54 protein-coding genes (2 of these 54 running past the window's edge) are annotated in these 57,671 nt (G+C 63.8%); 30 read left to right on the top strand and 24 right to left on the bottom strand.

Going from position 1 to position 57,671, the window contains the following annotated elements:
• From M9924_02735 to M9924_02685, 11 genes are all read left to right on the top strand, one after another.
• Positions 1-1,175, top strand: partial view of an extracellular solute-binding protein gene (locus tag M9924_02735; GenBank protein ID MCO5063312.1) — the 3' portion only. Its footprint begins 265 nt before the window's first position; only the last 1,175 of its 1,440 coding nucleotides appear in the window; its start codon lies off the left edge, out of view; it ends in the stop codon at positions 1,173-1,175.
• A gap of 123 nt (positions 1,176-1,298) precedes the next feature.
• Positions 1,299-2,222: a sugar ABC transporter permease gene (locus tag M9924_02730; GenBank protein ID MCO5063311.1), complete on the top strand. Its 924-nt coding sequence runs from the start codon at positions 1,299-1,301 to the stop codon at positions 2,220-2,222.
• Between the two features lie 2 nt (positions 2,223-2,224).
• Positions 2,225-3,082 carry a carbohydrate ABC transporter permease gene (locus M9924_02725; GenBank protein ID MCO5063310.1) on the top strand — a complete coding sequence of 286 codons (858 nt, stop codon included), beginning with the start codon at positions 2,225-2,227 and terminating at the stop codon, positions 3,080-3,082.
• Between the two features lie 6 nt (positions 3,083-3,088).
• Entirely contained in the window at positions 3,089-4,189 is a 1,101-nt protein-coding gene (locus tag M9924_02720) for an ABC transporter ATP-binding protein (protein ID MCO5063309.1), read from the top strand.
• Positions 4,186-5,310, top strand: a complete 1,125-nt coding sequence (locus M9924_02715) for an ABC transporter ATP-binding protein (protein ID MCO5063308.1) — start codon at positions 4,186-4,188, stop codon at positions 5,308-5,310. Before M9924_02720 ends, M9924_02715 begins: the two co-directional genes overlap by 4 nt.
• A 1-nt stretch (position 5,311) precedes the next feature.
• Positions 5,312-6,871: a carbohydrate kinase gene (locus M9924_02710; GenBank protein MCO5063307.1), complete on the top strand. Its 1,560-nt coding sequence runs from the start codon at positions 5,312-5,314 to the stop codon at positions 6,869-6,871.
• Positions 6,868-7,908 (top strand): 2-hydroxyacid dehydrogenase, encoded by a 1,041-nt coding sequence (locus tag M9924_02705; protein ID MCO5063306.1) that lies wholly within the window; start codon positions 6,868-6,870, stop codon positions 7,906-7,908. Before M9924_02710 ends, M9924_02705 begins: the two co-directional genes overlap by 4 nt.
• 24 nt (positions 7,909-7,932) lie before the next feature.
• Positions 7,933-9,465, top strand: coding sequence for a glycerol-3-phosphate dehydrogenase (locus M9924_02700; GenBank protein ID MCO5063305.1), 1,533 nt, complete (start codon positions 7,933-7,935; stop codon positions 9,463-9,465).
• Positions 9,462-10,394: a sugar phosphate isomerase/epimerase gene (locus M9924_02695; GenBank protein ID MCO5063304.1), complete on the top strand. Its 933-nt coding sequence runs from the start codon at positions 9,462-9,464 to the stop codon at positions 10,392-10,394. Before M9924_02700 ends, M9924_02695 begins: the two co-directional genes overlap by 4 nt.
• Before the next feature lie 20 nt (positions 10,395-10,414).
• Entirely contained in the window at positions 10,415-11,188 is a 774-nt protein-coding gene (locus tag M9924_02690; protein MCO5063303.1) for a triose-phosphate isomerase, read from the top strand.
• Positions 11,185-11,640: an RpiB/LacA/LacB family sugar-phosphate isomerase gene (locus M9924_02685; GenBank protein MCO5063302.1), complete on the top strand. Its 456-nt coding sequence runs from the start codon at positions 11,185-11,187 to the stop codon at positions 11,638-11,640. Before M9924_02690 ends, M9924_02685 begins: the two co-directional genes overlap by 4 nt.
• 1 nt (position 11,641) lies before the next feature.
• Here M9924_02685 and M9924_02680 read toward each other — a convergent pair whose 3' ends face one another.
• From M9924_02680 to M9924_02635, 10 genes are all read right to left on the bottom strand, one after another.
• Positions 11,642-13,345: a dihydroxyacetone kinase family protein gene (locus M9924_02680; protein MCO5063301.1), complete on the bottom strand. Its 1,704-nt coding sequence runs from the start codon at positions 13,343-13,345 to the stop codon at positions 11,642-11,644.
• Between the two features lie 58 nt (positions 13,346-13,403).
• Positions 13,404-14,435, bottom strand: a complete 1,032-nt coding sequence (locus M9924_02675) for a glycerol-3-phosphate dehydrogenase (GenBank protein MCO5063300.1) — start codon at positions 14,433-14,435, stop codon at positions 13,404-13,406.
• Positions 14,436-14,447: 12 nt separating this feature from the next.
• Positions 14,448-16,496, bottom strand: a complete 2,049-nt coding sequence (locus M9924_02670; GenBank protein MCO5063299.1) for a bifunctional aldolase/short-chain dehydrogenase — start codon at positions 16,494-16,496, stop codon at positions 14,448-14,450.
• A gap of 77 nt (positions 16,497-16,573) precedes the next feature.
• On the bottom strand, positions 16,574-17,638 hold the full coding sequence (ugpC, locus tag M9924_02665; GenBank protein ID MCO5063298.1) for a sn-glycerol-3-phosphate ABC transporter ATP-binding protein UgpC: 1,065 nt from the start codon (positions 17,636-17,638) through the stop codon (positions 16,574-16,576).
• A gap of 33 nt (positions 17,639-17,671) precedes the next feature.
• Entirely contained in the window at positions 17,672-18,397 is a 726-nt protein-coding gene (locus M9924_02660) for an SDR family oxidoreductase (protein MCO5063297.1), read from the bottom strand.
• Positions 18,398-18,463: 66 nt separating this feature from the next.
• On the bottom strand, positions 18,464-19,960 hold the full coding sequence (locus tag M9924_02655) for an extracellular solute-binding protein (protein MCO5063296.1): 1,497 nt from the start codon (positions 19,958-19,960) through the stop codon (positions 18,464-18,466).
• A gap of 67 nt (positions 19,961-20,027) precedes the next feature.
• Entirely contained in the window at positions 20,028-20,903 is an 876-nt protein-coding gene (locus M9924_02650) for a carbohydrate ABC transporter permease (protein MCO5063295.1), read from the bottom strand.
• A 1-nt stretch (position 20,904) separates the two neighbouring features.
• Positions 20,905-21,792, bottom strand: a complete 888-nt coding sequence (locus M9924_02645) for a sugar ABC transporter permease (GenBank protein MCO5063294.1) — start codon at positions 21,790-21,792, stop codon at positions 20,905-20,907.
• Positions 21,793-21,933: 141 nt separating this feature from the next.
• Positions 21,934-22,746: an HAD-IIB family hydrolase gene (locus tag M9924_02640; GenBank protein MCO5063293.1), complete on the bottom strand. Its 813-nt coding sequence runs from the start codon at positions 22,744-22,746 to the stop codon at positions 21,934-21,936.
• A gap of 5 nt (positions 22,747-22,751) precedes the next feature.
• Positions 22,752-24,107, bottom strand: coding sequence for a sn-glycerol-1-phosphate dehydrogenase (locus tag M9924_02635; protein MCO5063292.1), 1,356 nt, complete (start codon positions 24,105-24,107; stop codon positions 22,752-22,754).
• Positions 24,108-24,223: 116 nt separating this feature from the next.
• Between M9924_02635 and M9924_02630 the strand changes: the two genes are divergently transcribed.
• Complete coding sequence (locus M9924_02630; GenBank protein ID MCO5063291.1) at positions 24,224-25,207, top strand: sugar-binding transcriptional regulator; 984 nt, start codon at positions 24,224-24,226, stop codon at positions 25,205-25,207.
• A 70-nt stretch (positions 25,208-25,277) separates the two neighbouring features.
• On the top strand, positions 25,278-26,762 hold the full coding sequence (locus M9924_02625; protein MCO5063290.1) for an FGGY-family carbohydrate kinase: 1,485 nt from the start codon (positions 25,278-25,280) through the stop codon (positions 26,760-26,762).
• A 1-nt stretch (position 26,763) separates the two neighbouring features.
• Here M9924_02625 and hemN read toward each other — a convergent pair whose 3' ends face one another.
• The 4 genes from hemN to M9924_02605 all read right to left on the bottom strand — a co-directional run bounded on the left by hemN (position 26,764) and on the right by M9924_02605 (position 34,634).
• Complete coding sequence (hemN, locus tag M9924_02620; GenBank protein MCO5063289.1) at positions 26,764-28,107, bottom strand: oxygen-independent coproporphyrinogen III oxidase; 1,344 nt, start codon at positions 28,105-28,107, stop codon at positions 26,764-26,766.
• Positions 28,108-28,172: 65 nt separating this feature from the next.
• Complete coding sequence (locus M9924_02615; GenBank protein MCO5063288.1) at positions 28,173-28,904, bottom strand: Crp/Fnr family transcriptional regulator; 732 nt, start codon at positions 28,902-28,904, stop codon at positions 28,173-28,175.
• 55 nt (positions 28,905-28,959) lie between these two features.
• Entirely contained in the window at positions 28,960-30,945 is a 1,986-nt protein-coding gene (locus M9924_02610) for a CHASE2 domain-containing protein (protein ID MCO5063287.1), read from the bottom strand.
• Entirely contained in the window at positions 30,945-34,634 is a 3,690-nt protein-coding gene (locus tag M9924_02605) for a FecR domain-containing protein (GenBank protein ID MCO5063286.1), read from the bottom strand. Before M9924_02605 ends, M9924_02610 begins: the two co-directional genes overlap by 1 nt.
• Positions 34,635-34,779: 145 nt before the next feature.
• Between M9924_02605 and M9924_02600 the strand changes: the two genes are divergently transcribed.
• From M9924_02600 to sbmA, 3 genes are all read left to right on the top strand, one after another.
• Entirely contained in the window at positions 34,780-35,349 is a 570-nt protein-coding gene (locus tag M9924_02600; protein ID MCO5063285.1) for a DUF5706 domain-containing protein, read from the top strand.
• Between the two features lie 194 nt (positions 35,350-35,543).
• Positions 35,544-36,695: a YbfB/YjiJ family MFS transporter gene (locus M9924_02595; GenBank protein MCO5063284.1), complete on the top strand. Its 1,152-nt coding sequence runs from the start codon at positions 35,544-35,546 to the stop codon at positions 36,693-36,695.
• A gap of 110 nt (positions 36,696-36,805) precedes the next feature.
• Complete coding sequence (gene sbmA, locus M9924_02590; GenBank protein MCO5063283.1) at positions 36,806-38,068, top strand: peptide antibiotic transporter SbmA; 1,263 nt, start codon at positions 36,806-36,808, stop codon at positions 38,066-38,068.
• A 10-nt stretch (positions 38,069-38,078) separates the two neighbouring features.
• Here the strand turns inward: sbmA and M9924_02585 are convergent, their stop codons facing one another.
• Positions 38,079-39,074, bottom strand: a complete 996-nt coding sequence (locus M9924_02585; GenBank protein ID MCO5063282.1) for a polysaccharide deacetylase — start codon at positions 39,072-39,074, stop codon at positions 38,079-38,081.
• Positions 39,075-39,259: 185 nt separating this feature from the next.
• On the opposite strand from M9924_02585, the gene M9924_02580 reads away from it, so the two are divergent.
• The 8 genes from M9924_02580 to M9924_02545 all read left to right on the top strand — a co-directional run bounded on the left by M9924_02580 (position 39,260) and on the right by M9924_02545 (position 45,461).
• Positions 39,260-39,925, top strand: a complete 666-nt coding sequence (locus tag M9924_02580) for a tetratricopeptide repeat protein (protein MCO5063281.1) — start codon at positions 39,260-39,262, stop codon at positions 39,923-39,925.
• 9 nt (positions 39,926-39,934) lie between these two features.
• Positions 39,935-41,353 (top strand): ribosome biogenesis GTPase Der, encoded by a 1,419-nt coding sequence (der, locus tag M9924_02575; protein MCO5063280.1) that lies wholly within the window; start codon positions 39,935-39,937, stop codon positions 41,351-41,353.
• Positions 41,354-41,450: 97 nt separating this feature from the next.
• Positions 41,451-42,599, top strand: a complete 1,149-nt coding sequence (locus M9924_02570) for a cell wall hydrolase (protein ID MCO5063279.1) — start codon at positions 41,451-41,453, stop codon at positions 42,597-42,599.
• 189 nt (positions 42,600-42,788) lie between these two features.
• Positions 42,789-43,196, top strand: a complete 408-nt coding sequence (locus tag M9924_02565; protein MCO5063278.1) for an AtpZ/AtpI family protein — start codon at positions 42,789-42,791, stop codon at positions 43,194-43,196.
• 40 nt (positions 43,197-43,236) lie between these two features.
• A complete protein-coding gene (locus M9924_02560) occupies positions 43,237-43,986 on the top strand; it encodes a F0F1 ATP synthase subunit A (GenBank protein MCO5063277.1) in 750 nt (249 codons plus the stop codon).
• A gap of 70 nt (positions 43,987-44,056) precedes the next feature.
• Positions 44,057-44,281, top strand: coding sequence for a F0F1 ATP synthase subunit C (locus M9924_02555; protein MCO5063276.1), 225 nt, complete (start codon positions 44,057-44,059; stop codon positions 44,279-44,281).
• A gap of 61 nt (positions 44,282-44,342) precedes the next feature.
• The gene (locus M9924_02550) at positions 44,343-44,972 is read left to right on the top strand and encodes a F0F1 ATP synthase subunit B (GenBank protein ID MCO5063275.1); all 630 of its coding nucleotides are present in this window, start codon (positions 44,343-44,345) and stop codon (positions 44,970-44,972) included.
• 9 nt (positions 44,973-44,981) lie between these two features.
• Positions 44,982-45,461, top strand: coding sequence for a F0F1 ATP synthase subunit B (locus M9924_02545; GenBank protein ID MCO5063274.1), 480 nt, complete (start codon positions 44,982-44,984; stop codon positions 45,459-45,461).
• Between the two features lie 56 nt (positions 45,462-45,517).
• Here the strand turns inward: M9924_02545 and M9924_02540 are convergent, their stop codons facing one another.
• Entirely contained in the window at positions 45,518-45,862 is a 345-nt protein-coding gene (locus M9924_02540) for an arsenate reductase (GenBank protein ID MCO5063273.1), read from the bottom strand.
• A 133-nt stretch (positions 45,863-45,995) separates the two neighbouring features.
• On the opposite strand from M9924_02540, the gene M9924_02535 reads away from it, so the two are divergent.
• Together M9924_02535 and M9924_02530 are read left to right on the top strand one after the other, a co-directional pair.
• Positions 45,996-47,600 carry an NAD(P)/FAD-dependent oxidoreductase gene (locus M9924_02535; protein MCO5063272.1) on the top strand — a complete coding sequence of 535 codons (1,605 nt, stop codon included), beginning with the start codon at positions 45,996-45,998 and terminating at the stop codon, positions 47,598-47,600.
• A gap of 85 nt (positions 47,601-47,685) precedes the next feature.
• On the top strand, positions 47,686-48,933 hold the full coding sequence (locus M9924_02530) for an aminopeptidase (protein MCO5063271.1): 1,248 nt from the start codon (positions 47,686-47,688) through the stop codon (positions 48,931-48,933).
• A gap of 22 nt (positions 48,934-48,955) precedes the next feature.
• Here the strand turns inward: M9924_02530 and M9924_02525 are convergent, their stop codons facing one another.
• Both M9924_02525 and M9924_02520 read right to left on the bottom strand, forming a co-directional pair.
• Complete coding sequence (locus M9924_02525; protein ID MCO5063270.1) at positions 48,956-49,630, bottom strand: ribonuclease HII; 675 nt, start codon at positions 49,628-49,630, stop codon at positions 48,956-48,958.
• 114 nt (positions 49,631-49,744) lie between these two features.
• On the bottom strand, positions 49,745-50,899 hold the full coding sequence (locus M9924_02520) for a PA0069 family radical SAM protein (GenBank protein MCO5063269.1): 1,155 nt from the start codon (positions 50,897-50,899) through the stop codon (positions 49,745-49,747).
• A gap of 155 nt (positions 50,900-51,054) precedes the next feature.
• Between M9924_02520 and M9924_02515 the strand changes: the two genes are divergently transcribed.
• Positions 51,055-51,561 (top strand): glycosyltransferase, encoded by a 507-nt coding sequence (locus tag M9924_02515; GenBank protein ID MCO5063268.1) that lies wholly within the window; start codon positions 51,055-51,057, stop codon positions 51,559-51,561.
• 4 nt (positions 51,562-51,565) lie between these two features.
• On the opposite strand, the gene moaB is transcribed toward M9924_02515, so the two are convergent.
• The 6 genes from moaB to M9924_02485 all read right to left on the bottom strand — a co-directional run bounded on the left by moaB (position 51,566) and on the right by M9924_02485 (position 55,188).
• The gene (gene moaB / locus M9924_02510; protein ID MCO5063267.1) at positions 51,566-52,099 is read right to left on the bottom strand and encodes a molybdenum cofactor biosynthesis protein B; all 534 of its coding nucleotides are present in this window, start codon (positions 52,097-52,099) and stop codon (positions 51,566-51,568) included.
• 9 nt (positions 52,100-52,108) lie between these two features.
• A complete protein-coding gene (locus tag M9924_02505; protein ID MCO5063266.1) occupies positions 52,109-52,969 on the bottom strand; it encodes a 4-(cytidine 5'-diphospho)-2-C-methyl-D-erythritol kinase in 861 nt (286 codons plus the stop codon).
• 9 nt (positions 52,970-52,978) lie between these two features.
• On the bottom strand, positions 52,979-53,164 hold the full coding sequence (locus M9924_02500) for a hypothetical protein (protein MCO5063265.1): 186 nt from the start codon (positions 53,162-53,164) through the stop codon (positions 52,979-52,981).
• A gap of 91 nt (positions 53,165-53,255) precedes the next feature.
• On the bottom strand, positions 53,256-54,116 hold the full coding sequence (locus tag M9924_02495; GenBank protein ID MCO5063264.1) for a S49 family peptidase: 861 nt from the start codon (positions 54,114-54,116) through the stop codon (positions 53,256-53,258).
• 66 nt (positions 54,117-54,182) lie between these two features.
• Positions 54,183-54,983 carry a methyltransferase gene (locus M9924_02490; GenBank protein MCO5063263.1) on the bottom strand — a complete coding sequence of 267 codons (801 nt, stop codon included), beginning with the start codon at positions 54,981-54,983 and terminating at the stop codon, positions 54,183-54,185.
• Positions 54,964-55,188: a DUF2007 domain-containing protein gene (locus tag M9924_02485; protein ID MCO5063262.1), complete on the bottom strand. Its 225-nt coding sequence runs from the start codon at positions 55,186-55,188 to the stop codon at positions 54,964-54,966. Before M9924_02485 ends, M9924_02490 begins: the two co-directional genes overlap by 20 nt.
• A 123-nt stretch (positions 55,189-55,311) precedes the next feature.
• On the opposite strand from M9924_02485, the gene M9924_02480 reads away from it, so the two are divergent.
• The 3 genes from M9924_02480 to M9924_02470 form a co-directional block, all read left to right on the top strand.
• Complete coding sequence (locus M9924_02480; protein MCO5063261.1) at positions 55,312-56,325, top strand: polyprenyl synthetase family protein; 1,014 nt, start codon at positions 55,312-55,314, stop codon at positions 56,323-56,325.
• Positions 56,326-56,428: 103 nt separating this feature from the next.
• A complete protein-coding gene (locus M9924_02475; protein ID MCO5063260.1) occupies positions 56,429-57,331 on the top strand; it encodes a glycosyltransferase in 903 nt (300 codons plus the stop codon).
• A gap of 168 nt (positions 57,332-57,499) precedes the next feature.
• Positions 57,500-57,671: the 5' end (the start) of a glycosyltransferase family 2 protein gene (locus M9924_02470; GenBank protein ID MCO5063259.1), read on the top strand. The gene runs 758 nt beyond the window's last position; the window shows 172 of its 930 coding nt (coding positions 1-172); the start codon lies at positions 57,500-57,502; its stop codon lies beyond the right edge, outside the window.

The raw sequence follows: 57,671 nt of genomic DNA, 5'->3' as shown, positions 1-57,671 counted from the left end.
AGGTGACCTATGACGTGTTCCCCGAGGACGTCTATTTCGACAAGGTGACGGCAGCGCTTTCGTCCGGTTCTTCCGAATATGATGCGTTCATGACCGGCGCGTACATGACATGGACCTATGGTCCGGCAGGCTGGTGCACCGACCTCAACGAATGGATCAAGGACCCCGCCAAGACCAACCCGAACTATGCATGGGATGACGTTCTGGAAGGCGTGCGCAAGTCCTGCGCGTGGAGCGGCCAGCCCGGCGCTCCGCTTGGCTCCGACGATGCCAAGCAATGGTGCATCCCGTGGGGCTTCGAGCAGAACAATATCACCTACAACAAGGTGATGTTCGACAAGGTCGGCGTTTCCGCTCCGCAGAATCTCGACGAACTGCTCGCCACGGCGGCGAAGCTGACGAAGGATGTAGGCAACAATGTCTATGGCGTCGGCGTTCGCGGCTCGCGGTCGTGGGCGACGATCCATCCGGGCTTCCTGTCCGCCTATGCCAATTTCGACCAGAAGGACCTGAACCTTTCGGCGGACGGCAAGCTGTCGGCGGCCATGAACACGGCGGAGTCGAAGGACTTCCACAAGAAGTGGGTGCAGATGATCCAGGAAAGCGGGCCGAAGGACTGGTCCACCTATACCTGGTATCAGGTCGGCACCGACCTTGGCGCGGGCGCTTCCGCGATGATCTTCGACGCCGATATCCTCGGCTATTTCCAGAACGGCGGAACCAAGGAAGCGGGCAATCTCGCCTTCCATGGCTTCAAGGCCAACCCGGCTGCCGCAGCGCCGACGCCGAACATCTGGATCTGGTCGCTCGCCATGTCGAGCTTCGCGAAGGACAAGGACGCGACCTGGTACTTCCTCCAGTGGGCGTCAAGCGTCGAGCACGCCATTTTCGGCGCAACCAAGATGGACTTCGTCAACCCGGTCCGCAACGCGGTCTGGAAGGACGAGATCTTCGTGGAGAAGCTGAAGAAATATCCGGGCTATTTCGAGATGTTCACGGCGTCTGCTCCGGGTGCTTCGATCAAGTTCACGCCGCAGCCACTGTTCTTCGACCTCACCACCGAATGGGCGGCGACGCTCCAGAAGATGGTGGCGAAGGAGGTGCCGGTGGACGAAGGGCTCGACGTGCTGGCCGAATCGATCAACGGCCAGCTCAAGGAAGCCGGGCTGGGCTGACCACTGCAACATCGGCGAAGCGCTCTACTCCCGGCGCTTCGTCATTCCAGCGAACGCGGCTGACGGCCGCGTTCGCATGGACCGCCGCGCAATGCGCCCTGCCGTCGATCAGGATGAACAACCTTGGCCGTAACCGATACCGCTCCGAAGCGCAGCAAGGGCTTCCATATTTCAAGACGCGTGCTGCCCTATGTGCTCAGCCTGCCCGCGCTGCTGGTCTGCATCGGCATATTGATTCCGTTCCTGACGGCGGTCTGGTATTCGCTGCACCGCTACAGGCTGAGCCAGCCATGGGGCTACAAGTTCATCTGGTTCGAGAACTACACCAATTTCTTCACCGATCCGAAGTTCTGGAACACGCTCGAGGTTTCACTGACCTATGCGGCCGTTACCGTGGTTCTCGAGCTTCTGCTCGGCCTCGGCATCGCGCTTTTGCTGCAAAAGCGCTCCACGGTGAACAACTTCGTTTCGATCATGCTGCTCTTGCCGCTGATGACGGCGCCCGCGCTGGCGGCGCTGATGTGGAAGCTGATGACAAATCCGGGTTTCGGCATCCTGTCCTATTTCGCGAGCCTTGTCGGGCTGCATGATTTCCGCTGGGCGTCCTCGCCATCGACCGCGCTGCTGACGGTCGTGCTGGTGGACATATGGGTCTACACGCCCTTCATCATGATCCTGCTTCTGGCCGGCCTGAGGTCGCTGCCGGCGCAGCCCTTCGAGGCGGCGGCGCTGGACGGCGTTCCGAGGCTGTTCGTCTTTTTCCGCATCACGCTGCCGATGCTGACGCCCTATATTCTGACCGCTACCCTGTTCCGGCTGCTGGATTCGATCCAGCAATTCGACATCATCTATGCGATGACGCAGGGCGGGCCGGGCGACACGCTCACCGTGTTCCAGGTCGAGGCCTATCTGAACTTCTTCCAGTCCACCAATGTCGGGCGCTCGGCTGCGCTGATGGTGATCCTGTGGGCGATCACCTATTTCCTGTCGAACATTTTCATCAAGAGCTGGCTGCGCCTCAGAGAGCGCGCACGCGGGGAGGCTTGAGAATGGAACACACCTCCATGCTGGAGCGCATCCTTCGCGGCATCGCGCTCACCGTCGTCATCATCTTCTTCATGTTCCCGATCTTCTGGATCCTGCTGATGTCGTTCCAGACCAACGAGACGATCCTGCGCATTCCGCCCTCGATCTTCTTCGAGCCGACCTTGTCCAACTATGCGGCGTTGATCTCGGGCCGGCTGGAAACGGCGGCGGGCACGCTGGAGATCAACTTCCTGCGGACGCTGTGGAACTCGGTCTTTCTGTCGGTGACGTCGGTGGCGCTGGCGCTGCTGCTCGGCGTGCCGGCGGCATATGCCTTCGCGCGCCACAAGTTCCGAGGATCGGAGGACATCGCCTTCACGCTTCTGTCCTTCCGCTTCGCGCCGCCCTTGCTGGTGCTGCTGCCACTGACGATCTATTTCCAGCAACTGGGGCTGGCCAACACCTATTTCGGCCTGATCTGGGTCTACCAGCTCATCTGCCTTCCGCTGATCCTGTGGATCGTGCGCGGCTATTTCGAGGACATCTCCCCCGACATCGAACACGCCTACAGGGTGGCGGGCCACGGCTGGTTCTCCACCTTCCGCAAGATCGCGCTGCCGCTGGCGGGGCCGGGCATCGCGGCGGCGGGCCTGCTGGCCTTCATCTTCGCCTGGAACAATTTCGTGTTCGCGCTGGTGCTGGCCTCCGCCGACAAGCAGCCGGTCACGGTCGGCGCGCTCGCCTTCGTAACGGCAAGCGGCATCCAGTACGGGCAGATCGCGGCGGCAATCGTGCTGTCGATCACGCCGACGCTGGCGCTCGCGCTCTACGCCCAGCGCTATCTGGTCGAAGGGCTCTCGCTCGGCGCGGTGAAAGGATAGTCCCCGATGGCAACGCTCGAATTGCGAAACGTCGCCAAGAGTTTCAAATCCAACACCGCCATCGACGATCTGTCGCTGACGGTGGGCGACGGCGAAAGACTGGTGCTGTTCGGCCCCTCCGGGTCGGGCAAGACCGTGCTCCTGCGTGTCATTGCGGGTGTGATCGACGCCGATGAGGGAAGCATCCTGATCGGCGGCGAGGATGTGACCGATCTCGACGCGGAAGAGCGCGGCATCGGCATGGCGTTCCAGAATTTCGCGCTGTTCCCGCATATGAGCGCGTTCGACAACATCGCCACGCCGCTTGAGGCGCGGAAGCAATCGCGCAATACGATCCGGGCGGGCGTGGACGGCGTGGCAAAGCTGCTCAAGATCGACCACGTTCTCACGCACCATCCGAAGGCGCTGTCCAATGGCCAGAAGCAGCGAACAGCGCTGGCGCGGGCGCTGGTGGGGTCGCCGCCCGTGCTCCTGCTGGACGATCCGCTGCGCAATGTCGACGCCAAGCTGCGTTTCGAGATGCGGCTCGAACTGCCGCGATTGCTCGCCAACCAGGGCGCGACGGTGATCTATGTCACGCAGGATTATAAGGAAGCGATGGCGCTCGGCGACCGGATCGCGATCATGGCCGATGGCCGGCTCCAGCAGGTCGGCACGCCGGAGGAAATCTACCTGACGCCTGCCAGCATCGAGATCGCGCGGCTGTTCGGCGACCCGACGATCAACCTTCTGGACGCGACGCCGGAGCGCGACGGCAGCGGCCCCTGTTTCAAGCTGTCTAAGGTGCCGGTGCGCCTGCCCGCCGCGCTCGATTTCGTGGTGGGCCGGGACTGCACCATCGGCATCCGGCCCGAGGCCATCCGCTTTGCCGCGCCGGGCACGCAAGGGGCCGTTCCCGTCACCATCGAAGCGGAAACGCCGCTCAACGAAAAGACCGTCACGCTGGCTCGCACGGCGGGCGGGCGGGAAGTGCTGGTGTCGCGGCCTTCCGGCGCGCCGGGACCGGACCACGGCAACGCGCATATCGTGATCGACGGGCCGAGCGCGCTGGTTTTCGACAGGGCGACGGGCCGGCGCCTGTCCGCCGGAAATGGAGATGCCGCATGAGCGCCCCGCAGCTTACCCTCGACGGGGTGGACAAGTTCTATGGCGCCATCGACCACGGCGTGCATGCGGTGAAGGCGTTGTCCATGGAAATCCGCAAGGGCGAGATCGTGGCCCTGCTCGGATCGTCCGGGTGCGGCAAGACCTCGACATTGCGCATGATCGCCGGTTTCGAGGCCGTTTCGCGGGGCTCCATTTCGCTGGCCGACAGAAAGGTGCATGAGCTTGCGCCGGTCAGCCGCAACGTCGCGATGGCCTTCGAGGGCTACTCGCTCTATCCGCCGCTGACAGTCCGGGAAAACATCGCCTTTGCGCTCAAGGCGTCCAGATTATCCAATGCGGTCGTCGCGGACAAGGTGGCCGAAGTGGCCCGGCTGCTAGAGATCGAGGACATTCTGGAGCGCTATCCAAGCTCGATCTCAGGCGGCCAGCAACAGCGGGCGAGCCTTGGCCGCGCGCTGATCCGCAATGCCGACCTGCATCTGCTGGACGAGCCGATGGGCCAGCTTGAGCCGCAATTGCGCGCCGTGCTGCGCGGCCGCATCAAGCATTTCATCAAGGAGCGCAACCTGACGGCCATCCTCGTGACGCACGACCAGACCGAGGCGAACGCGCTTGCCGACCGCATCGCGGTGATGGAGGGCGGCGTGTTGCAGCAATTCGACACGCCGCAACGCATCAAGGAAAAGCCCGCCAATCTCTTTACCGGCACCTTTGTCGGCGAGCCGCCGATGAATGTGTTCGCGGCCTCGCTCTCCCGTTCCGGGGGGCGCATCGAACTGAGGCTCAACGACGACGTTTCGCTGAGCTATGCCGAGGAGGACTTCGCCGCGCCCGTGCGCGAACGGCTGGCCACGCTCGACAGGGCGATGGTCGGCGTGCGTCCCTATGCGGTGCACCGGACCGCAAACGGTGTCGCGGCGACGGTTTCGGCCAACCAGTGGCTGGGCGACCAGACGCATATCGCCGCCGATTTCGCGGGCGGGTCGATGGTGCTTGTCGAACACGACCGCGCCGACGTGAAGATCGGCGACACGATCAAGGTGAACATCCGGCCCGGCGACATCCATATTTTCGACGCGGACACCGGCAAGGCGATCGCGCATGGGACGGAGCTTGCCTGACATGCGCGACGTTCTGATCGGGGTCGATGCGGGCACTTCGGTCATGAAGTCGATTGCCTTCGACCTTGAGGGCAACCAGCTCGCCGTGGCGGCGCTGCCCAATCGCTATGAGACCATCGATGGCCGGGGCGCGGAACAGGACCTCGCCCGCACATGGCAGGACATGGCCACCACGCTGCGCCAGCTTGGCGAGAAGGTGCCGGACCTCGCCCGGCGCACGGCGGCGGTTTCCGTGACCGGGCAGGGCGACGGCACATGGCTTATCGACCGCGACGGCGAACCTGTCGGCAAGGGCTGGCTGTGGCTCGACGCCCGCGCGGCGGATGTGGTGGAGGAAATCCGCGCGCGCGACGACGACGATGCGCGGCGCTATTCGAAGACGGGCTCGGGCCTCGCGGCCTGCCAGCAGGGGCCGCAACTGGCGCTGATGACGCGCACCGCGCCGGAGCGCCTTGAACGCGCCGCAACAGCGTTCCATTGCAAGGACTGGCTCTATTTTCGCCTGACCGGGGAGCGCGCCACCGATCCCTCGGAGGGCTGCTTCACCTTCGGCGATTTCCGCAGCCGATCCTATTCGGACGAGGTGATCGACATACTCGGACTGGCAAAATTGAAGCGCCTGCTGCCGCCCATTGTGGATGGCGCGCGGCAAAGTGCGCCGCTGTCGCGCGACGCCGCCGCCGCGACCGGCCTGCTGGAGGGCACGCCGGTGGTGCTGGGCTATGTCGATGTCGTCTGCACCGCGCTTGGCGTCGGCCTGTTCGACAGGGCCGCGCAACCCGGCTGCTCGATCATCGGCTCGACGGGGATGCATATCCGTCTCGTGCCTTCGGCAGCCGATGTGCGGCTTGGCGAGGGCCGCACGGGCTATACGATGTGCCTGCCCGCGCCCGACGCCTATGCCCAATGCCAGACCAACATGGCGGCGACGCTCAACATCGACTGGGTGCTCGGGCTGGCAAACGACGTGCTGTCGGATTTCGCCCTGCCGCAGGATCGCGCCGCGATGCTGGCGCTGGTCGACAAATGGATCAATGCCGGAAAGCCGGGCGCGATCCTGTTCCATCCCTATATCTCGGAAGCGGGCGAGCGCGGCCCGTTCACCGACGCCAGCGCGTCTGCAAGCTTCATCGGCCTCAACAGCCGCCATCGCTATGGCGACCTCGTGCGCGCCGTGGTCGATGGCATCGCCTTCGCCGCCTACGATTGCTACGCGGTGATGGGCGGCCCGCCCGCCGAGGTGCGGCTGAGCGGCGGCGCGGCGCGCAGCAGCGCCATGCGCAGGATATTGGGCGCGATGCTGAACACCCGCATGCGCAGCAGTCGTCGCGAGGAGGCGGGCGCGGCCGGAACCGCGATGATCGCCGCCGTCGCGCTCGGGCACCACAGCACGATGGAAGATTGCGTTGCCGCATGGGCCTCGCCGCTGCTCGGCGAGGTCGAGGAACCGGACCGGGACCTCGCGGCGTCCTATCGCAGGATGTTTCCCTCCTATCTGGAGGCAAGGCAGGCACTCAGGCCGGTGTGGCACGGCATGGCCAATGCAAGGACCCAGGAATGACCCGCAAGATTGCTATTCTCGGCGACAATTTCATGTTGCCCGAAGTGTTCGAGACCGAGATCGGAAAACGCGTGAAGGGTGACGTCGCGATACGCACGAAAAGGTCCGTCTGGCCGGACGAGCCGATGGAGCACGGCTATGCGACCAAGGGCCTCGACGGGCTGAAGGAATATTTCGGAGACCCCGACGAGGTGGTCGAGTTCATCGATGATGCGGAGATTTTCGTCACCCAGCTTGCCCCGCTTTCGCGCGGCATGTTCGAGCGCCTGCCGGAGCTGCGTCTTGTCGCGGTGTCGCGCGGCGGGCCGGTCAACATCGACATGAACGCCGCCCGCGATCATGGGGTGACGGTGGTGAATACGCCGGGACGCAATGCCAGCGCCGTGGCGGAATTCGCCATCGGCGCGATCCTTGCGGAAACGCGCCTCATCCGCGTCGGGCACGAGGCGCTGCGCCGGGGCGAATGGCGGGGCGACCTTTACCGCGCCGACACGACGGGCCGCGAACTCAACGAGATGACCGTCGGCGTGGTCGGCTACGGCAATATCGGCACGAAGGTCGTGAAGCTGCTGAAGCCGTTCGGATGCAGGATACTGGTCTGCGACCCCTATGTGCAGTTGAGCGCGGAGGACCGCAACGACGGCGTGGAGCTTGTCTCGTTCGACGAGTTGCTGGCGCGTTCGGACATCGTGACCCTGCATGCCCGGGTCACCGAAGAAACGCGGCACATGATCAACCGCGAGACGATCGGGCGCATGAGGCCCGGCGCATTGCTGGTGAACACCGCGCGCGGGCCGCTCGCCGACTACGATGCGCTCTATGAAGCATTGAGGGATGGCCGCATCGGCAGCGCCATGCTCGAAACCTTCGCGGTGGAGCCGGTGCCTGCCGACTGGCCGCTGTTGCAGCTTCCCAATGTCACGATGACGCCGCATATAGCGGGCGCATCGGTGCGTACCGTCACCTTCGCGGCTGAGCAGGCCGCCGACGAGGTCCAGCGTTACCTGTCGGGGCTGCCGCCCCGCAACCCCTGTTGAGTGAACCTGCCTGAGAAGGCTCCAATGTCCGATCTGATCGACCTGTTTGTTATCGGCGGCGGCATCAACGGCGCGGGCATCGCGCGCGACGCGGCGGGCAGGGGCCTGTCGGTGGTGCTGTGCGAGAAGGACGATCTCGCGCAGGGCACCTCGTCGCGGTCGGGCAAGCTGGTGCATGGCGGGCTTCGCTACCTCGAATATTATGAATTCAGGCTGGTGCGCGAAGCGCTGGTCGAGCGCGAGGTGCTGATGAATGCGGCATGCCACATCATCTGGCCGATGCGTTTCGTGTTGCCGCACAGCCCGCAGGACCGGCCCGCCTGGCTGGTGCGTCTGGGACTGTTCCTCTACGACCATCTGGGCGGTCGCAGGAAACTGCCCGGAACGCGCTCGCTCGACCTCAATCGCGACCCCGAGGGCGCACCCATACTGGATAGCTTCGGCAAGGGCTTCGAATATTCCGACTGCTGGGTGGACGATGCGCGGCTGGTTGTGCTCAACGCGCTCGACGCAGCCGAAAAAGGCGCGACGATCCTGACCCGCACGGCAGCGGTCAGCGCAAGGCGCGAGGGCGGCGTCTGGCGCATCGAGATGCGCGATATGGCGACCGGAGAGATGCGCAGCCTGCGCGCGCGCTGCATCGTCAACGCGGCGGGTCCGTGGGTCACCAACGTCATCGGCGAGGTGGCGGGCGCAAGCTCGACGCGCAATGTGCGGCTGGTGAAAGGCAGCCACATCATCGTTCCGAAGTTCTGGAAGGGCGAGCAGGCCTATCTCGTGCAGAACCATGACAGGCGTGTGATCTTCATCAACCCCTACGAGGGAGACAAGGCGCTGATCGGCACCACCGACATCGCCTATGAAGGGCGCATCGAGGAGGTGGCGGCGGATGAAGCGGAGATTGACTATCTGATCGAGGCGGTGAACCGCTACTTCAAGGAGAAGCTGAGGCGCACGGACGTGCTGCATTCCTTCTCCGGCGTTCGTCCGCTTTTCGATGACGGGCAGGGCAATCCCTCCGCCGTGACGCGCGACTATGTGTTCGACCTTGATGAGAATGGCGGCGCGCCGCTGTTGAATATTTTTGGCGGCAAGATCACCACTTTCCGCGAGCTTGCCGAGCGCGCCATGAAAAAGCTGCGCGGTGTGTTTCCCGACATGGGCGGCGACTGGACGCATGGAGCGAAGCTGCCGGGCGGCGACATTCCCGATGCCGATTACGAATCGTTCGTCAACGAATTGCGGGACGAGTTTCCGTGGATGCCGCGCCCGCTCGTCCAGCACTATGGCAGGCTCTACGGCACACGTGCGCGCGACATCGTCGGTGACGCGAAATCCCTCGACGGGCTCGGACGGCACTTCGGCGGCCTGCTTCACGAAGCCGAGGTCCGCTACCTCGCTGCGAAGGAATGGGCGCGGACGGCGGAGGATATATTGATGCGCCGGACCAAGCACTATCTGCACCTGACTAAGGCCGAACGCGATGCGTTCGCCACCTGGTTCGAGGGTCGCGACGTGCGTCCCGCAGCGCGCGCGCCACGGCGGAAAACGCGATGAACCTCACGCTGTCGCTGAATACGAATCCGCTGGTCAATCGCTTTGCCGATGTGGACGATCTCGTCGACACGGTGGCGCGCGACCTAAAGGTGCGCGACCTGCAACTGACGCATGAGTTCATCAATCCATCGTGGCCGGCGCTGGTTGTCCACCGCCTGACGCGCCGCATGGGTGCTGCACTTGCGCGCACCGGCGTGCGCGTGACCAGCGGCATGACCGGACCGTATGGCCGGCTCAACCATTTCGGCCACCCGGACAGCGACGTGCGGCGCTATTACGTGAACTGGTTCAAGACGCTGGCCGACATCATCGGAGATCTGGGCGGCTTTTCGGTCGGCACCCAGTTCGCGATCTTCGCGTTCAGGGACTATGACGATCCCGTGCGGCGCGAGGAACTGATACGCATCGCCATCGATTGCTGGGCGGAGGTGGCCGAGCACGCGAAATCCGCCGGGTTGCGTTTCGTTTTCTGGGAGCCGATGAGCGTCGGGCGCGAGTTTGGCGAAACCATTGACGCATGCATTGCCCTGCAGAAGCGCCTCAGCGCCGCGAACATGGCGGTGCCGATGTGGATGATGGCTGACATCGACCATGGCGACGTGACTTCGCGAAACCCGGACGACTACGACCCCTATGCATGGGCGCGCGCGGTTCCTCCCTATTCGCCGATCATCCACATCAAGCAGAGCCTGATGGACAAGGGCGGACATCGGCCTTTCACCGCCGAGTTCAATGCGAGGGGCAACATCCAGCCGGAAAGGCTCTTGGCGGCCTTTGCCGAAGGCGGCGCGCGGGACAATGAGATCTGCCTCGAACTCAGCTTCAAGGAGCGCGAACCGAACGACCGGCAGGTCATTCCTCAGATCGCGGAAAGCATTGCCTTCTGGGCGCCCCATATTGAAACGGGCGCGCGGTTTCTCAACATCTGATCGGTGCGGCAGGGAGACGAATGAAACGGCATTGGGTCGGCACAAGCTGGAAGATGAACAAGACGCTCGCCGAGGGCATGGCCTTTGCCGAGGGTCTGGCGGCGCATGCGGCGTCGATTGACGATGCCTTGCAGCCCTTCGTCATTCCGCCGTTCACGCTGGTGCGCGAGGTCAAGGCCGCATTGGCGCACACGCGGGTGAAGGTCGGCGCACAGAACATGCACTGGGAGGACGGGGGCGCGTGGACCGGCGAGATTTCCCCGGTCATGCTCCGGGATTGCGGGCTGGACATGGTCGAGATCGGACATTCCGAGCGCCGGGAGCATTTCGGGGAAACCGACGAGACGGTCGGCCTGAAAGCCGCCGCTGCCGTGCGGCACGGATTGATCCCGCTGATCTGCATCGGCGAGACGCTGGAAGAACGCGAGGCGGGACGCGCGACCGACGTGCTGGCGCGCCAGGTGCGCAAGGCGCTGGCGGGCGTGCGGGATGCGAGAGACGCAACCGTGCTGCTTGCCTACGAGCCCGTATGGGCGATCGGTGCGAAGGGCATTCCCGCCACAGCCGACTATGCCGATGCGCGGCATGCCGAAATTCTCGAAATCGCCGAGGATGCAGCGGGCCGCCGGATACCCTGCCTCTATGGCGGGTCGGTCAATGCCGACAATTGCAGCGAACTCATTGCCTGCCCGCATATTGACGGGCTTTTCATCGGGCGCGCGGCCTGGAACGTCGAGGGCTATCTCGATATTCTGGGCAGATGCGCTGTGACGCTCAAAGGAGACGAAAAATGAAACTTGCCATTGCCGGTGACAGCGCGGGTGAAGGGCTGGCGAAGGTCCTCGCCGAACATCTTAAGGACAAGCACGAGGTTGCGGAAGTTTCGCGGACGGAGGCCGGGCCGGACAAATATTACGCCAACCTGTCCGACCGGGTCGCGAACGAGGTGTTGCAGGGCAAATACGACCGCGCGATCCTTGTGTGCGGCACGGGCATCGGAGTCTGCATCTCGGCCAACAAGGTGCCGGGCATTCGCGCAGCGCTTACCCACGACACCTATTCGGCGGAACGCGCGGCGCTGTCCAACAACGCGCAGATCATCACGATGGGCGCGCGCGTCATCGGCCCCGAACTGGCGAAGTCGATTGCCGACGCCTTCCTGAAGGAGACATTCGACGAGAATGGCCGCTCCGCAGGCAATGTGCAGGCCATCAACGAGGTTGACGCGAAGTACAACGCCCGCTGAGCTATCGCATCGCTTTGCCTGCCACGCGGGCGGCGAGCGCCAGCGAGATCGCGCCCGCGTCGGGATGGCCGATGCTGCGCTCGGCAAGGGGCCGCGCGCGTCCGAGCTTCGGGGCGAGCGGGGCCGTGGCGTCCGCCGCCGCCCGTGCCGCCGCCGCCGCTTCGGCCCATGCGGCTTTCAGCGGCTTGCCTGCGCCGTGCGCGCTTTCCAGCGTTTCCACGAAGGGCACGAATGCATCCACCAATGTCTTGTCGCCGACGCGCGCCCGCCCGAGCAGCAGCACGCCGTCCAGCGCCAGCCGCGCGCCCTTCACGACCGCGTCGTCGCTGATCGCGGTCTCGTCTGAAAATGCAGTGCTCCAGGCGCGCAGCAGCAGGCCCCAGATCGCGCCGGAGGTGCCTCCCGCCCGGTCGGCCCATGCGTCGCCCGCCGCCGCCAGCGTGCCGGCCACGCCCGCGCCCGCCGCGACGGCCTGCTGCGCCGCCTGGGAAGCTGCGGCGGAGCCGCGCCGCATGCCCTGGCCGTGATCCCCGTCGCCAGCGACGGCGTCGATGCGGCCAAGCTCTTCCTCCGCGTCCTTCAACGCGTCGGCCAGCCGCGCGATCAATCCGGCGAGGCAGGCCGCATCCTTGCGCGAGGCATCGCTTGCCGCGGCAAAGACCGGAGCGGCGTCCTCGACGGCAATCGCGTCGGTGGCAGGTTCCGTAGCGATCTCAGGGCCGCGCTTGAGCACGGGCGTATCGCAGGCGGCGGTCCAATAGGTCTCGAGCACGTCGTCGAGCCACATCAGGGTGAGCGAGCAGCCCTGCATGTCGAGGCTGGTGACATATTCGCCAGCCTCCGGCGCGACGATCTCCAGCCCGGCATGTTTGAGGCGCTTTGCCACGGCGAGCCAGAGCACGAAAAGCTCCTCATATTTGGTTGCGCCGAGCCCGTTCAGAAGTGCTGCCACGCGCGTCACGCCCTGCGGCCTTTCCGCCAGCAGGCGGTCGGCAAGCACTGCCGCGAGTTCGGTCGCCGAAACGCGGTCCACATCCCTGATGCCCGGTTCGCCGTGGATGCCGAGACCGAGTGACATCTGCCCGCCGGGCACGGTGAACAGCGGCCCGCCCGCGCCCGGCAGGGTGCAGCCGCCGAACGCCACACCGAAAGACACGGTGCGGGCGTTGGCGTGGCGTGTGATGCGCTCGACCTCATCGAGCGAAAGCCCGGCTTCCGCCGCAGCCCCGGCCACCTTGAACACCACCAGATCGCCCGCAATGCCACGCCGCGCCATGTGCGTTTCGGCGGGCGCGCTGGCGACATCGTCGGTCACGGTCACGATGCGCACGTCGATGCCGTCCGCGCGCAGCCGTTCCGCCGCGACCCCGAAATTGAGCACGTCGCCCGCATAATTGCCGAAGCCGAGCAGTATGCCGCCGCCATGGTTTGCCTGACGGCAGACGCGAGCGACGGATGCGGTGGAAGGGGAGGCGAAAATGTCGCCCGCGACAGCCGCGTCCGCCATCCCCGGGCCGACATATCCGGCGAAGGCAGGATAGTGGCCGGACCCGCCGCCGACGATGACGGAAACCTTGCCCTTTGGAACCCGCGTCGCGCGCACGACGCCGCCGCGCACAAGGCGCACATGGCGGCTGTAGATGTCGGCAAAGCCGGCGAGCGCAGTCGCCGCGAAATCTTCCGGTGCATCGAAGATGGTCGTCATGTTTCCGTCCCTGAAATATTGTTTGTTTTCGGGATGGTTTCGCCGGAACGGCTCCGCGTCAAGACGGAGAAAATTTCGCGAAGTCGAAGCCGAGCGGTTCGTCGCGCAGCACCGCGTCGAGGATCGCGAAGGCCAGCGGGAAGCCGTCGCGCCGGAAAGGCGTTGCGCCGGCCGAGGCGAGATTGTGCAGCATTTTCGCCGTGTCGATGCCCTCGACCGTCTCGCCCGCGAGATCGTTGCGCATGGCGTCCGAGACGGTGCGCCCGACGCCGAGCAGATGGCCCAGCCGGCTGTTGCGCCCGCCGCCGACGGTCACATGCAAATCACCTATGCCCGCAAGGCCGAAGGCGGTTTCGCGGCTGCCGCCGAGCAGTTCGCAGATGGCGGCCATTTCGCGCGACGCCTGATTGAAGGCCGCCGCCGTGGGGTTCTTCGATTGCCCGTCGGGGCGCGCGGCGTCCCGGTAGCGCGTCTGCATCGCGCTGACGCCGATGGCGTAGAAATTCTTCAGCGCCGCGCAGGCTTCCACGCCCATCGCGTCATCGCTGACGGCAAGGCGGTAGTAGGGCGTCTGCATCCACTGCGCGAAAGCTCGCGCCGCCTCGACATCGCGGCAGGAATAGATGCTCGACGTGGGTTGCCGGTTGGCAAGCTCGCGCGCGATGCAAGGGCCGCCAATGCCGATGAAGGCGGTGGCGGCTCCGATCTTTGGCGGCAGCTTTTCGGCATAGGTGACGACACGGCCATCGAGGAGGTCGAGGCCCTTGGTGACGAAGGCGACCGGGCGTCCTTCCTTCATGATGGCGTTGAGGCGCTGCACCGCCCAGCCGACGCCCGGGCTGCTGACACCGACGACGATCAGGTCCGCCGCCTGCGCGTGCACGGGCGAGACGTCCTCGTCCGCGAGGATTTCGACATTTGCAGGCAGCGGCTCGTCCAGCTTGGGATGAACGCCGCCCTGCTTCATGCGGGCGACCGGCACGCCGTCCAGGAACGTTCCCGCAAGCAGCACCCGATGCCCGTTGTCGGCGGCGGGAACCGACAGCGCAGAACCCATGACGCCCGCGCCGAGGATGAGGATGGTCGCCATCGCCGCCGCTCCCTATCGCATCATCGCCGCGACATTGCCGCCGTCCACGGTGATCACCGCGCCGGTCGAGGTGCGCGCCTTGGCGAGGTGCACGAAGGCGGCGGCGACATCTGCGCCCGTAACTTCGCGGGCGACGAGATTGCCGCGCATATAGGCTTCCGGCGTCAGCCCGCGCGCCTTGCTGCGCTCCAGCACCATCTGGTCGGTCATCAATCCGGTGCGGATGCGGTCGGCGTTGACCGCGTTGGCCGTGATGCCCGATGCGCCATGCTCGATGGCGTATTGGCGCATCAGCGCCATCAGCGCGGCTTTCGATGTGCCATAGGGGCCGAAATCCGCGCCGGGGTTCACCGCCTGCTTCGAGACGTTGAACACGATGGCGCCGCCCGTTCCCTGCTTTTCCATGACGCGCACGGCGGCGCGCGCCATGTAGTGATGGCTCCAGAAATTGAGGTCGAAAGCCTTGCGGAAGGTCGCTTCGTCCACGGACAGGAGCTTGCCCTGGAACGCGGCCCCGGCGTTGGAGATCAGGATATCGACGCCGCCGAACTGTTCCGCGACGCGCGCAACGGCCGCGTCGACCGAGCGCGGGTCAGTCACGTCGCAGGTGACCGGCAACGCGCCGAGCCCTTTCGCCTCGCGGTTCAGCGCCTCCTCGGAAATGTCGAACATGGCGATTTCAGCACCTTCTGCTTTCAGCGCCTCGGCAACCGCGAGACCAAGCCCGCTCGCCGCGCCTGTCACGATGGCGACCTGGCGGGTCAGCGGCTTTTCGACGGCCTTGGCGAGCTTTGCCTGCTCCAGCGACCAGTATTCGATGTTGAACAGGTCTTGCTCGTCCAGCGCTTCGAAGGCTTCGATCCCCTCGGCCTTGGTGATGACGTCGATGGTCGCCTCGACCACGTCGGCGCAGACATTGGCGGCCTTTTTCGTCGGCCCTGCGGTGAATATGCCGACGCCCGGCACATAGACGGCGCGGGGCATCGGATCGAGCATCTTCTTGATGCCGCCCGCCTTCGCATTGTTGCGCTCGAAATAGGCGGTGTATTCGGCGGCATAGTCCTGTACGGCCTGCCGGACAGCATCGGCCCATTTGTCGAGTTCGCCGCCCTTCGGGGTGGGCAGGGCGAGGCCGAACCGCTTGATGTGTATGACATGCTCGGGCGTGGCGTTGCCGCGCCGCACGAGGTCGGCCAGATTTTCGGCATTGCAGAAATCCAGCACTTTCGCGTTGGCGCGATGCGTCAGTACGAAGCGCTTCGGCCTGCCTTCCTCGCCTGTGTCGATGGCGATGGCCCCGCGAATGATCGGCGCGATGTCGGAGGCGGAGGCAAGCTCGCCCTCAGGCGCGACGACCTTGAACGGTCGGGGGTTGCCCTTTGCCAGCCGCTTCTCGGCGCGGTCGATCTTGTCGATCATCGACTCATAGGATTCGCGCGGGTCCTCCGACCATGTAAAAATACCGTGCTTGAGCAGGATCATGCCCGGCGCATCGGGCGCGGCGTTGTATGCCTTGTCGCACGCCTTGGCGAGGTCGAAGCCCGGCATCACATAGGGCACGACGATGAAGTCCGGATAGAGTTCGCGGATCAGGTCCTCGCCATGCGGTTCGTTTGTCAGCGAGACGATGGCGTTCGCGTGGGTGTGGTCGATGTGCTTGAACGGCAGCAGCGCATGCAGGATGGCTTCCACCGAGGGGTTCGGCGCGGCGGGGTCGAGCAGCAGGCGGCGCTGGAGCATCACCATGTCGTCGTCCGAAAGCGTCTCGAAAGCGACCATGGCCTTCAGCGGCTGAAGGCGCACGGCGGGCAGTCCGGCGGGCTCGATGGTGCCCATGTCCCAGCCGCTGCCCTTGACGCACAGCACATCGACCTGCGAGCCGTCCATCTCCGTGAAGACGGTTTTCACCGACGTATTGCCGCCGCCGTGCAGCACCAGTTCTGGGTCGACGCCCAGAAGCCGCGTCGTATAGGTGCGGATGGCGAGGTCGCGGTTGATGCCCCTGGCGACATAGCCGTCCACCACCGATTTGAATTCAGGCTCCGACCAGCGCGACTTCATGACAAATCCTTTCCCTGCCGGTGCCGAAAGAAGCGCCAGCCATATGATTGCGGTTGTTTCTTTTCAGGCCCGTGGGATCACAGGCGCAGTTCGGTCTGCGCGTCGAACACATGCACCTTCGACGGCGGAATGGAGAAATTCACCACGCTGCCTTCAGGGAAGCGCGCGGACTTGTCGACAATGGCAACGAAGGATCCGTTTTCGCCCTGGCAGAAGAGCTGTGCATCGTGGCCGAGCCGTTCGAGCAGCACGGTCCTCGCCGAAAGCGGCCCGGAATCGTCCACCACGAGGTCCGTCGGGCGCAGGCCTATCACGACCTGCTGGCCCGCCTTGACCGCATGGGTGGCATCGAGCGGCACCCGGCCCGTATTGGTATCGACCGCAGGCGCGCCGTCGCCGGACACCACCGTTCCCGGCAGGAAGTTGATCGCCGAGGAGCCGATGAAGTCGGCCACGTATTTGCTGGCAGGCCGGTCATAGACATCGTCCGGGCTGCCGATCTGCTCGATCTTGCCCGCGCGCATCACCACGATCGTGTCGGCCATCGTCATGGCCTCGATCTGGTCGTGGGTGACATAGATGGTCGTCGTCTTGAGGCGATTGTGGAGTTGCCGGATTTCGGTGCGCATATGGGCGCGAAGCTTCGCGTCGAGATTGGACAGCGGCTCATCGAACAGGAACACCGCCGCCTCGCGCACCATTGCACGGCCCATGGCGACGCGCTGGCGCTGGCCGCCGGAAAGCTCCTTCGGATAGCGCTCCAGATAGGCGGTGAGGTTGAGGATTTCCGCCGCGCGCTCGACACGCTTCCTGATTTCGGCGGCGGGAAGCTTTGCCACCTCAAGGCTGAACGCGATGTTGTCGTAAACCTTCATCGTCGGATAAAGCGCGTAGTTCTGGAACACCATCGCAATGTCGCGGTCGCGCGGATGGACATCGTTGACGCGCTTGCCGCCGATCAGGAGGTTGCCTTCGTCCACGCGTTCCAGCCCGGCGGTCATGCGCAGCAGAGTCGTCTTTCCGCAGCCGGAGGGTCCGAGCAGGACGACGAACTCGTGGTCGTCGATCTTGAACGAAATGTCCTGCATGATCCGCACGGCGCCGAAGGATTTGCCTATGCGCTGGTATTCAACGGTTGCCATGTGGTTCTCTGCTCCGCTCTTTTCCGCCCGGCATCAGTACTTCTGCCGCGTCGGCGTGATGACGATTTCCTGCACGATGGCGCGCTGCGGATACTGGTAGGCGTTGAGGATGAGGTCGGCCACGATGTCGGCGGAGATGCCGCCGCCGATGGCTGCCTTGTTGGATTTGTAGTTTGCGAGCGTGGTCGGATCTAGCACGCCGTCCAGCACCTCGGTGTCAATGATGCCGGGCGACACCACGATCACGCGCACGTCGTGCGGCGCAAGATATTCGCGCAGGCTTTCCGAGATCGCGTGGACAAAGAACTTCGTGCCGCAATAGACGGTGTGGTCGGGGTAGACCTTGCGGCCCGCAATCGAACTCATCATCACCAGCGTGCCGTGCTTGCGCTCGATCATGCCGTTCATGACGGCGTGGACGCTGTTGAGCACGCCCTTGGTGTTGATGTCGATCATCTCGTCCCAATGTTCGGGCGGCTGCCGGGCGATGTCGCCGAGCCGTGCGATGCCCGCATTGGCGAACATCATGTCCACCGGGCCATATTGCGCCTCGGCGTCCTTGACGGCGGCGGCAATCGCCGCGCGGTCGCGCACATCGACCTTCCTGATGACCGCATTCGGCAGGCCGAGCGCTTCCAGCCGGTCGAGACGCCGCGCCATCAGCAGGACCGGATGGCCCGCTTGAGAGAATGCGCGTGCAGTCGCCTCTCCGATGCCTGAACTTGCGCCCGTGACGGCGACCAGCGGTTTTTCTGCCATGTAGTCCTCCTCATTCGTATGCGGTCGCGGGGCCATGGTCGAAACCGCGGCCCCGCGTCCTGGGAGTTAGCCCTTCAGAACGTCGTCGACCTGCGTGGCGATGTCGTCCATCGCTTCCTTGGCCGAGGCGTAGCCGCCCGAGAAATACTTGCCGAGCGCGACCGGTATGGTGTCGGAGGAAAGCTGCGCCCATTCCGGCAGGTCGGGCTCCGAGCCCATGTGGTTGGCGATGGTCTCGCGCACGATCGGCAGGTGGCGGGTGGTGCCGGCGCCGACACGGGCATTGGCCTTCACGCGCGGATCGTCATAGACGCTGGTGCGCGTCGGGCCGGTCCCGCCGCCAAGCGCGGTGATCAGCGCCTGCGTGTCGGCAGATGTCGCCCACTGCATGAAGATCCACGCAGCGTCCGGGCTCTTGGAGTATTTCGACACCGCCAGCGTGGAGCCGCCCTGATGGCCGACGCCCGGCGTTTCGCCGAAGGCCGTCTGGTCCTTGGTGCGCAGCGAGGTTGCCGCAGGCGGCACCGCCACTTCGCACAGGCCGGAGATCTTGGTCTGCGTCGGATCGTCGAAATAGGGGAAGAACTCACCCCAGGAAAGCATTGACGCCGCCACGCCCTGCGCGACCGCCTGGCCCTGGCCGTCCCATGTCCAGCCGTCCACGCCCGCGGGCATGCTCTTCTTCAGCTCGGTCCAGTAGGCCATCGCTTCGAGACCCTGCTCGTCATTGCCGACGAACTTCTTGTCGGGATTGAAGATCGAGCCGCCATGGCCCCAGAGCATCGAGGTCCATTCGCATTCCAGCGAATAGTGGCCCGATTTCATCTGGCCCGCGATGCCCGCCATCGCCGGGCCCTTGGCCTCCATGATCGCCTTGGAGTTGCTGGCGAGTTCGGCCATCGTCGTCGGCGCCTTCAGACCCAACTCGTCATAGATGTCCTTGCGATAGATCATGATGAAGATCGGGATGTCGTAGGGCACGCCGACCATGCGTCCGTCATACATCGCGATGCCGTCCACCAGTGCGGGCAGGAAGTCGTCGATGTTGTAGTTCGGCATGGCAAGGGCGGCGTTCTGCAACTGCTCGCGCGGGTCGAAGACGTCCTGGTTGAAGGAGGCCGCCCAGCTCTGATCGATATAGTACAGGTCGTAGGTGCCGAGCGAGGAGGCGACGTCGAGCGTCAGCTTCTGGAGCACCTGCTCCAGCGGCAGGACTTCGATCTCCACCTTGATGCCGCTCGCTTCCTCGAAATACTTTTTCAACTGCGAGTTCAATGCGTTCGACGGCGGCGTTGATTCAGTTGCAAGCTTGAGCGTGGTGCCGGCGAAGGGCTTTGAAACGTCGGCCACCCATTTGAGCGTTTCGGGCGAAGGCTGGAGCGCCTCCTGCGCGCGGGCCGAAGAGACGAAGTTGAACGGGGCGCGCTGGACGCCCATGCCAAGCGCGCCTGCGCCGAGGCCGAGCTTGGCGGCGGTCCGCAAGAAGTCGCGGCGGCCGATCTGGCCCTTGACGAGCTTGTCGGTAAGGGACGCCAGATACAATTTCCTATCGTGGTCTCTCATTACTTCTCCTCCTGTATCCGATGCCGGAAGTGGCGTCGGGATCTCCGTTGACGGCGAGTGCGCCGGGTCATTGCTTCAGCGAGCCCATGGTCAGACCACGCACCAGATGGCGCTGGACGAGCAGGATCACGATGAAGGCAGGTACGATCGCAGCAGCCCCGAGGGCGGCCATGTTGCCCCAGGCGGTGCCGATCGAAGTCACGAAAGTGGACGACACGACCGGCACCGTTTTCAGGCTGGTCTGGGTCAGCGTCAGGACGAAGAGGAACTCCGTCCATGAAAAAATGAAGCACAGCACCGCCGTCGCGGCGATGCCGCCTCTCGCCATCGGCAGCACGATGCGCCGGAAGATAGTCCAGCGCGACGCCCCGTCCAGAAGCGCGCTCTCGTCGATCTCCGCCGGAATGTCGTCGAAGAAGCTCTTCAGCAGAAGCACGGCCAGCGGCAGGTTCATGATGCCGTGCACGATGATGACGCCCGTATAGGTGTCGAGCAGGTTGAACTGCTTGAAGATGAAGAACATCGGGATGGCCACCGCGACCGGCGGCATCATGCGGGTGGACAGCACCCAGTTCACGAACTGGTGCCTGCCGCGGAAGTTCATGCGCGACAGCGCATAGGCCGCAAGCGTGGCCACGACGATTGCCAGCATGGTCGAAAAAGCGGCGACGATAATCGAATCCAGCAGCCGCGGCGCCATGTAGAAATTGCCGCCGCCGGGCGTGACCGCCTCGGGCCTGCCGAAGCCGAGCGAAATGCCGAACACCTGCTCGAAATTGCGCACGGTCGGCTTGAAATCGAACAAGATCGGCGGCCAGTTGAAGATGTCCTTCGCGTCGCGGAAGGCGACGGAGGTCCAGAAATAGATCGGGAAGAAAAACAGCCCGACCACCAGCCATCCGGCAATGGTCCGCATGGTTCTCGCAAAGGTGCTCTGATGCATCTTACCACCTCACCTTTGCGACGCGCAGGAACAGGTTGGCCAGCACCATGATGATGACCAGGCTCGTCAGGCTGAGCGTCGCGCCATAGCCCCATTTCAGGAAGGAGAAGGTCTGCTGCCAGGCGTAGTAGCTGAGCGTGTAGGTCGTGGTGCCCGGCCCGCCGGAGGTCATGGTGAACACGTAGTCGAACACCCGGAACAGGTCGATGCCGCGTATCAGCACCGCCACCGCGATGACGCGCGACATCATCGGCAGCGTCAGGCGGCGGAACATCTGGAACGAGGATGCGCCGTCGATCATCGCCGCTTCGAACGGTTCGGTGGGAAGCGACCGCAGCCCGGCGAGGAAGATCAGCACCATAAACGGCGTCCACTGCCAGATTTCAGCCAGCAGAACGCCCGCAAGCGCGGTGGAGGACGTTGCGAGGATCGGCGTCGATTTGTCCAGAATGCCCAGCGAATTCAATACGTAGGTGACGACGCCGAACTGCGGGTCCTGCAATAGCAGGAACATCATGCCGGCGATGGCGGGCGGAATGACGAGCGTCATCGACAGGATCGCGCGCAAGGCCCCGAATCCGGGCAATTCCGCATCGAGCAGCAGCGCGATCGCCATGCCGAGCGCGATCTCGATGACCAGCGCTACGAAAAAATAGACAAAGGTGACGCTGAGCGCGCCCCAGAAGCGGGCGTCGTTCCAAAGCTGCACCCAGTTGGCGACGCCGACGAATTTGAGAGCCCGCGTGCGTGGCGCGAACTCGTGAAAGCTCAGCCAGACATTGTAGACCAGCGGATAGATGGTGAAGACGACCAGCAGGGCAACCAGCGGAAGCAGCCACGGCCATGGCGAATCCGAGATCGCGATGCGCTTGACCTGTGCAACGGACATTCGCTCCACCTCCTCCCATGATCGGTTCCGGCGGCGGGCCGTCCCGATCCATTCCTTTGGCGACCCTTGAGCCGCGCTCCTCGCTCCCTTGCGCGCCGTTTGGACCGGCGTGCCCCGAATTTCATCGGCCCGCTCAGCGTCTCATGCGGCGTCCTTCCGGCGTCGTGCATTCAGGATGCGGTCGGCGATTTCGACGAAGCCTTCGCCGCCCTCCTGTTTCGTGACATAGGCGGGTTCGGCGTCGATCCGGCCCCTGAACTGAAGAACATTCGCCACGCCGCAGGCGTTCGGGAAAAAGCCGAACATCGGGGCGTCGTTCGGGCTGTCGCCCGCAAAGACCACGCGGTCACGGTGCGCGTCGATGTCGAGGCCCAGCACCTCGGCGGCAAAGCGGCGCGTCATGGTCAGCTTGTCGTAGCTGCCATACCAGCCGTTCACATGAATGGATGAAATCTTGGCGACCGCGCCTTCCTCCTCGAAGATGCGCTTGATGCGATCGACCTCGGTGGCGGGCAGCGGCGCGACATCCTCGCGAAAATCGATGGCAAGGTCCGCCTCGCGGTAAAGCTGGTCCGCGGAAACCGCCGCGCCCGGAACCTCCGCCAATATGCGCTCGCGCACGAGGGCCAGCTTCTTGCGATCCTGTTCGCGTTGCGCGGCGTCGATGGCAAAGACCCGGCGCATGCGCCGCCCTTCGGCATCATAGGAAAAATAGAACGCGCCGTTTTCGCCGACCACGCCCGCGACCGGCCACATGCGGGCGATCATGTCGCACCAGCCCGCCGGACGGCCCGTGATGGGCGCGACAGCGATGCCCGCGCCGGTCAGCCGTTCGAGCGCATCGTATGCACAGGCGGGCAGGCGGCCTTCGGTGGTCAGCGTGTCGTCTATGTCCGCGAAAACCGCCGTAATGTTGCGGGCGACTTCAAGCGGCATGTCGGTTATGGGGCGCATCCCGTTCAATGCTCCCCGGCTGCGAATTCGTCCAGCCATCCCGCGTCGGCGGCGATGTCGAGGAAGGAATAGCGGTTGCGCATCTCGCGGCAGTGGACGACCGCCTCGCGATAGAAATCGACGGGCAGTCCCAGGTCGGCAGCGGTCATCGGTCCGCCCGCGTCCCGCAGCAGGCGCTCCATCTCGGCGACGGGAATGGCGAAGGCTTCCAGTTCTCCGCGAAGGCTCGGCCACAGGTCCGCGAGCTTCGCGTTGATGCCGTCTGCGCCGCGCTCGTCGAATATCTTGGGCTGGATTTCGGCATGGCACTGGGCAGCGATCTCCGCCCCCATGCGCCGCGCCATCGCGTCGGGGTCGATGCGCGTCGGCCTGATGACGGGCGGCTTTTCGCTGTCGAGGAAACGCCGCTGGAGGCGCGCCATCGTCAATGTCGCAACGCCCACCTGCTGGCCGTGCAGTGTGCCGGGATGCAGGGGACCGGCAAAGCAATCGATATAGTGCGAAATCTGGTGCTCGCCCATCGAGCCGTGGTTCGACATGCCGGTGAAGGAAACGCCGAGGCCGCACAGCGTGAGCACACGGTACAGATAGCCGTTGGCGGCAATGTCTCCCGTCGCGATGCCCGCCGCGCGCGCGTTCAGCTCGACTTCGTCCTTTTCCTGGATGATGTATGGCACCGTCGAATAGAGGCTGCCGAGCAGCCGGTGCGACATCCACCAGTCGATCTGTGCGACCGAGCGCACGAGACAATCCGCGAAGCCCGACGCGGAGAGATAATGCGGCGCATCCGCCGAAACCTTGAGGTCGACGAAGAAGCCGGACGGCGCATGGGAGGGCAGGGAGACCTTGAGCCCATTGTCCAGCGTCATCGAGGCGGTGGTCGAGGTGTAGCCGTTCATCGAGCCGGCGGTGCCGAACACCGCGTAGCGGCGGCCCGTGCGGCCCGTCACGAATTTTGTGAGGTCGTTGATGGTGCCGGAACCGACAGCGACCGCGCCGTCGAACCGCGCGAGCTTGTCTTCGAGGAGCGCCGCCGTGGCGAGGTTCGCATGCGGATGGTCGAGAATCACGGCCTCGATGGAACAGATCTTGCCGATTGCTCTGGCAACCCGCGAGCCCATGGCGTCCCATGTCGTGTGGTCGGCGACGAGCGCGAGGCGCTTTCCGAGATTGAGGCTTGCGATGAGATCGGCCTCCGCGCCATCGAGGCTCTCCTCGATGACGATGCGCTCATAGGGAACGGTCGCGGCCTGACCCGTTTCGGGGTTTGTCCAATGTCCGTCAACGATGTCGTCGATCAATTCGGTCCAGCCGCCCGCAGGCACGCCGTCCGCTACATGTCGTTTCCTCGCCGATCCCACTTTTCTGTCCGTCTTTTGCAGCGGTTTGAGACAAGTGACAACATCAGATGTCAATTGTCAATACACATGACAGGGCGCGTTGACAAATGCATGGGCTGTGGGCAGATATTGCCGCCATGAAAGAAAAAGCACGCTCGAAGAATGGGGGAGGGCCGGGCGCCAGCATTCCAACGGAGTTCGACGATGCGGTGATGTGGGCGGCGTGGCTCTATTACGCCGACCAGCTTACGCAGAGCGAGATCGCCAAGACGATGCATGTCTCACGGGCGACCATCGTGAACTACCTTCAGGAGGCGCGCGAGCGCGGCATCGTTTCCGTCAACATCAGCCCGAAGGCAGGTGGCCGTACGCGTGTCGCCCGCGCATTGCTGGAAAAGTACGGGCTGGAAGGCGCGTTTGTCATTCCGTCGAGCGACGAGGCGGGCCTGTCCCGGCGACTGGGCGACGCGGGCGCGCGGGTGCTGGCCGACCAGATCGAGGACGGCGACATCATCGGCGTCGCGTGGGGGCGCACCGTTCTGGCGGCGGCGGACCGTATTTCGCTGCCGCGCCCGGTGAAGAATGTCACGGTCGTGCAGGTCTGCGGAAGTTCGACCGGCGAGCCCGATTTTTCCGCCGAGCTTTGCACCTCGCTGCTGTCGAACCGGATCAATGCGCGCTGCGTCAACCTGCTCGCGCCCGCCGTGCTTTCGACCCCCGAACTCAAGGAGATGCTGCTTGGGGAGCCGGTCCTGAAAAAACAGATGCACCTTGTGCATTCGGCGAACCGCATCCTGTTCGGCGTCGGCGACATCGGGCCGAAGAGCACCGTGCGCGCCTCGGGGATCGCCAGCAAGGCCGAGATCGACGACTATGTGGAGCGCGGCTCCATCGCGGTCATTCTCGGGCGCTTCATCGACAAGGACGGCAAGTCGGTCGGGGGTCCGCATGACGACCGCATGGTCGGCATCACGCTTGAGGAACTGAAGCAGGTGCCGAGCCGCATCTGCCTGGCGGGCGGACCGACGAAGATCGCGGCGATTGGCGCGACGCTGGCCGCCGGTTACGCGACACATTTCGTCACTGACATTGCAACGGGAGAGGCCCTGCTCGCGGGGTAGGTCGATTGTCGTGACGGCGTTGCGGGCCATCCGCAACGCGTCAAAACTGCGCATGCGTCGGGAGGAGTGCATGACTGAAGAGCGCTATGTGGTCGGCATCGATTCGTCGACGCAATCGGTCAAGGCCATCGCCTGGACGGCGGACGGCACGCCGCGCGCCGAGGGCCGCGCCCCGCACCAGATCAGCATTCCGAAGCCGGATCACGCGGAGCAGAATGCCGACGACTGGTGGACCGCCGCCGCCTCGGCGCTCCGCACCTTGACCTCGCAGATCGATGCGGCGCGCATCGACGGCGTCGCCATCTCCAACCAGCGCGAAACAATGGTGCTGCTGGACGAGGCGCATCGCCCACTCGCGCCCGCGACGCTGTGGCTCGACAGCCGGGCGCGCGCGATGACGGAGCCGCTGGCGACGGAGATCGGCGCGGAACGCCTGCACGCGATCACAGGCAAGCCGGTCAGCATCATTCCGTGCGTCTATCGCCTGCGCTATTTCCGAGAGCACCAGCCGGAATTGCTCGACCGCGCAGCGCACATCATGAGCGTGCACGATTTTCTCACACTCAAGCTGACCGGTGAGGCGGGGGCGAGTTGGACCAGCGCCGACCCGTTCGGGATTTTCGACATCGATCGAAAGGAATGGTCGAAGGAAATATTGGACAGCCTCGGCATTCCGCTGTCGAAGCTGCCGAAGCTTCATCGACCCGGCGAAGAGGTCGGCCGGATTGGCCGCGAGACGGCGGGCATGACCGGCCTTGTGGCGGGGACGGCGGTCTATGCGGCGGGCGGCGACGGCCATTGCGCCGCGCTTGGCGTCGGCGCAATCGAGCCGGGCGCGGTCTACCTGAATCTCGGCACGGCGGTCGTTGGCGGCTCGTGGTCGCCCACCGCTGCGCTCAGCCGCTACTGGCGCACGCTCGTGTCGCCGACCGGCGAAGGCTACCTGCTGGAAACGTGCCAGCGCGGCGGGGCCTTTTTCGTGAACTGGCTGCTGGACACATTTGCGGGCGGGCGAAGCGACCCGGAAATATTCGGGCGGCTCGAAGCGGAGGCTGCGCGGCTTCCGATCGGCTCCGACGGTGTCATGGTCTGCTCCTATCTTCTGGGCTGCATGGACCCGCACTGGAACGAGGAGGCGCGCGCGACCTTCACAGGAATGAGCCCGGAAACAGGGATGGGACATCTCTACCGGGCGTCGCTCGAAGCGATCACGCTTGAATTTGCGCGCGCCATCGAACAGATGCGCCTTTCCGGCGTGGAGATTGACCGCATCATCGCCATTGGCGGAGGAGCCGGCAGCCCGCTCTGGGTGCGCATGATCGCCGATTCGACCGGCCTGCCGGTGATCCGCAGTCATTCCAACGAGGCTTCGGCGCTGGGCGCGGGCGTCACGGCGGCGGTGGGCGCCGGATGGCACGCCGATTTCAAGTCGGCCCTGCGCGCCATGTCGCGCATCGCCGAACGCATCGAGCCGGACAGCGCAAGCTTTCCGTCATGGCAGGCGCTTTCCACGCGGCAGGCGCAGCTCTATGAACGGTTGAAGGATCTGCGATAGTTCAGACCGCAGCCGAATGGCGTGCGTTGCCCTTGGTGAAGTAGGGATCGAACATCGCGGCAACCAGCCTTGCCTGCATGCGGTCTTCGATGACGAAACGGTCGCCCTCGCGCCGAAGGCCGGATTGCGGGCTGTTCTGGCTGAGCACGGCGGCCTCGGCCAGCACGGCCATGGCCGATGCGCCGAAGCGCTCGGTCAAGGCGCGGCTGTCGAACGCGAAATCGCACATGAGCCGCTCTATCGTCCATCCGCGCACGCGGTCGTCGGTCGAAAGCGCGATGCCGCGCTGCGCCGCCAGTTCGCCCGCAGAAACGATGCGGCCATATTCGGAGGTGGAAACGGTGTTCTGGGCATAACCCTGCCGGTAGCGGCTGACCGATGACGGCCCAAGTCCGATCAGCGTTTCGCAACTGTCGTCGGTGTAGCCCTGGAAATTGCGGCGCAGGCGGCCTTCGCGGGCAGCGCGCGCAAGACTGTCCTGCGGCAGCGCAAAATGGTCGATGCCGATGCGGGTATAGCCGTCGGCGGCGATGCGCGCGGCGGCGACCAGCGACTGCTCCAGCCGCTGCGGTCCGTTCGGCAGCACCGTTTCGTCGATCATGGTCTGGTGCTTCTTGAACCAGGGCACGTGCGCATAGCCGAACAACGCAATCCGGTCGGGCCGCAGCGAAAGCGCCTGGTCGAGCGTTGCAGCGAGCGTGTCGAGCGTCTGGTGGGGAAGGCCGTAGAGCAGGTCGAGATTGATCGAGGCGATGCCGTGCGCGCGCAGGCCGTGGACGACGCTCGCGGTCAGTGCGAAGCTCTGCTCGCGGTTGATCGCCTGCTGCACCCGTGCGTCGAAATCCTGAACGCCGAGGCTGGCGCGCGTCAGGCTGATGGCCGCCAATGTTTCGAGACGCGCGGCGTCCATGTCGTTCGGCTCGATCTCGACGCTGAATTCCGCGTCGGGGGCTACACAAAAATGCGCTTCGAGTTCGGCACGCAATGCCTGCATGTCCTCAGGCTTCAGCATGGTCGGCGACCCGCCGCCCCAGTGAATGGCGCGCACGACCGCGCGGCCCGCGATCCTGCCGCCGATCGTGCGGATTTCGGCCTTCAGCGCTTCGAGATAGGTCGCGACTGGCTCATAGCGCAACGTCTGCTTGGTGTGACATGCGCAGAACCAGCAGAGGCGGTCGCAATAGGGAATGTGGAGATAGAGCGAAAGCGCCTCGCCATCCGAAATCGCGTCGAGCCATTCTCCGACCTGCGTCGCGTTCACACCGGAATGGAAGTGCGGCGCGGTGGGGTAGCTGGTGTAGCGCGGAACATTGGTTTCGAGCGCGCGATGTGACGAGGCCATCATGGCATCCAACTCCGGTGCGGATGCCACTCATTGGCATGGATCGCCGCCATGCTCGTTGATTCAGGTCAATCCCCCGCGCGAACGGCGAGCCTTCCGAGATCATCCACGATGACGTGGCGATTGTTCTCGATGCGGATGATGTCTTCGGTTCTGAGACGCGTCATCTGGCGCGAGACGGTCTCGATGGTGAGCCCGAGGAAATCGGCAATGTCGGCGCGCGACAGGGGCAGGTCAAAGGCGACGTTGCGCGTGCCGGGTCCTCCGGCAGGGTTTATGTTCCTTGCGATCATCAGCAGGAAGGAGGCGACCTTTTCGGATGCGGATTTTCTCCCGAGCGTCAGCATCCATTCGCGCGCCTGGTCGAGTTCCTTCAGCGTCTGCTGGAGCAGCCTGTGTTCGAGGTCCGGCTGGTCCGCCATCATCCGCTCGATCGCGCGGCGCGGAAAGGAGCAGAGTTCGACGCCGGTCGCCGCCTCGGCGGTCAGGTCGCTCTCCGCGCGAAACGGCCTGCCGATGAAATCCGGCGCGAATTGCAGCCCGACGATCTGCTGACGTCCGTCGGACAGGGTCTTGGTGAGCTTTACGACGCCGGACAGCAGGTTGGAGTAGCGCTCGACATCCTGCGCGTCGCCGACCAGCACCTCGCCTTCCGTGGCGCGGTGCTTGGACGATGTCCTGGCGAGCGCGACGAGCTGCTCAGGCTCCAGCGCGCCGCAAACGCCCCTATGGCGCGCCTCGCATGACACGCACAGCACGGGTATGCCCGCCGAATGAACATCTTTTCGCACGCCTGACATGCAGGCGGACTAGCATTGTGCACGGACATGCACCACTGCGCATTTTGTCTCTCGCTCAGGCGGGCGCTTCGAGAAGCCTCCTGCGCTGGCGCAGATAATAGGCGCGCAACTCAGGAAGGGCTTCTTCAAGACCGTGCAGGTGGGCAATCGCCTTTTGCGTGCGGCCACCATAGTAGTCGTCAAGAAATGCGCGATGCGCGGCAATGACCGAGTCGTCGGGCTGCGCGGAGAGCACCGTCGATATGGTGGCCGTTTCGGACTTTCCCTTGACGGAGACGCGGTCGAGTTCGATGACCGGCAACTGTGCGGCGGCAAGACGGGCCGTTTCGGCCCCGAGCAGGATCGAAACGCCATAGCTCTTGGTCTGGCCTTCGAGCCGCGATGCGAGGTTGACCGCGTCGCCCAGCGCCGAATAGTCGAAGCGCTTTTCCGACCCCATATTGCCCACCACGCAATCGCCGGTGTTGATGCCGACCCCGATCTTCAGCGCGATGACCTGTTCGCCGAGCACGGCGGCTTCGCTTGCAAGCTCGGAATTCAGCCTGTCGAGCGCGGCAAGCATGCCGAGCGCGGCCTGCACGGCATGGGGCGCATGGTCCGGGTCGTCGAGCGGTGCGTTCCAGAAGGCCATGATGCAGTCGCCGATATATTTGTCGATGGTGCCGCCCGCCTCGATCACGGCGTCGGAGAGCGGGTTGAGCAGGCGGTTCACAAGCGCGGTCAGCCGCTCCGGGCTGTCCTTCATCTGCTCCGAAATGGTGGTGAAGCCGCGCACGTCGCAGAAGAGAATGCTGAGCGTGCGCCGCTCGCCGCCGAGCTTGAGCTTGTCGGGGTCGAGCGTGAGCTGGCGCACCAGTTCCGGCGACAGATATTGCGAGAAGGCCCGCGTGATTTCACGGCGCAGGCGTCGCTCCGCCGCGAAATCGCGCGCCCCTTGCGCAAGCGATACGACCGCGAAGGCAAGGGCAGGGGCGGTCGGCGCGACATAGAGCCTGCCCCAGCGCAAAAGCACGAAGGAAGCGACCGCGATGACGGCAATTCCCGCCAGCGCGACGGCGAACGTTCTCCAGCTCGTGCCGCGCCATGCCATCAGCGCCGCCAGCCCCGCCGCCGCAAGCGACGTGGCGAGCGCGACCCAGACGGGCGCAGGGCGCACGAACAGCCCACCCGAGAGATTGTCGTAGACGGTCGCCTGTATTTCGGCGCCGGGGACCAGCGTGCCGGTGCGCGCGCTCCAGGATGTCGCGTAAGCGTCGGCGCCGCCTGCGTCGGTCTTCGGTGCTGCCTGCATGGACAGGCCGACAATGACCGGACGATCGCGGAATGTGTCGGGAGGAAGAAAGGCGCCGGGATCGAGCGCCTGATAGTAGGAGACGGTCGGATAGGTCCGGGCCGGGCCGAAGCTCTGCATCAGCGCCCCGCGCTCAGGCGTAACCGCTTCCGTGCCGAGCATTGTCTTTGCGAAGCCGTCCACATAGGCGGGCATGCGCCGCGCCGCCCCGTCGCGGTCGAGCGCGATGGAAGCGACGCCGGATCGTGTGCCGGAAGCCATCAGTTCCGGCAGGGGTTCCGTGCGCAGCAACTGGCTGGCCTGCGGCGTCTCGATCAGCGAGATGTCGGCGGCCAGCACCACGTCCGGCCCCATGACGGCGGCGAGCGCCGTATCGGCTTGCGGCGTCGAGGGCTCCGCGAAGATGATGTCGAGACCGATCGATTTCGCTCCGGCCGCGCGCAGCGCCGCGACCAGACGGGCATGAAGGTCACGCGGCCACGGCCATTGCCTGCCGATTTCGGCGAGCGAAGGTTCATCGATCGCCACGATCACCGGGCCGTCCGATGGCCGCTCAGGCGGCAATGTCGTGGACAGGTAGTCGAAGACGCGCGCGTCGAAAAGCTGCCACGGCCTTGTCTGGGCCAGCGCCGAAACCAGAAGCCCGATGAGCAGGGCGGTCGCCACGAGGCCCTTCCTTCGATCCGGCGCTGCGACGCGCCTTTCGGCGTTGCGCCGGGCAGACTGGCGTGTCCACCACGGCGCGTCCATCAGAAGCGGACCTTGAGCGATCCCGTGAAGGTCTGGCCCCAGCCGGGGGTGTTGGGGGCGACCAGAAACTCCTCGTCGAAGAGATTGTAGGCGGCGAGCTGCAATTCGAAGCGCTTGTCGAACGGCTCCCATGTCAGGAAAGCGTCTGCGGTCCAGTATGCGTCGAGCGGACTGCCGGGAGCGCTGCTTTCTCGGTCTCCGACATAGCTTGCCGCGAGCGTGACCTTGATATTGGCGGGATTGACCCAGGTAATGCCTACTCGCGCGGTCGTGTCGGGAACATAGGCGAGCGCGTCGCCATAGCCGGGGCTTGCGGGGTCCTCATCCTTCGAATCGACATAGGCGGCGTTGGCGAACAGGCCGAAGCCATGGCCGAGCCAAAGGTTGGCGGTGCCGCTGACGCGGTCGATGCTTCCTTCCGCGACCGACACCGTTTCAATCGATCCCGGTATCGGAATCGACAGATTGTGCAGCGATTGATGCTGGTAGTCGACAGAAGTGAAGAAACGGCGCGTCCACTCCGCGTCCCAACGGGCCGCGAACGTGTCGGAGTAGCCCCCGACGTCGAGCGGCGCCTGATTCGATTGCAGGCCCACAATGCCGATGGGCGACAATGTCGTGGTGTTTGCCGCCTCGGTTTCCCGGAAATAGCCGCCGCGCAGCGAATGGCCGGGCATGAAGTCCCATGCCAGCCCGATGCGGGGATCGAGCCGCTGTTCGGTGACAGCGCCGTCGAAGAAGGTGGCGAACAGTCCCGCCTCGGCCTTGAGGTCGGTGGTGATCTGCGTCGATGCATCGAGATAGACGCGCCCGAACGTGACATCGGTTTCGGCGCTTGCCCTGCTCGTGACGCTTCCGCCCACCAGCGGAAAGCCGAATGTCGAGGTCAGCGACTGGTCCAGATTGACCTGCCCGCCCTCCACGCCGTAGCGCCAGACGACGTCGCCGATTTCGACCGTGTGGTTGAGGGCGCCCAGATAAGTCGTCTCATCGCTTTCCGCGATATCGTGCTGGGTGGTGATCGGGATCCCCGGCAGGAAGGGCAGGATGAAGCTTTCCGCAAGCGAATCGCTGGTCTGCTTGAACCCGCTCACGAAAGCGGCGGCGTTGAGGACATTGTGGTAGCCGAATGTGTGGCTCCAGCCGACCGCGCCTGTGGTCGAGCGGGTCCTGACATCGCGATTGTAGTCGAGTGCGTTGTAGAACAGCGTCGGTATATCGATGTCGACATGCGAATCGACGAACTTTTCGGTCACGTCCTGAATGTCGATGTAGGTCACGATCCGGTCGTTCGGCGTTGGCCGCGCCGTGATGTAACCCGTTCCCGAAAACGGTTCGAAATCCAGCGTGAAATCCGTGTAGGGTATGGCGGTGCCGGGCGCGAGATATTGCCGGTATTCCTGCGAGGGCTGCCACTTCACATTGCCGTAGAAGCTCCAGGGGATCGGCCCCGCCTGAAACGACTGCAATTCAGCCTCGCCGGTCGGCTTCCAGTCCGTGCCGGACTTGACGAAGCCACCGCCTATCGCGCCCTCCACGAAGGGACGGCGGATGAGGTTGGCGCTGCGCGAGCGGCCCGAGATCATCTCCGGCGAAAACATCAGTCCCTGGAATAGCGCCGAAAAGCCGGCGTCGTTGATGGTCGGCACCACCGCATTTCCGCCATAGGTAATATCGCTGGTGAAGGGGTCGGCGCTGCCTGTAACTGCCTGATCGACATAGGCCGCGCCGGAAAACGCATCGAAGGCGCTGTCGGAATAGAAACGTCCCCAAGCGTCCAGCCCTTGCAGGCGGAACGCCTCGTTGAGTGTCGAGCCTGCATCCGTGTTGGCGCTGACGGGCGCATAATCGCCGCCGCGCGCCCGCGAGCGGCGCAACGCATCCTGCGCGCTGGCGATGGCGCGGTCGGAATCGTAGTCGTCGATGGCGATGGCCGTTTCGTAGTCCGCCGTCACCGGATCGTTCGGGTCGAGGCGGTCGGCATTCTCCAGTGCCTGTTCGGCGGGTTCGCGCTGCCCGCTCTCATAATAGCCGGCGGAAAGCAGGAGCAGGCCCTGCGAATAGGCGGGATTGACGGTCGACGCCGCCAGCAGGTCATCGACGCCTTTTTCAAGCTCGCCGGTTTGAAGGTGGTAGCGCCCACGCGCGGTAAGCGCGACCTCGAAGGCCGGATCGAGTTCCAGTGCCTTGTCGATGAGTACTTTCGCTTCCGCCACGCGATCCTGGTCAAGGTAGAGGATGGCGAGGTTCGCGTAGGAAACGGGGTCCATCGGCTCAAGCTCGATTGCCCGTTTGAAGGCGGCTTCGGCCTCCCGCATGCCGCCGCGCGCGCTGTGAATATTCCCCATCGCGTTCCATGCGGAAGAAGAGCCGGGAGCAAGTGCGGCGGCGCGCTCGATGTCCGCCAATGCGCCCTTCAAGTCGCTCTGGATGCCGGACTTGTAGTAGGATCGCGCCTCAAGCGCCGTCGGATCGTCGGGGTCGATGGCAAGCGACCGTGCAATCGCTTCCTCGACCTGGCTGCGGTCGTCGATCAGGATCGCGAGCTGCGCCCGGTAGGCGGGCAGCGACGGATCGTCGGGATATTTCGCCTCTGCTTGCCGGATGATCTCGATTGCCGCCGGTATGTCCTTGAGGAAGCCGGTGGTCCACGCCTTTGCAAGCGCGCCATAGGGGCCGCTGTCCGGCGCGCTCGGCTCCGGCTCGGCGCGGCTGGGTTCGGCGAGGGAACGAGCGAAATAGCCGCCATAGAGCGCAATCGCCCGGCGGCGCGGATCGAGCGCGGGTGCAGCGCGCCGGAACAGTTTCGCGGCGCCCGCGAAATCGTGGTTCGCCCCGGCGGCGAGCGCATCTATCAGGTCGAGACGCGCCTGTTGCGCGCGCGTCAGGCGCTTTCCCCGCACATGGTCCGCCGCCGCCAGCGCCACCGCCTTGCCGTCATAGTTGAGCGAGGCTTCGGCCAGCGTCAGCCAATCCTCCACGCTGCGCGAGGCAGGCGGCTTCGCACCGATGGCCTCGCGCATCCGGCGCATCTCGGGCGATGAAAGCGGAGAGGCCGGCATCCAGCCGAACGAATTGCGCAGCGACAGGTAATAGAGCATCTGCTGCCGGTCGTCGGGATCGACGATCACCACCTTGGACGGCTTCTGCCCGATGGTGGCGACGGCCGCCTCGCCTTCGGCGACATTGACCGAACCTTGCGGATTATAGAATTCGACCAGCCCCTCCAGCACGATGATCGAAGTCTTGTCGCCCTCGACGGTCATTGTCCAGTCGGTGCCGCGAATCGCTGCTGCCGCCGCGGGCGTCTCGACTGTCAGCCCTTGTCCGCCGCGCTCGGCCCGCGCCCAGATGGTGCCTGATTCAAGGCTGAAGCGGGTTTCGGAAGGCGTTCCGATCTGCTTGACCACAAGCGTCGTGTTACGCCCGAGCCTGACCTGCGTGCGGTCGGAAAACAGCACGGCCAGATTGCCCAGCGCATTGGTGCGCAGCACGTCCCCGGGCAGCAGGTCCTGGTCGACATCGACCCCGCGCCAACCGCTGATATCGATGAAGCGGACTTCCTCGCCGACCTTGCGCGCAATGACGGTGCCCGCAGCCGGCTGACTGCGCGGCAGTATGTCTGCGTGGGATGGCCACGCGCAACCGCCCAAGGCTAACGCAAGCAGTACTCGCCTCAGTCCACGCATTATTCAGTCTGTTGTGATCCCCTGAAAATTCACACGTATACAAAGGATTTTGACTGTCAAGTTTTCGTTGCTGCCTGGAGAATGTTGGTGCATTGATCCCCAATATTTCGTTGCAGAAAATCGACAGCGCGAGACAGAAATAGTTATGGAAAAGCTGGAAAATGCCGGGACGGACGCAGAGGGCGACGGGAAGCTTTCCACTCTCGATCAGGAATATTTGAAACATCTAATAAAGGTGAACGATATATTCTACGATCAGATTGGGACGGCGGACCAGAAGGCAGCGTTCATCTTCACCTTCATGATCGCGTTCCTGATAAGTTCGACGGAGGGGAAGCAGGTTTTCAGTCTCGCGCGATATCAGTCCGGCGAGCCCATCGCGATCATCCTGTCGGGCTTCATGGCGGTCGCGGTGCTGGTCTCGGTGATCGCGGCGATCATGGTCGTCCTGCCGAGGCATGTGAAAACCTCGACATCGCTTTACTGGGCAGGCTGGCCCGCCAACCGGACTGGTTTGGCCGACGCGCAGAAGGGCAGGAACGAGGCTTACCTGTTCGACCAGTATCTCGCCAATGCCGATACGCTGGCGATCATTGCCCGGACAAAATACCGATATGTCTGGATCGCGTTCCGGGGCCTGATGGTCAGCATCGTGGGATATGTCCTGCTGCTAATCTGGCAGGTCGGCGCTACGTCATCCCTTGTGGGGCGGTGATCAAAAGAAAATGGCCCGTTCCGTTGGAACGGGCCTTCGCTTGCGGGCTTGGGGCTTGGGGGGCAAGCGTATGCAAGGCATATATCATTATATGTAGACGGTTGCTAGTGCCAATTCTTAATTTTGTGGCTGGCCCAGCGTTTTGGAAATGCGCGCGGTTGCGCTGTTTCTCCAGACCGCATAGGCGATCCTGAATGACGCTGAACCTGACGACACCCATGCGCTATGCGGTTGCCGGAATGGCCGGGATGGCGGTGGCGATGGGCATCGGCCGATTCGTGTTCACGCCGATTCTGCCCTCCATGATGGAGGAACTGGGCCTGTCGACCACCGATGCGGGATGGATCGCATCGGCCAACTACCTTGGTTACCTTGTGGGGGCCTTTGCGGCTGCGGGTGCGTGGGGCGCGGGGCGCGAACGCATGCTCATGCTTGGCGGTCTCGTCTCCACGGTCTTGCTTGCCGCCGCGATGGGGTTGACGGAGAATCTCACGGCCTTTCTGGCGATCCGGTTCCTGGCGGGCGTCGCCAGCGCTTTCGTGATGGTGTTCCTGTCCGCCATTGTGTTCAGCCACTTCGCGGCTGCGGGCCGCAGTCAACTGCAATCCGTGCATTTCGGGGGCGTCGGCATCGGGATCGTGGCATCCTCGCTGGTGATGGGTGCGCTCATCGCCGGGGGCGCGCACTGGCAGGGCGGTTGGTACAGCGCCGCGATCCTGTCTGCCATCGGCCTCGCTGTGGTTGCCTATATCGTCCGCGAGGGTCCCGTCTCGCACAACGGCGGAAGCGTCGAGCCGCGTCTGCCGCGCGATCCGGTGCTGGTCCGGCTCATCCTTTCCTACGGGCTGTTCGGCTTTGGCTACGTCGTCACCGCGACCTTCCTGGTGACAATCGTCAGGCAGGGAGATGGCGGACGACTGTTCGAGTCGGTCGTATGGCTGATCACCGGCCTGTCGATCATCCCTTCCGTGCATCTGTGGGAAAAGCTTGCCCGTCGCAGGGGAGCGGTCGCGGTCTACATTGCGGGCTGTCTGCTGGAAGCCGTCGGAGTCGCGGCAAGCGTTGCCTTCGGAGGCTGGATCGGGCCGTTGATCGGTGGCGCACTGCTCGGCGGGACCTTCGTGGCAATCACCGCTTTCGGCATTCAGGCCGCGCGCATGCGCGCCCCGCAATCGCCGCGCCGCGCCTTTGCGCTGATGACCGCCTCTTTCGGCGTGGGCCAGATACTGGGCCCGCTCGCCGCCGGCGCGCTTGCGCACAGGACCGGCAGCTTCTTCGCGCCTTCGATGCTCGCTGCGCTGGTTCTGCTTGTCGCGGCGGCAATTGTCTGGCCCGCGCGAAGGTGAACAGTGCAATTCCTGACAGAAATGTAATCCGTTCAAAGCAGCCAAAACCATTCCTTTGCCGCAAAATCTGTGACTTTATGCCGTCGATTTTTCCATAAGGAAGCGCCGAATTGTTCGTATCCTTTTTCCCGAAGCCGAAGCTGTTCTTCATTTCCGCAGCCGTCTGGGCCCTTGTGGGCGTCCTGCTCTGGTTCTTCGGAGGGCGCGACCTCGGGGCGGTCCTCGGATTGCCGCCGCATCCGGCGGGACAGCCGCCGATCCTTGGCATTGCCGTTTTCATCTCGCCGCCATTCCTGTGGTTCTATGTTTATTTCCTCGTCTTTCTTGGCGCTTTCTACCTGTTCTGGCGCATCTATTCGCCGCATCCCTGGCAGAACTGGTCGATACTCGGTTCCGCGCTGATCCTGTTTTCGACCTATATTTCGGTTGAAATCTATGTCGCGCTGAACAATTGGCGCGGGCCGTTCTTCGACCTCTTCCAGAAAGCACTCACCCCGCCCCCGTCCGTCACCGCCGGACAGCTCTACGACATGTTCTGGATCTATGCGTGGATCGGCGCCATGTTCGTGACGAACTTCGTGCTGACGCGCTTTTTCGTCAGTCACTATATTTTCCGCTGGCGCACGGCGATGAACGATTTCTACATGTCGCACTGGCCGCGCCTGCGCCACATCGAGGGCGCTTCACAGCGCGTGCAGGAAGATACGATGCGCTTCTCCACCACGATGGAAGGGCTCGGCGTCGCCTTCGCGGATGCGATCCTGACGCTGATAGCCTTCCTTCCCGTTCTGGCGCAGCTTTCGAACCACATCACCGAACTGCCCTTCGTCGGCGCCATTCCCTATTCGCTCGTCGTCGCCGCGCTCGTCTGGGCGGTGTTCGGCACCGGCCTGCTGGCGCTGGTCGGCATCAAGCTTCCCGGCCTGGAGTTCAGGAACCAGCGCGTCGAGGCCGCCTACCGCAAGGAACTGGTTTATGGCGAGGATGATGCGAGCCGCGCGCAGCCGCCGACCATGCGCGAACTGTTCGACAATGTGCGGCGCAACTATTTCCGCCTCTATTTCCACTACGCCTATTTCAACATCTTCCGCTCGGGCTTCGGACAGGCGGACGCGATCTTTTCGAGCCTGATCCTGATCCCCACCATCGCGGCGGGCAAGATCACGCTCGGTATCTGGCAGCAGATCGCAACAGCCTTCAATCAGGTCTCCAGCTCGTTCCAATATCTGGTCAACGCTTGGCCGACGATCGTGGAGCTGCTGTCGATCTACAAGCGCCTGCGCGCGTTCGAAGCCACGCTGGACGGCGGGCCGCTGCCGGACATCGACAGGCGCTACCTCGAACACGAGGCTACCGGCGACGCGCCCGCCTGAGTGATCGTCACTAACCCTGGCTGTCGGGCGCGCGCCTGAGCGAGAACCCGGTGCGCGCCAGATAGTCGCGATAGCTGATGCAGGCGACGTCCGGCCTGCCGCAGACCTCTTCCGCGAGCCGCTCCATCGCACGCCAATAGGCCCCGCCGTTCATCAGCACGAAATGGAACCCGAGCTGGAGCGGGGCGCGCCCGCCCGCATATTCCTTATCGAAGGCGGCGCGAAACGCGTCATAGCTGCGCTGCTCGAATTCCTTTGCGCGGGCCGGGTTTTCCTTGCCGCCGGATTGCCGCACATAAAGATTGTAGTCCATGCCGATGACGCGCCTGCCGTTCGGCCCTTCCGCGATCTGCGGCAGCGCAAAATGCGCGACCGGACCGGACAGGTCGGGACGAACGGGACCACGGGAAACGCCGCTTGCATCATAGGCCAGTCCCGCACCGGCCATCGCCTTCTGCAAGCCCGGCGCGGTGGAGAGATAGGGCGCGCGCATGCCCTCGACTCCGTTTGCGATCGCCTTCCAGCCTTCCGGCTCGGGCGATATGCCGTTGATCGCATAGGCGTTGCGCAGGATGTCCGAAAAGGAGTCGATCTCCTGCGACCAGTCCTGCGCGGTCCATTTCCCTCCGTCGAAATGGCCGCACACATGGCTGGCGAGTTCGTGGCCTTCGGCGGCGGCCAGCCTGATCTGGTAGAGGCGCTGCTCCACCTCGCCGCGCGAGTGCGCGAAGCCGACATTGGAGCGCCCCGCCTTCATCCGGGGCGGCTGGTAGGCCGATTTCGTGTCCGGCGACAGCAGGAACACGCAGGACAGGAAATAGGTGAAATGCGCGCCGGTGCGCTTTGCCAGCGCGCGGCTGCGCCGCCACTGGTCGAGGTCATGCGCGCCGTCGAAGGAGATGATGAGTGCCTGCATAGGGCGATGACCGGCTGTGGGAGGATCGGCCTTTGCGGGAAGGGCTGCAAGACAGGCAAGGGCAAGCACGGAAACACACAGACGCAACATGGTCACTCAATGCACGAGGGAAAGTGAACAGCGGGTTGAAAGTGGGAAAACTGCCGCGCAATTGTGGCGCGATGCGGGTCGAATCCGCTTTGCTGCGATCGACATTCACCTTTCCCCCTTCCCTCGACGCGAATATTCGCTAAAAGGCGCGCAACAGCCCCGATTGGGGCGCTCGGACCTGTTTGATGACGGACGACAGTTTCTTTCGCGAGGTTCAGGAAGAGATTCGCCAGGACAAGGCGAAGGCTCTCTGGGACCGCTATGGTGCGCTGATCATCGGGCTGGCGGTTGCGGTCGTGCTCGGCACTGCCGGCTTCGTCGGCTATGAATACTGGCGCGAGGCCCGCTCAGGAAGCGCCGGCGATGCATTTGCGCAGGCACTGCAACTTGCGCGCGACGGCAAGAGCGACGAGGCGCTGGCCGCATTCAAGAAGATCGAGGACGAAAGTCACGGCGCCTATCCGGTGCTGGCGCGCATGCGCGCAGCGACGGTGCTGTCTGAAAAGGGCGATGCGAAAGGCGCGGTCGCAGGTTTCGACGCCGTGGCCGCCGACCGCTCGATCGACGCATCCCTGCGCGACATCGCGCGTATACGCGCGGCCTATATTCTGGTCGACAGCGGCGCCTATAATGAGGTCGCCGACCGTGTCGAGCAACTTGCGGTTGACACCAATCCGATGCGCGCCGCCGCACGCGAGGCGCTCGCCCTTTCCGCATGGAAGGCAGGCAAGGGCGAGGATGCGATGAAGCTGTTCAGGCAGATCGCCGACGACGATGCCGCGCCGCAGGATGCGCAGCAGCGTGCCAATCTGATGATCGAGCTGCTGCGCGGTTCCGGCGTCAAGTCGTGAGCGGGCGCAATGGCACTCACCATCGCCATCATAGGCCGGCCAAACGTCGGAAAATCGACGCTTTTCAATAGGCTGGCAGGGCGCAAGCTGGCGCTTGTGGACGACACGCCGGGCGTGACGCGCGACCGGCGCATTCATCCCGCGAGGCTCTACGATCTTTATTTCGACGTGGTGGACACGGCAGGCTTCGAAGATGCCGCCGCCGCGACCCTGCAAGGGCGGATGCGCCAGCAGACCGAGATCGCCATTCGCGAAGCCGACCTGATCTTCTTCGTCATCGACGCCAAGGCCGGTATCCTGCCCGACGACCGCACCTTCGCCGACATCGTGCGGCGCGCCGGCAAGCCCGTCGTGCTGGTCGCGAACAAGGCCGAGTCGCGCGGCTCCGACGCGGGCTTTCTGGAAGCGTTCGAACTGGGGCTCGGCGAGCCGGTGCCGATTTCCGCCGAGCACGGTCAGGGCATGCCCGACCTGCGCGACGCCGTCATCGCCGCCGTGGGCGAGGAGCGCGCATTCGAGGACGACGAGGAAGAGGATGCGGAGCAGGAACCGCTGATCGGCGAGGATGTCACCGACGCCGACGAGGAACCTGCCTATGACGACAGCAAGCCGCTGCGCATCGCTGTCGTGGGCCGCCCGAATGCGGGAAAATCCACGCTTATCAACGCCTTGATCGGCGAGGAGCGGCTGCTGACCGGGCCGGAGGCGGGCATCACGCGGGATTCCATTTCCGTGGACTGGACGTGGCGTGGCCGCCGCATGAAGCTGTTCGACACGGCGGGCATGCGGCGCAAGGCGAGGGTTCAGGAAAAGCTGGAAAAGCTCTCTGTATCCGATGGCCTGCGCGCGATCCGTTTCGCGGAAGTCGTCGTCATCGTTCTCGATGCGACCATTCCGTTCGAGAAGCAGGACCTGCAGATCGCCGACCTGATCGTGCGCGAAGGCCGCGCGCCGGTCATCGCTTTTTCAAAATGGGATCTGATCGAGAACCGGCAGGAGACCCTTGCCGAACTCTATGAAAAGACGGCGCGCCTGCTGCCGCAGGTGCGCGGGCTGCTGGCCATTCCGGTTTCCGCCGAAACGGGACGCGGGCTCGACCGCCTCATGGATGCGGTGTTGAAGGTGCATCAGGTGTGGAACCGGCGCGTCTCGACGGGCCGTCTCAATCGCTGGCTGGAAGGGGTGCTCGCCCATCATCCGCCTCCCGCCGTCGCGGGCCGCAGGCTGAAGATCAAATACATCACGCAGGCCAAGACCCGTCCGCCGGGCTTCGTGCTGTCCACGTCGAGGCCCGACGCCGTGCCGCAATCCTATGTCCGCTATCTGGTGAACAGCCTGCGCGAGAGCTTCGACATGCCCGGCGTGCCCATTCGCGTCGCGTTGCGCGCTTCCGACAATCCCTTCGCGGACAGGTCGAAGAAGCGCTGATCGTTAACTCCCCATCAAGGTTAATGCTTCACTTTCCGGAACCATACAATTTTAGCGTGTGGCGAGGGTTGGTCGGTTGCGTTGGCGTATCGATTCTGTGTTGCGGTCCGGCGCGTCTGCCCTGAAGCGCTGCCCGTCGCTCAAGGCTTCCGCGATCCTTGGCGTTGCACTGCTGCTGGCGTTCCCGACCGTCGGCGGGCGGCAGGACATTGCCGGGCTGATCTCCGGCGAGGATTCCGGCGCGAGCGGCTGGACCGGCTATGTCGAAAAGGCCGCGGCGGGATCGGTGCATCAGGCTGAAATGCCGTTTGGAGATTCGGGGCTGCTGTCCGGCGCGGGCGTGAATGCGCGGGGCCTGGGCAAGGTCGCCTTCCGCAGCAAGGGGCGCGCCGCGACACCCGATGAATCGCGCGTCAACAGCGCGGAAAAGCAGGGCCGCATCATCGGGATCGAGCGCGTTGCGCCGCCGAAAGCCTTCTCCGCCGGCTCGATCTTCGAGCGTACGTCAATGCTGCGCCCGACGCGCGAGACGAAGGAAAAGCTGACTTTCGCGATTCCCCCCATCAAGGGCAAGGAGGTGCAGATCGCGTCCTCCTTCTACATCCGCGACGACAGCGCGAAAAATTCCGGCGTACCGAGCTATCTGGCGAGCCTTGTGAACAACGACAAGCCGGACGTGCTGGCCACCGCCTATGCCGCGAGCGCGCCCGACTATGCGAAGGCGTCGCCCTTCGAAAGCCTGCTCAACGAGGACCCCGCCGAGGGGCGTTTCATCCCTCCGGCAGGTAAGGGCGACCACGCATGGCTTCAGCAGCCGCTTCCGGCCTCGGTGTTTTCCGGCAAGGAGCAGAAATGCCTCGCCAACGCCGTCTATTTCGAGGCGCGCGGCGAATCGATGCGCGGTCAGGCAGCGGTCGCGCAGGTTGTGCTGAACCGCGTCCGAAATCCGGCCTATCCTGGCTCGATCTGCGACGTGGTTTACCAGAACCGCAACTGGCGCAATGCCTGCCAGTTCTCCTTTGCATGCGACGGGCGCAAGGACGTTGTGGCCAGCCCCGCCAACTACAGGAAGGCCGAGGCCGTTGCGCTCGCGGTGACGGCGGGCAGGATATTCATTCCCGAGGTCGGGTCCTCCACGCACTATTATGCGCAATATGTGAGCCCCGGCTGGGCGCGCTACATGAAGAAGATGACAAGGATCGGCCTGCACATCTTCTACCGCACAAGGAATGGCGGCTGGAGCTGATCTGGCGCGATTTGGCGAGCAGTCGTGCAGGGCACGATGTCGCATTAGGCTAAGACATTGAAATAATTCATAAAAATACAAGGCCGCGGGGGCCCTGACTCGGCTTGACGTAGCCGTCGCCCCTAACTATGTTGCGCGCGACTTTGGAGCGGCAATCCGTTTGCGGGTTTGCCGGGCAGGGAGGTCGCAATGGTCCGTGCGGGCAAGCCGGGGAATGCCGGAAAGACCGCGCCGGTGGAGCCTGAGCAGCCGGACCCTCGCGACCAAGAGCTGGAGCGCCGCCGGAATGAACTCGAAGCCTCGCTTGCTTCGAGGCGTACCGAAAGCCAGGCCGGCGTCCAGGCAGCGAAGTCGGGCAGTGTTTCCGGGTACGGCAACGCGCTGAAACTATCCAGCGAGTTCATCGCGGGGGTAGTCGTCGGAGCGGGACTCGGCTGGTTGATCGACAGTTGGGCGGGGACTTCGCCCTGGGGGTTGATCATCTTCCTGCTGCTGGGATTTGGCGCAGGCGTGTTGAATGTGCTGCGCTCGGCTGGACTTGTTGCCAATGCTGGCATAAGGCAGCCTGACGAAGCCGGGAAACCGGACGGGAAGTGAACGGCGCGCTGGCGCGCAGGTCTAACGAGGGGTCACAAGCGTGGCGAACGATCCGATCCATCAGTTCCAGATTTCCAAATGGATTCCGATCGAAATCGGCGGCTTTGATTTCTCCTTCACCAATTCTTCCGCCTTCATGGTGGCAACGGCTGTTGCTGCGGGCGCATTCCTTTTCCTGACCACGTCGAGCCGCGGGCTGGTTCCGAACCGCCTCCAGTCGATCTCGGAAATGTCCTATGAATTCGTGGCGAATATGCTGCGCGACGCCGCCGGAACGCAGGGAATGAAGTTCTTCCCCTTTGTGTTCTCGCTGTTCATGTTCGTGCTGGTGGCCAATCTGATCGGCCTGTTTCCCTATTTCTTCACCGTCACCAGCCACATCATCGTGACCTTCGCGCTGGCGCTTCTGGTCATCGGAACGGTGGTCGTCTACGGCTTCATGAAGCATGGCTTCGGGTTCCTGAAACTGTTCGTGCCGCACGGCGTGCCGATTGTTCTCGTACCGCTCGTGGTGCTGATCGAGATCATTTCGTTCCTTTCGCGCCCCATCAGCCTCTCCGTTCGTCTTTTCGCGAATATGCTGGCGGGCCACATCACGCTCAAGGTGTTCGCGGGCTTCGTGACCTCGCTCACCGCGCTCGGCGCGGTCGGCGTCGCGGGATCGATCCTGCCGCTGGCGATGACCGTCGCCATCACGGCGCTCGAATTCCTGGTCGCATTCCTGCAGGCCTATGTTTTCGCTGTGCTGACCTGCATGTACCTCAACGACGCGATCCATCCGGGTCACTAGGCATGGTGCGGTCCGCCGGACCGCATCCGGAAATACGCATTCCGAACTTGAATCCAAAAGGAGTTGGACAATGGAAGTAGAAGCAGCAAAGGCAATTGGCGCTGGCATCGCATGCCTCGGCATGGGTGGCGCCGGTATCGGCCTGGGCACCATTTTCGGCAACTATCTGGCCGGCGCGCTGCGCAATCCCTCGGCTGCCGATGGCCAGTTCGGCCGCCTGATCTTCGGCTTCGCCGTGACCGAAGCTCTGGGCATCTTCTCCCTGCTCGTCGCGCTGCTCCTCCTCTTCGCATAAGAGTGGGCATGGTTCGCCGGCCGCGTGACGCGGCCGGATCGCAAGGGATTAGGGGATCGAGATGTTCGTGACACCGGCTTATGCCCAGGAGGCCCAACCGGCCGAGGGGGAATCGCACGCACCGGCAGGGGAAACCCATGCCGCACCGGCGGATGCCGCTGCGGGCGAAACGCATACCGAAACCGGCGCCGGGCATGGCGGAGGCGCATTTCCGCCTTTCGATCCAAGCAATTACCCGTCGCAGCTCCTGTGGCTGGCGATCACTTTCGGCCTCTTCTACCTCTTCCTGAAAAAGGTCATCGTGCCGCGCATCGGCGGGATCCTGGAAGTGCGGCGCGACCGCATTGCGCAGGACCTCGACCAGGCCGCGCGCATGAAGGAAGACGCCGACGCGGCGGTCGCCGCCTACGAGCAGGAACTGGCCGAGGCGCGCTCCAACGCCAATACGATCGGGCAGGGCGCACGCGATTCGGCCAAGGCCGATGCGGAAAGCGAGCGCAAGAAGATCGAAGCAGAGCTTGAAGCCAAGCTCGCGGAAGCCGAAAAGCGGATCGCGGGAATCAAGTCGAAGGCGATGGCCGAAGTCGGTGGCATCGCTGAGGACACCGCAACCGCCATCGTCCAGCAATTGACCGGTGCGAAGGTGGACAAGCCCACCGTTTCCGCCGCAGTCAAGGCGGTCAGGAACTAGGAGGGCCAGATGGACGCAACATTCTGGGCATTCGTCGCACTCGTCATTTTCCTGGCCATCGTCGTCTATCTCAAGGTGCCGGGCACGCTGGGCGCGTCGCTCGATAAGCGGGCGACAAAAATCGCAAGCGATCTTGAAGATGCGCGGCGCCTTCGTGAAGAGGCGCAGCAATTGCTGGCCGAGTACCAGCGCAAGCGCAAGGAAGCCGAGCAGGAAGCAGCCGCCATCGTTGAGGCCGCCAAGAGCGAGGCCGAGCAGCTTGTGAAGGAAGCGCGGCAGAAGACCGAGGAATTCGTCACCCGCCGCAGCGCGATGGCCGAGCAGAAGATTGCGCAGGCCGAGCGCGAGGCGGTCAACGAGGTTCGCGCCAGCGCCGTGGACATCGCCACGGAAGCGGCCCGCAAGCTGATGGAACTCAAGGTCGACGCCAAGGCAGGAGCGGAACTTTTCAAGTCCTCGCTGAACGACCTGAAAGCCAAGCTGAACTAACTCATTTCAATGACGCATTGAGGAAAGCCGCCTTCGGGGCGGCTTTCTCTTTTTCGTTATTTAACCGCCTGCGCATAGGCGTCAGCCTTGAAGCCGAACAGTAGGGCATCGCCCGTGTCGAGCACGGGCCGTTTGATAAGGTTGGTTTCGGCAAGCAGCATCGCGCGCGCCTTGGTGGCGTCGAGCCCCGCCTTTTCGCTCTCCGGCAATTCCTTGAAGGTGGTGCTGTTTCGGTTCAGCACGGCTTCCCATCCGGCGCGGGAGATCCAGCCATCGAGCGTCGCGGGATCGAGCTTTTCCACCCGGTAGTCGAACCAGCGATAGTCGATGCCGTGCTCGTCAAGCCATCGACGCGCCTTCTTTACCGTGTCGCAGGACTTGAATCCGTAGAGGGTTGTCATGTCGCGCTCGCTGCTTGCTGGAACCAATCCGCGCATAGCACGCCTTTCGGCGCTTGTGCGGCGTCTCGTGGCTTGATCCACCGATTTGCCGTGGCAATGGACCGACCCCGCGCCGTGCGGTAGAGCACGGCGGATGAGTGAACAAGTCGATATCGCAATTGTCGGTGCTGGCCATAACGGCCTTGTCTGCGCGGCCTATCTGGCCGCCGCCGGGTTTAGCGTGAAGGTGCTGGAGCGCCGTTCCGTCGTCGGCGGGGCTGCGGTGACGGAGGAATTTCTTCCCGGTTTCCGCAATTCGGTCGCGTCCTACACGGTGAGCCTGCTCAACCCGAAGATCATCCGCGATCTCGACCTTCACGCGCACGGTTTGCGGATCGTCGAGCGGCGGCTCGGCAATTTCCTGCCGCTGCCGGATGGGAGATACCTCAAGGCGGGCGAAGGCGTGACCCGAGGCGAGATCGCGCGTTTCAGCACCCGCGATGCCGAGCGCTATGACGGCTATGGAGCCGAGATCGAAGCGATTGCCGATGTGCTGCGCGATCTGGTGCTCCGCCAGCCGCCCAACATGGTCGAAGGCGGCTGGCGCGCATCCATGGCCGAGGCATGGCGGGCGCTGTCCGACGGCAACCGGCTGCGCCGCATCGCCCCGGAAAGGCGGCGCGCGCTTCTCGACCTGTTCACCAAATCCGCCGCCGACTATCTGGACGGCTGGTTCGAGACGGATTGCGTGAAGGCGCTCTTCGGCTTCGATTCCATCGTCGGGAACTACGCCAGCCCCTACACGCCGAACACGGCCTATGTGCTGCTGCATCATGTTTTCGGCGAGGTGAATGGCAGGAAGGGGGCGTGGGGACACGCCATTGGCGGCATGGGCGCGATCACCCAGGCAATGGCCGCCGCTTGCCGTGCGCGTGGCGTCGAGATCGAAACGGATGCGCCGGTCAGGGAAATCATCGTCGCAAAGGACCGCGCGACGGGCGTCGTGCTGGAGGATGGACGGGCGGTTCGGGCAAGGGCGGTGGTGAGCAACCTCAACCCCCGGCTGCTGTTCGAGCGGCTTGTGCCCGGCGATGCGCTGCCACCGGAATTTCTCGCAAGGATGGGCCGCTGGAAATGTGGCTCGGGCACATTCCGCATGAATGTCGCCCTGTCGGAACTGCCGAGCTTTTCCTGCCTGCCGGGCCGCGAGGCGGCAGACCATCACACGGCAGGCATCATCATCGCGCCGTCACTCGACTATATGGATCGCGCATGGACCGACGCCCGCCGTCATGGCTGGAGCCGCGAGCCCGTCGTGGAAATGCTCATTCCCTCCACGCTGGACGACAGCCTCGCGCCGAAGGGCGCGCATGTCGCCAGCCTGTTCTGCCAGCACGTGCAGCCTGAACTTTCCGATGGCCGGTCATGGGACGATCATCGCGAGGAAGTGGCGGATTTGATGATAGAGACGGTCGACCGGCACGCGCCCGGCTTCAAGGCCAGCGTCCTTGGCCGCCAGATCATGAGCCCGCTCGACCTCGAACGCACGTTCGGTCTCGTCGGCGGCGACATTTTTCACGGGGCGCTGAGCCTCGACCAATTGTTCAGTGCACGACCGATGCTGGGCTATGCGGACTATCGCTCGCCCGTGAAAGGCCTGTACCTGTGCGGCTCCGGCACGCATCCCGGCGGTGGCGTGACCGGCGCGCCGGGACACAATGCCGCCCGCAGCATCATTGCCGACCGGCGCAAGATCTGAGCCAATTGCCGCCCCTTCAAGGGATGGGTGGCATTTGCGCGTGGGGCGCTCTAAATCTGCGCCGACAAAGAATGAAAGGTGTGCCATGACTGCTTCAAGTTCCGCCCTCATCGATCCCGACAAGCTCGACCGGCTGGCGCAGGTCGCCGTGTCTGTCGGTCTGGGGCTCCAGCAGGGGCAAGACCTCATCATGACCGCGCCGCTGGTGGCTGCCCCCTTGGCGCGCCGCATCGCCGAGCACGCCTACAAGGCCGGCGCGGGCCTCGTCACGACGCTGTTCTCGGACGAGGAACTGACGCTCGCGCGCTACCGCTACGCGCAGGACTTTTCCTTCGACCGTGCGACGGGTTGGCTCTATGACGGCATCGCCAAGGCGTTCGGCGACAATGCCGCGCGGCTGGCGATCTATGCCGAAGACCCGATGCTGCTCGCCAACGAGGACCCCGACAAGGTTGGCCGTGCCAACAAGGCAAACTCGATCGCCTATACGCCCGTGCGCGAGAAGATCACCGGCTTCGATATCAACTGGACGATCCTGTCCTATCCGAACCCGACCTGGGCCGCGAAGATTTTCCCGAACGACGATGAGGACACGGCGGTCGCCAAGCTCGCGAATGCGATCTTTGCCGCAACGCGCGTCGACCAGCCCGATCCGGTCGCCGCATGGAAGGCGCACAATGCGGACCTGCATCGCCGCACCGCGCGGCTGAACGAGAGCCGCTTTCACGCGCTGCACTTCAAGGGTCCGGGCACGGACCTGACAGTCGGCCTCGCGGATGGTCACGCGTGGAAAGGAGGGGCCTCGCTCGCCAAGAACGGCGCGACCTGCAACCCGAACCTGCCCAGCGAGGAAGTGTTCACCACGCCGCATGCCATGCGTGTGGATGGCTTTGTGCGCTCCACCAAGCCGCTGTCGCATCAGGGCACGCTGATCGACGGGATCGAAATGCGCTTCGAGGGCGGAAAGATCGTCGAGGCGCGCGCCACGCGCGGCGAACAGGTGCTTCTCAAGGTGCTGGATACGGATGAAGGGTCGCGACGGCTGGGAGAAGTCGCGCTGGTGCCGCATTCCTCGCCGATCTCGAAAAGCGGGCTGCTGTTCTACAACACGCTCTATGATGAAAACGCCGCGTGCCACATCGCGCTCGGCCAATGCTATTCGGACTGCTTCATCGACGGCGCGAAGCTCACCGCCGAGGAAATCGCCGCGCGCGGCGGCAATCGTTCCTTCATCCATATCGACTGGATGATCGGCTCCGGCGAAATCGACGTCGATGGACTTGATTCGGCGGGCAATCGCACGCCGGTCATGCGCAAGGGCGAGTGGGTGTAGCCCGCACGTTCCTGCACTTAGCCTAAACGAGCGTGACGATTTCCGCCTCGAGGCGGAAGGGCGAAAAGCTCATGCGGTGGAGGCGCGGCGCGGGACCGTGAATCTCGATTGCGGCGCGATGGCGTTCCGTCGCATAGCCCGCGTGAACATGAAAGCCATAGCGCTCGTTACGCTCGGCGCAGCAGGACATCATGCGGTCGCGCATGACCTTTGCAACGATGGACGCAGCGGCGATGGACTGCGAGCGCTGGTCGCCCTTCACCAGTGCGCGGCCCTCGCAAGGCAGGCCGGGCGGAATGTCGCGTCCGTCCGCCAGCGCCAGCAAAGGCCGCATGGGAAGCGCGCAGAGCGCACGGCGCATGGCTTCCAGGCTGGCGCGCAGGATGTTGATACGGTCGATCCCCTCCGCCGATACCGAGGCGAATGAAATGCCGGGTGCGCTGTTCAGGATTTGCTGGAACAACGCCTCGCGCTGCTCGCGACTGAGCCTCTTGGAATCATCCAGTCCGTCCGGGATGTTGTCCGGGTCGAGAATGACGGCAGCCGCCACAACAGGCCCGGCGAGCGGCCCGCGCCCCGCCTCGTCGAGGCCGGCCACCGGCCACAGCCCGTCCTTGCGGGCCTTCGCCTCGATCGCGAAGTCGGGCTTTTCGAGAATCTCGAACAGGGGCGGAGAATCAGAACGCGGTCGAGCCATATCGCGGCGAGACTCGCACCCGTTCCAATTCTCCGCAAGACCTTCCCTGCCGGGGGAGAGGCGGGGAAGGAAACCGCCGCTCCGGGGAAAGAGCGGGCGGAACTGGAAACCGGGCTACAGAAGGATGAGCTGTTCGCCACCTTGCCGAGCCTGCACGAAGAGATCGGTGCGCAGCGGCCGGCGCTCGATATTGAGGCCGAGCTTCTTGCACGCGATCTCGAAGCGGCGACCGATCTGCCACGCATAGGGGCCGGAGCCACGCATGCGCTTGCCCCACTCCGAATCATAATCCTTGCCGTCGCGCATCGAACGAACCAGCGACATGACGTGGCGGTAGCGGTCGGGATAGTGCCGCAGCAGCCAGTCCTTGAAGATGGGCGCGACCTCCAGCGGCAGGCGCAGGATGACATAACCCGCCTCCCGGGCGCCCGCCGCCTGCGCGGAGTCCAGTATCCGCTCGATCTCGCTGTCGTTCAGGCCGGGCACGATGGGAGCGACCATGACGGAAGCCGGAATGCCCGCATCGCTGAGTTGCCTCAGCGTTTCGAGCCGTTTCGCAGGCGTTGCCGCGCGCGGCTCCATGGTGCGCGCCAGCTTGCGGTCGAGTGTCGTGATCGAAAGCGCGACCTTCGCCAGCCCGCGCTCCGCCATGCGCGACAGGATGTCGATGTCCCGCGCGACAAGCGCCGACTTGGTCACGATGCCGACCGGATGGTTGCGCGCCTCCAGCACCTCAAGCACCTCGCGCATGATGCGGTATTGCTTTTCAATCGGCTGGTACGGGTCGGTATTGGTGCCGATGGCGATGGTGCGCGGCTCATAGCCCGGCTTCGACAATTCCTTGTCCAGCAGCCTTGCCGCATCCGGCTTGGCGAACAGCTTCGATTCGAAATCCAACCCCGGCGAAAGGCCCATATAGGCGTGGGTCGGGCGGGCGAAGCAGTAAATGCAGCCGTGCTCGCAGCCGCGATAGGGATTGATCGACCGGTCGAAGGAAATATCCGGCGATTCGTTGCGCGTGATGATCTGGCGCGGCCGCTCGACCTGCACCTCGGTCTTGAACGGCGGCAATTCGTCGAGCGAATTCCAGCCGTCGTCGAACACGTCGCGGCTGAGCGGCTCGTAGCGACCGCTGGGGTTGACGCCCGCCCCGCGACCGCGGCGGCGCGCATGATCGATGCGCAGCCCGCGTTCCTCGACAATGGCATTGGCCATGGATGAGCCTCCTTGCTTGAAGGCTGCAACATCGGCATTCGAAATCTGTTCCATTCCGCCCGTCTCCGTATCGAATCCGCTTGCGCGGCTTTCCAGACGAATCGCATTCGAGATGAAACTATTCCTATTTGTTCCGTCGGAACAAAGCAAGAACAATTTCCACGCATGGTTATCTGGCCAATTTGGCCGGACTCGGTTATTTGCCGGATATGCTTTCTGTGGTCATAGAAACCAGAAACGACGAGGAAGAACTGGCGCGCACACTGGCTTCGCTGGTTAACGGCGCGGTCGAAGGCGTGGTGCGCGAGGTGATCGTTTGCGATCTCGGATCGACCGATCACTCGCACCGGGTGGCAGACGAGGCCGGTTGCGTCTGGCTGCCCAGCGGCGGCGCGGCGGAAGGCGTGCGGCGCGCAAAATCGGACTGGCTGCTGCTGCTTGAGCCGGGCGCTACGCTTGTGGACGGCTGGATCGATTCGGCTGCGCGGCACGTGTCGCGCGCCACGATGGCCGGGCGCTTTTCCCGCGCGCGGAAGTCGCGGACCCCGTTCCTGAAACGCATTTTCGCGGGCAATCGGGCGCTGGTGGAAGGGCTGCTGATCACCAAGAGGCAGGCGTCGTCGCTGTCGCGAAGCGGTCAGGGTTCAGCGGCAATCGCACGCGGCCTTGCAACCAAACGGCTCGACGGTGAAATCGTCCCGGCGTCTAGGAAGTAGTGCTCTAGCCGCCGCGCCTTAGATGCTCGTCAAGGCGCGGCATGATCTCCACGAAATTGCAGGGCATGTGGCGATAGTCGAGTTGCGCCTTCAATATGCTGTCCCATGCGTCGCGGCAGGCGCCCGGCGAACCTGGCAGCACGAAAACGAAGGTCGCGTTGACCACGCCGCCCGTGGCGCGCGACTGGATCGTGGAAGTGCCGATCTTGTCGTAGGAGATGCGGTGAAACACCTCCGAAAAGCCGTCCATGCGTTTTTCGAAGATCGGTTCAAGTGCTTCGGGCGTCACGTCGCGACCGGTGAAGCCCGTTCCGCCGGTGGTGATGATGACGTCGATGCCATCGTCCCGCGACCATTCCAGCACTGTTGCGCGGATTTTTTCCACGTCGTCGGTCGCGATGGCGCGCGCGGCAAGCACATGTCCCGCCGTTTCGATCCGGTCCGCCAGCGTCTGCCCGGATTTGTCGTCGGCAAATCCGCGCGTGTCCGACACGGTCAGGACGGCAATGCGGACGGGAATAAACTGGCGTTCGCTCATGTTCCAAACCTAGGGCAATGTCGATGTTGCGGCAATGAACCAGTCGGGGCGGGCGGCGCGCATCAACTGAGCGGCCCGTTCGGCCTCTGCCACGTTTTCATAGATGCCGAAGCAGGTTGCGCCCGAGCCCGACATGCGCGCGAAAGCAGGATTGGTGCCTTCCAGCGCGGCAAGCGCTTCGCCGATCGAAGGCGCCAGCCGCTCGGCGGGCATTTGCAGGTCGTTTCGGCTTGCGCGCAGCCAGGCCACGAGAGATGTGAAATCGAGCTTTTCAGGCAGCGGTGCCAGCGCGGGATTGTCGGCGTGCGGCAGGCCGCGAAAAACGTCCGGGGTCGAGACGTGCACGCCCGGATTGACCAGCACCAGCGCCAGTTCGGGCAGGCCCGAAACCGGCTCCAGCACTTCACCGATACCCCGCGCAATGAGAGGCCGGAGGACGAGGCACATCGGCACATCCGCGCCGAGTGATCCGCCAATCGCTGCAAAGTCCCGGCCTTCTTCTCCTTCAAGGCGGGCAAGCGCGCGCAAGGTTGCGGCGGCGTCGCTCGATCCGCCGCCAATGCCCGATGCAATCGGCAGGTTTTTCTCAAGCGACAGTCGGACAGGCCCGCTTGGGGACCACGCCCGGAATGCGTCGCGCGCCCGGATGACGAGGTTGGAGTAATCGACCGGCAGGCCGGTCGCGTATCTGCCGGTTATCTCAAGATCGTCGCGCGCCGCACAGGTTGCGGTCAGCCGGTCTCCAAGCCGCGTAAAGACCACGAGGGTCTCCAGCAGATGATATCCGTCCGGGCGCTTGCCGGTTACATGCAGGGCGAGGTTAATCTTGGCCGGTGCGTCCTCGACGACCGGAAGCGTTCTGTCGGGCAAGGACCTGGATCAGTCCTTTGCCAGACGATATTCGCCCGTCACCGGGTCCTTGACGAGGGTGCCGTGCGTGCCGTTTGCGGCCTGCTGGCGCTCGCGCTTGATCTTGGCCGTGACGCGTTCCGCCTCACGAACGAAGGACCGGTATCCATAATAGGCCGCAATGCCAACGACGGCTAAAAAGAGGAGCTGCGGCATTCCTTTCATCCTTTCCCGGCTGAACTGTCCAGCCTCAAGGTGCGCATGACTTTTTTATGGCGAAGCCAGCTTACGTCCATTCACGAAAGTTTCATAGGCCGAAGCGTGACCAAAGTGCACGTTCCTGCGTGGCATCCAGCGCGGCATGCACCGCTTCGCTCGCAAGCGCAGGGCCGGAGCGCGAGCCGAACAGGCCGAACCCGCGCCCGAGAAGGCCACGCGACTGCGTGATGAGCTTCAATTCGGTCTTGTCGCCGTAGCGCGTTTTGAGGAACGAACGCATGTCGCCCAGCGCATCGACCAGCCCAAGCTCCAGCCCCTTCCTGCCGCTCCAGAACAGGCCGGTGAACAGGTCGGGATCGTCCTTCAGTTTCGCGCCGCGCCGTTCCTTGACCAGATCGATGAATGTCTCATGCACTTCGAGCTGAAGCGCCTTCAGGCGCTCGATGTCTTCCTTGCGCTCGGGGCGAAAGGGGTCGAGCACAGCCTTGTTGTCGCCTGCGGTGTGCACGCGCCGCTCAACGCCGATCTTCTTGATCAGTTCGGTGAATCCGAAGCTCGCCGACACAACGCCGATTGAACCGACGATAGAGGAGGGGTCAGCGACGATCTCGTCACCCGCCAGCGCGATCATGTAACCGCCAGAGGCCGCGACATCCTCGACAAAAACCAGCACCCGCTTGTCCTTTTCTCGCGCGAGGTCTCGGATGCGCTTGAAGATCAATCGCGACTGGACGGGCGAACCGCCAGGCGAGTTGACGGAAAAGGCCACGGCGGGCGCGTCCTTGACGGCAAACGCCTTTTCGATCAGCCCCGCCGTCGAGGCAAGCGACAGCGTCGGGCGAAGGGCATTCGAGCCGCCCATGATTGCGCCGTGCAGCCGGACCACGGGAATGACGACCGCGTTGGAACGCATGGATTTTGGCAAAAGGCGGGAAAGGGCTTGCTTGATCGCCACGCTTGTCTTGTCTCCGTGTCACCCGCTGATGTAGGCGCTTGGCGCGCACGCGCAAACCCGTCAGTCGCCGAAAAGTGAAGCCAGCCCGTTATTTATCGCGTCGGCCCTTTCGCAGAAGCGGTCGGAGCCGTGCTCGTGGAGAAAGAGCGGAGGTGACAGCTTCAGCGACCCGCGCGAGCCGCGAACCGCGCGCACGACGATGCGGATGGCCGCCTTGTCGTCACGCGGATGGATCGGCATGATTTCCACCCCGCCGAAACGCCCCTCCATGGCAGCAAGCAGGCCGGGCAGCATTTCGGGCCGCGCGATCGCAGCGAGGCCGCCGCGCGGACGAACGACCGCGGCGGCGCTGCGGATCCAGCTTTCCAGCAGGCCGTCATGGCCGACATGCGCGGCACGCCTGAGCGCGTCAGGCGTCGCGCGGTCGGCAGGTGCATTAAAAGGCGGGTTCATGACGATTTGGTCGAAACTGTTGTCGAGCAGCCCGGCTGCGTTGCGCGCCCTGCCGGTCAATGCGAGATCGGCGGCAAGGATGGAGGCGCGTGCGGCCACATGCGCATTTGCCGGGTCTGCCAGCGTGCGCGCGGCGCATTCCAGCATTTCCGCCGCATTTTCCACCAGCACCACCTCTGTCGCTGGACATCGCGCGGCGACGGCCAAACCCGCCGCTCCGGCGCCCGCTCCGAAATCCGCCACACGTCCGGCAAATGAGGAGGGCACGGCGGCGGCAAGCATCATGGCGTCCATGCCCGCCCGGTGCCCGGTATCTTTCGGCTGTGTCAGCCAGAATCGTCCGCGATGGAATGCATCGCGGGTAAAGCGCGCCGTTTCGACGGCAGGTTCAGCGGTTGCTGATTTCATTGCCGATTCCAGCGTCGGACAGAATGCGGCGCGCCTTGGCGGCATCGTCCTCGGCAACCATGATCCGGCGAGGCAGGATACCCAGCGAACCGTCGAGAACGCTCATGTTCTGGTCGGCCAGCAGGCAATCGATGCCCGCATCCTTCAGGAGCGACTGCACGAAGGAAAGTACGACGGCATCGTTTGTTCTGATCAGTTCTATCATTGCCAAGAATTGGCACCTCGTGGCATGGCTGTAAACAGCACCGCGCCAATTCGCCGCCTGTAACCGCGATTGCGCAGGTCATAAATTGCCTCCTTGCCTTGGGGGCAGGTTGGAGAAGAGCAAGTGGGTGTTGTCGTCAATCTGGATAGCGGCAAGCGCGAGGCGCTGATCAAGCCCTTGATCGATCTGACCCGGTCCGACATGAGCCGGGTGAATGAGCTGATATTGTCCAAAGCCGGCTCCGATGTGGAGATGATTCCCGAGGTGGCCAACCACCTGATCTCGTCGGGCGGCAAGAGGCTGCGTCCGATGATCACGCTCGCCGCCGCCGGCATGTTCGGCTATGAGGGCGACAGCCATATCAAGCTCGCCACCAGCGTCGAGTTCATGCACACGGCGACATTGCTGCACGACGACGTGGTCGACGAAAGCGACATGCGGCGCGGCAAGAAGACCGCGCGCACGATCTGGGGCAACCAGGCCAGCGTCCTCGTCGGTGATTTCCTGCTCGGGCAGGCGTTCCGCATGATGGTCGAGGTCGGGTCGCTGGAAGCACTCGACATCCTCTCCACCGCCGCTGCGATCATCGCGGAAGGCGAGGTCATGCAGCTTGCAGCCGCCAACAATCTCGAAACGACCGAGGACGAGCATTTCGCAGTCATCAAGGCAAAGACGGCGGCGCTGTTCTCGGCCGCGGCTGAGGTCGGGCCGGTGATCGCAGGCGCGTCGCGCGCCGACCGCGCGGCGCTGCGCTCCTACGGAATCAATCTCGGGCTGGCGTTCCAGCTCATCGACGATGCGCTGGACTATGGCGGATCGAGCACCGACATGGGCAAGAATGTCGGCGACGACTTCCGCGAGGGCAAGATCACGCTGCCTGTGATCCTGAGCTACCGTCGGGGCAGGCCGGAAGAGCGCGATTTCTGGAAAAGTGCGATCGAGCAGGGCGCAAACGACGACGCGGCGCTTGAGCGCGCGATCAACTTGATGACGCGCCACGGCGCGGTCGCGGATACCATCGCCCGTGCCCGGCATTTCGGCGAGATCGCCCGCGATGCGCTGGCCCCACTGCCAGCCACGCCGCAAAAATCGGCGCTGATCGACGTGATTGATTTTTGCATCCGCCGGACAAATTGAACTTTACCGCCGAAAGCTCGCAGATTATAATATTACTTAAATTTAATATATATAAATCTCAGATCCAGCTGCGAGCTTGTTGGTGCCCAGAGTTTCGGTTCTCATGCCCGCATATAATGCGGAGAAATTTATCGAAGAGAGCATTCGGTCCATCCTGAACCAGACGTTCAGCGACTTCGAGTTGATCGTGGTCGACGACGGTTCCGTAGACTCCACGGGCAACATCGCGACTTCGATCAGCGATCCTCGCCTTCGCTATTTCAGGCTTGACAAAAACGGTGGCACCGCCGCCGCTTTCAATTTTGGCTATAGCGTGAGCAACGGCGAATATGTCGCGAATATGGATGCCGACGATGTGGCGTTTCCGGACCGGCTTGCGCGCCAGTTTGAATTCATGAACGAGCACAAACATGTCGCGGTTCTGGGTGGCAACATGGAATTCATAGGCGAGCGGACAGGGCTCGGTCCTGCTCCTTTGCATGACTCTTACATCAAGGCCCAACTACTTCCCGGTTGTAGAAACATCTATAATCCCACGGTCATTTTCCGCAGGTTGTTTCTCGACCATCACAGGCTGATCTGTGATCCGGGATTGGGTGGCGCGTTTGACTGGGGTTTTTTCGCCGAGATCATGCGGCGGGGCGGCAATCTTGCGAACCTCCAGCATCCGCTTGTAGAATACAGGATACACCCGCAGCAACAATCGCGGGATATCAATGGATTGCGGGTTCAACTGGCGCGTGTGCGGTGCCGCATTATCGATCAGTACTATCCGGAATTATCCCCTTTGGAACAGGCCCTCCTTGAACCCCTGTTGCAGCAGGTGGGTCCTCCCCGAATATCCATCGATTTGCTGATGCAGGGTCTGGAGGTGATGGAAAGGGCGCTGCTCTACAGGAAGCAGTCTCCCGCAGGCGAGGATCGCGAACAGCTCAATATAATATTGGAATCCTGTGATAAGTTCTGGCGCAACGCGTTGGCGCGCTATGAAATGCGGAGACGATAGGCAAGGCCGCCGCCGGCCAATCCGCATACGCGCTCACAGCTTTCTCGACTTGACGCGTAAATTGAACTTTACCATCGTAGGCTCGCAGCCTATTATATTACTTAAATTTAATATAGATAAATCTCAGATCCAGCTGCGAGCTTGTTGGTGCCCAGAGTTTCCGTTGTCATGCCCGCATATAATGCGGAGAAATTTATCGAAGAGAGCATTCGGTCCATCCTGAACCAGACGTTCAGCGACTTCGAGTTGATCGTGGTCGATGACGGTTCAGTCGATGCGACGATGAAGATCGCGACTTCGATCAGCGATCCCCGTCTTCGCTATTTCAGGCTCGACAAGA

The organism is Rhizobiaceae bacterium (assembly GCA_023953835.1).
GTDB lineage: Bacteria > Pseudomonadota > Alphaproteobacteria > Rhizobiales > Rhizobiaceae > Mesorhizobium_G.
This window is presented reverse-complemented; position numbering and strand designations above follow the sequence as displayed.

Coding starts and splice junctions, on each gene's coding strand:
- M9924_02485 (MCO5063262.1), bottom strand. CDS start 55,188: ATGATAGAACTGATCAGAACAAACGATGCCGTCGTACTTTCCTTCGTG.
- M9924_02515 (MCO5063268.1), top strand. CDS start 51,055: ATGCTTTCTGTGGTCATAGAAACCAGAAACGACGAGGAAGAACTGGCG.
- M9924_02540 (MCO5063273.1), bottom strand. CDS start 45,862: ATGACAACCCTCTACGGATTCAAGTCCTGCGACACGGTAAAGAAGGCG.
- M9924_02640 (MCO5063293.1), bottom strand. CDS start 22,746: ATGCGCCCCATAACCGACATGCCGCTTGAAGTCGCCCGCAACATTACG.
- M9924_02475 (MCO5063260.1), top strand. CDS start 56,429: ATGCCCGCATATAATGCGGAGAAATTTATCGAAGAGAGCATTCGGTCC.
- M9924_02550 (MCO5063275.1), top strand. CDS start 44,343: ATGTTCGTGACACCGGCTTATGCCCAGGAGGCCCAACCGGCCGAGGGG.
- M9924_02630 (MCO5063291.1), top strand. CDS start 24,224: ATGAAAGAAAAAGCACGCTCGAAGAATGGGGGAGGGCCGGGCGCCAGC.
- M9924_02595 (MCO5063284.1), top strand. CDS start 35,544: ATGACGCTGAACCTGACGACACCCATGCGCTATGCGGTTGCCGGAATG.
- M9924_02670 (MCO5063299.1), bottom strand. CDS start 16,496: ATGAAGTCGCGCTGGTCGGAGCCTGAATTCAAATCGGTGGTGGACGGC.
- M9924_02520 (MCO5063269.1), bottom strand. CDS start 50,899: ATGGAACAGATTTCGAATGCCGATGTTGCAGCCTTCAAGCAAGGAGGC.
- M9924_02715 (MCO5063308.1), top strand. CDS start 4,186: ATGAGCGCCCCGCAGCTTACCCTCGACGGGGTGGACAAGTTCTATGGC.
- M9924_02585 (MCO5063282.1), bottom strand. CDS start 39,074: ATGTTGCGTCTGTGTGTTTCCGTGCTTGCCCTTGCCTGTCTTGCAGCC.
- M9924_02490 (MCO5063263.1), bottom strand. CDS start 54,983: ATGAAATCAGCAACCGCTGAACCTGCCGTCGAAACGGCGCGCTTTACC.
- M9924_02610 (MCO5063287.1), bottom strand. CDS start 30,945: ATGGACGCGCCGTGGTGGACACGCCAGTCTGCCCGGCGCAACGCCGAA.
- M9924_02555 (MCO5063276.1), top strand. CDS start 44,057: ATGGAAGTAGAAGCAGCAAAGGCAATTGGCGCTGGCATCGCATGCCTC.
- M9924_02705 (MCO5063306.1), top strand. CDS start 6,868: ATGACCCGCAAGATTGCTATTCTCGGCGACAATTTCATGTTGCCCGAA.
- M9924_02700 (MCO5063305.1), top strand. CDS start 7,933: ATGTCCGATCTGATCGACCTGTTTGTTATCGGCGGCGGCATCAACGGC.
- M9924_02600 (MCO5063285.1), top strand. CDS start 34,780: ATGGAAAAGCTGGAAAATGCCGGGACGGACGCAGAGGGCGACGGGAAG.
- M9924_02680 (MCO5063301.1), bottom strand. CDS start 13,345: ATGACGACCATCTTCGATGCACCGGAAGATTTCGCGGCGACTGCGCTC.
- der (MCO5063280.1), top strand. CDS start 39,935: ATGGCACTCACCATCGCCATCATAGGCCGGCCAAACGTCGGAAAATCG.
- M9924_02710 (MCO5063307.1), top strand. CDS start 5,312: ATGCGCGACGTTCTGATCGGGGTCGATGCGGGCACTTCGGTCATGAAG.
- ugpC (MCO5063298.1), bottom strand. CDS start 17,638: ATGGCAACCGTTGAATACCAGCGCATAGGCAAATCCTTCGGCGCCGTG.
- M9924_02565 (MCO5063278.1), top strand. CDS start 42,789: ATGGTCCGTGCGGGCAAGCCGGGGAATGCCGGAAAGACCGCGCCGGTG.
- M9924_02545 (MCO5063274.1), top strand. CDS start 44,982: ATGGACGCAACATTCTGGGCATTCGTCGCACTCGTCATTTTCCTGGCC.
- moaB (MCO5063267.1), bottom strand. CDS start 52,099: ATGAGCGAACGCCAGTTTATTCCCGTCCGCATTGCCGTCCTGACCGTG.
- M9924_02615 (MCO5063288.1), bottom strand. CDS start 28,904: ATGTCAGGCGTGCGAAAAGATGTTCATTCGGCGGGCATACCCGTGCTG.
- M9924_02500 (MCO5063265.1), bottom strand. CDS start 53,164: ATGCCGCAGCTCCTCTTTTTAGCCGTCGTTGGCATTGCGGCCTATTAT.
- M9924_02525 (MCO5063270.1), bottom strand. CDS start 49,630: ATGGCTCGACCGCGTTCTGATTCTCCGCCCCTGTTCGAGATTCTCGAA.
- M9924_02695 (MCO5063304.1), top strand. CDS start 9,462: ATGAACCTCACGCTGTCGCTGAATACGAATCCGCTGGTCAATCGCTTT.
- M9924_02655 (MCO5063296.1), bottom strand. CDS start 19,960: ATGAGAGACCACGATAGGAAATTGTATCTGGCGTCCCTTACCGACAAG.
- hemN (MCO5063289.1), bottom strand. CDS start 28,107: ATGATGGCCTCGTCACATCGCGCGCTCGAAACCAATGTTCCGCGCTAC.
- M9924_02645 (MCO5063294.1), bottom strand. CDS start 21,792: ATGTCCGTTGCACAGGTCAAGCGCATCGCGATCTCGGATTCGCCATGG.
- M9924_02675 (MCO5063300.1), bottom strand. CDS start 14,435: ATGGCGACCATCCTCATCCTCGGCGCGGGCGTCATGGGTTCTGCGCTG.
- M9924_02720 (MCO5063309.1), top strand. CDS start 3,089: ATGGCAACGCTCGAATTGCGAAACGTCGCCAAGAGTTTCAAATCCAAC.
- M9924_02580 (MCO5063281.1), top strand. CDS start 39,260: ATGACGGACGACAGTTTCTTTCGCGAGGTTCAGGAAGAGATTCGCCAG.
- M9924_02605 (MCO5063286.1), bottom strand. CDS start 34,634: ATGCGTGGACTGAGGCGAGTACTGCTTGCGTTAGCCTTGGGCGGTTGC.
- M9924_02690 (MCO5063303.1), top strand. CDS start 10,415: ATGAAACGGCATTGGGTCGGCACAAGCTGGAAGATGAACAAGACGCTC.
- M9924_02725 (MCO5063310.1), top strand. CDS start 2,225: ATGGAACACACCTCCATGCTGGAGCGCATCCTTCGCGGCATCGCGCTC.
- M9924_02625 (MCO5063290.1), top strand. CDS start 25,278: ATGACTGAAGAGCGCTATGTGGTCGGCATCGATTCGTCGACGCAATCG.
- M9924_02650 (MCO5063295.1), bottom strand. CDS start 20,903: ATGCATCAGAGCACCTTTGCGAGAACCATGCGGACCATTGCCGGATGG.
- M9924_02660 (MCO5063297.1), bottom strand. CDS start 18,397: ATGGCAGAAAAACCGCTGGTCGCCGTCACGGGCGCAAGTTCAGGCATC.
- M9924_02530 (MCO5063271.1), top strand. CDS start 47,686: ATGACTGCTTCAAGTTCCGCCCTCATCGATCCCGACAAGCTCGACCGG.
- M9924_02685 (MCO5063302.1), top strand. CDS start 11,185: ATGAAACTTGCCATTGCCGGTGACAGCGCGGGTGAAGGGCTGGCGAAG.
- M9924_02535 (MCO5063272.1), top strand. CDS start 45,996: ATGAGTGAACAAGTCGATATCGCAATTGTCGGTGCTGGCCATAACGGC.